The organism is Bradyrhizobium sp. AUGA SZCCT0177 (genome assembly GCF_018130125.1).
Taxonomy (GTDB): Bacteria; Pseudomonadota; Alphaproteobacteria; order Rhizobiales; family Xanthobacteraceae; genus Bradyrhizobium.
Genome location: NZ_JAFCMA010000003.1, coordinates 1 through 57,671 on the forward strand (window position 1 = coordinate 1; position 57,671 = coordinate 57,671).

At 58.0% G+C, this 57,671-nt stretch carries 47 protein-coding genes and 2 pseudogenes (1 of these 49 running past the window's edge); 9 read left to right on the forward strand and 40 right to left on the reverse strand.

The window, feature by feature from the left end; all coding sequences use genetic code 11:
• Window positions 1–108 (forward strand): annotated as a pseudogene (locus tag JQ597_RS37495) (methylmalonate-semialdehyde dehydrogenase (CoA acylating)); the annotation flags it as partial.
• Window positions 109–268: 160 nt separating this feature from the next.
• Window positions 269–658: a tautomerase family protein gene (locus JQ597_RS04185; RefSeq protein WP_212262990.1), complete on the forward strand. Its 390-nt coding sequence runs from the start codon at window positions 269–271 to the stop codon at window positions 656–658.
• Between the two features lie 315 nt (window positions 659–973).
• Here the strand turns inward: JQ597_RS04185 and JQ597_RS04190 are convergent, their stop codons facing one another.
• The 16 genes from JQ597_RS04190 to JQ597_RS04270 all read right to left on the reverse strand — a co-directional run bounded on the left by JQ597_RS04190 (window position 974) and on the right by JQ597_RS04270 (window position 20,339).
• On the reverse strand, window positions 974–2,059 hold the full coding sequence (locus JQ597_RS04190; RefSeq protein ID WP_249147322.1) for an MBL fold metallo-hydrolase: 1,086 nt from the start codon (window positions 2,057–2,059) through the stop codon (window positions 974–976).
• A gap of 467 nt (window positions 2,060–2,526) precedes the next feature.
• Window positions 2,527–4,209: a methyl-accepting chemotaxis protein gene (locus JQ597_RS04200; RefSeq protein ID WP_212262991.1), complete on the reverse strand. Its 1,683-nt coding sequence runs from the start codon at window positions 4,207–4,209 to the stop codon at window positions 2,527–2,529.
• A gap of 381 nt (window positions 4,210–4,590) precedes the next feature.
• On the reverse strand, window positions 4,591–5,010 hold the full coding sequence (locus JQ597_RS04205; RefSeq protein ID WP_212262992.1) for a PAS domain-containing protein: 420 nt from the start codon (window positions 5,008–5,010) through the stop codon (window positions 4,591–4,593).
• A 716-nt stretch (window positions 5,011–5,726) separates the two neighbouring features.
• Window positions 5,727–6,152: an organic hydroperoxide resistance protein gene (locus JQ597_RS04210; protein ID WP_212262993.1), complete on the reverse strand. Its 426-nt coding sequence runs from the start codon at window positions 6,150–6,152 to the stop codon at window positions 5,727–5,729.
• Window positions 6,153–6,295: 143 nt separating this feature from the next.
• Window positions 6,296–7,363, reverse strand: a complete 1,068-nt coding sequence (locus tag JQ597_RS04215; RefSeq protein WP_212262994.1) for an NAD(P)H-dependent flavin oxidoreductase — start codon at window positions 7,361–7,363, stop codon at window positions 6,296–6,298.
• Window positions 7,364–7,486: 123 nt separating this feature from the next.
• Window positions 7,487–8,083: a superoxide dismutase gene (locus tag JQ597_RS04220; protein WP_212262995.1), complete on the reverse strand. Its 597-nt coding sequence runs from the start codon at window positions 8,081–8,083 to the stop codon at window positions 7,487–7,489.
• A gap of 103 nt (window positions 8,084–8,186) precedes the next feature.
• Window positions 8,187–9,152 (reverse strand): branched-chain amino acid ABC transporter permease, encoded by a 966-nt coding sequence (locus JQ597_RS04225; protein ID WP_212262996.1) that lies wholly within the window; start codon window positions 9,150–9,152, stop codon window positions 8,187–8,189.
• Between the two features lies 1 nt (window position 9,153).
• Complete coding sequence (locus JQ597_RS04230) at window positions 9,154–10,017, reverse strand: branched-chain amino acid ABC transporter permease (RefSeq protein ID WP_212262997.1); 864 nt, start codon at window positions 10,015–10,017, stop codon at window positions 9,154–9,156.
• Between the two features lie 76 nt (window positions 10,018–10,093).
• Entirely contained in the window at window positions 10,094–11,314 is a 1,221-nt protein-coding gene (locus tag JQ597_RS04235; protein ID WP_212262998.1) for an ABC transporter substrate-binding protein, read from the reverse strand.
• Between the two features lie 34 nt (window positions 11,315–11,348).
• A complete protein-coding gene (locus tag JQ597_RS04240) occupies window positions 11,349–12,101 on the reverse strand; it encodes an ABC transporter ATP-binding protein (RefSeq protein ID WP_212262999.1) in 753 nt (250 codons plus the stop codon).
• Complete coding sequence (locus JQ597_RS04245; protein ID WP_212263000.1) at window positions 12,094–12,849, reverse strand: ABC transporter ATP-binding protein; 756 nt, start codon at window positions 12,847–12,849, stop codon at window positions 12,094–12,096. The genes JQ597_RS04240 and JQ597_RS04245 overlap by 8 nt, the downstream gene beginning before the upstream one ends.
• Before the next feature lie 235 nt (window positions 12,850–13,084).
• The gene (locus JQ597_RS04250) at window positions 13,085–14,332 is read right to left on the reverse strand and encodes an acyl-CoA dehydrogenase family protein (protein ID WP_212263001.1); all 1,248 of its coding nucleotides are present in this window, start codon (window positions 14,330–14,332) and stop codon (window positions 13,085–13,087) included.
• Window positions 14,333–15,021: 689 nt separating this feature from the next.
• Window positions 15,022–15,906, reverse strand: coding sequence for an N-acyl homoserine lactonase family protein (locus JQ597_RS04255; protein ID WP_212263002.1), 885 nt, complete (start codon window positions 15,904–15,906; stop codon window positions 15,022–15,024).
• A 129-nt stretch (window positions 15,907–16,035) separates the two neighbouring features.
• The gene (locus tag JQ597_RS04260) at window positions 16,036–17,169 is read right to left on the reverse strand and encodes an enolase C-terminal domain-like protein (protein WP_349628782.1); all 1,134 of its coding nucleotides are present in this window, start codon (window positions 17,167–17,169) and stop codon (window positions 16,036–16,038) included.
• A 361-nt stretch (window positions 17,170–17,530) separates the two neighbouring features.
• Window positions 17,531–17,995: an SRPBCC family protein gene (locus JQ597_RS04265; protein WP_212263004.1), complete on the reverse strand. Its 465-nt coding sequence runs from the start codon at window positions 17,993–17,995 to the stop codon at window positions 17,531–17,533.
• Window positions 17,996–18,158: 163 nt separating this feature from the next.
• Window positions 18,159–20,339: a molybdopterin-containing oxidoreductase family protein gene (locus JQ597_RS04270; RefSeq protein ID WP_212263005.1), complete on the reverse strand. Its 2,181-nt coding sequence runs from the start codon at window positions 20,337–20,339 to the stop codon at window positions 18,159–18,161.
• A 237-nt stretch (window positions 20,340–20,576) separates the two neighbouring features.
• Here JQ597_RS04270 and moaA point away from each other — a divergent pair, with 237 nt between their 5' ends.
• Genes moaA through JQ597_RS04285 form a run of 3 tightly spaced genes read left to right on the forward strand, consistent with a single transcriptional unit; the run spans window position 20,577 to window position 23,278 of the window.
• Window positions 20,577–21,584, forward strand: coding sequence for a GTP 3',8-cyclase MoaA (gene moaA, locus JQ597_RS04275; protein ID WP_212263006.1), 1,008 nt, complete (start codon window positions 20,577–20,579; stop codon window positions 21,582–21,584).
• A gap of 28 nt (window positions 21,585–21,612) precedes the next feature.
• A complete protein-coding gene (locus JQ597_RS04280) occupies window positions 21,613–21,918 on the forward strand; it encodes a 4Fe-4S dicluster domain-containing protein (protein ID WP_212263007.1) in 306 nt (101 codons plus the stop codon).
• 31 nt (window positions 21,919–21,949) lie between these two features.
• Entirely contained in the window at window positions 21,950–23,278 is a 1,329-nt protein-coding gene (locus JQ597_RS04285; RefSeq protein ID WP_212263008.1) for a ferredoxin--NADP reductase domain-containing protein, read from the forward strand.
• 123 nt (window positions 23,279–23,401) lie between these two features.
• On the opposite strand, the gene JQ597_RS04290 is transcribed toward JQ597_RS04285, so the two are convergent.
• From JQ597_RS04290 to JQ597_RS04345, 12 genes and pseudogenes are all read right to left on the reverse strand, one after another.
• Window positions 23,402–23,770 carry a nuclear transport factor 2 family protein gene (locus JQ597_RS04290; RefSeq protein WP_212263009.1) on the reverse strand — a complete coding sequence of 123 codons (369 nt, stop codon included), beginning with the start codon at window positions 23,768–23,770 and terminating at the stop codon, window positions 23,402–23,404.
• Window positions 23,771–23,990: 220 nt separating this feature from the next.
• Complete coding sequence (pdxR, locus tag JQ597_RS04295) at window positions 23,991–25,463, reverse strand: MocR-like pyridoxine biosynthesis transcription factor PdxR (RefSeq protein ID WP_212263010.1); 1,473 nt, start codon at window positions 25,461–25,463, stop codon at window positions 23,991–23,993.
• 101 nt (window positions 25,464–25,564) lie between these two features.
• Window positions 25,565–27,202: a GMC family oxidoreductase gene (locus tag JQ597_RS04300; protein WP_212263011.1), complete on the reverse strand. Its 1,638-nt coding sequence runs from the start codon at window positions 27,200–27,202 to the stop codon at window positions 25,565–25,567.
• Between the two features lie 54 nt (window positions 27,203–27,256).
• Window positions 27,257–28,033, reverse strand: a complete 777-nt coding sequence (locus tag JQ597_RS04305) for an enoyl-CoA hydratase (RefSeq protein ID WP_212263236.1) — start codon at window positions 28,031–28,033, stop codon at window positions 27,257–27,259.
• Window positions 28,034–28,143: 110 nt separating this feature from the next.
• Window positions 28,144–29,409 (reverse strand): CaiB/BaiF CoA transferase family protein, encoded by a 1,266-nt coding sequence (locus JQ597_RS04310; RefSeq protein WP_212263012.1) that lies wholly within the window; start codon window positions 29,407–29,409, stop codon window positions 28,144–28,146.
• A gap of 57 nt (window positions 29,410–29,466) precedes the next feature.
• Entirely contained in the window at window positions 29,467–30,267 is an 801-nt protein-coding gene (locus tag JQ597_RS04315; protein WP_212263013.1) for an FAD binding domain-containing protein, read from the reverse strand.
• A 59-nt stretch (window positions 30,268–30,326) separates the two neighbouring features.
• Complete coding sequence (locus tag JQ597_RS04320) at window positions 30,327–32,675, reverse strand: xanthine dehydrogenase family protein molybdopterin-binding subunit (RefSeq protein WP_212263014.1); 2,349 nt, start codon at window positions 32,673–32,675, stop codon at window positions 30,327–30,329.
• A 105-nt stretch (window positions 32,676–32,780) separates the two neighbouring features.
• Window positions 32,781–33,278, reverse strand: coding sequence for a (2Fe-2S)-binding protein (locus JQ597_RS04325; protein WP_212263015.1), 498 nt, complete (start codon window positions 33,276–33,278; stop codon window positions 32,781–32,783).
• Window positions 33,279–33,327: 49 nt separating this feature from the next.
• Window positions 33,328–33,960, reverse strand: a complete 633-nt coding sequence (gene acuR, locus JQ597_RS04330) for an acrylate utilization transcriptional regulator AcuR (protein ID WP_249135779.1) — start codon at window positions 33,958–33,960, stop codon at window positions 33,328–33,330.
• A gap of 397 nt (window positions 33,961–34,357) precedes the next feature.
• The gene (locus JQ597_RS04335) at window positions 34,358–35,065 is read right to left on the reverse strand and encodes an SDR family NAD(P)-dependent oxidoreductase (protein ID WP_212263016.1); all 708 of its coding nucleotides are present in this window, start codon (window positions 35,063–35,065) and stop codon (window positions 34,358–34,360) included.
• A 643-nt stretch (window positions 35,066–35,708) separates the two neighbouring features.
• A pseudogene (locus tag JQ597_RS38435) lies at window positions 35,709–35,900 on the reverse strand (sodium:solute symporter family transporter); the annotation flags it as partial.
• Between the two features lie 851 nt (window positions 35,901–36,751).
• Window positions 36,752–37,675 (reverse strand): LysR family transcriptional regulator, encoded by a 924-nt coding sequence (locus JQ597_RS04345; protein WP_212263017.1) that lies wholly within the window; start codon window positions 37,673–37,675, stop codon window positions 36,752–36,754.
• Between the two features lie 119 nt (window positions 37,676–37,794).
• Between JQ597_RS04345 and JQ597_RS04350 the strand changes: the two genes are divergently transcribed.
• A complete protein-coding gene (locus JQ597_RS04350; protein WP_212263018.1) occupies window positions 37,795–38,784 on the forward strand; it encodes an NAD(P)H-dependent flavin oxidoreductase in 990 nt (329 codons plus the stop codon).
• 468 nt (window positions 38,785–39,252) lie between these two features.
• Here JQ597_RS04350 and JQ597_RS04355 read toward each other — a convergent pair whose 3' ends face one another.
• The 10 genes from JQ597_RS04355 to JQ597_RS04400 all read right to left on the reverse strand — a co-directional run bounded on the left by JQ597_RS04355 (window position 39,253) and on the right by JQ597_RS04400 (window position 51,024).
• Window positions 39,253–40,650, reverse strand: a complete 1,398-nt coding sequence (locus tag JQ597_RS04355) for an HD domain-containing phosphohydrolase (protein ID WP_212263019.1) — start codon at window positions 40,648–40,650, stop codon at window positions 39,253–39,255.
• Between the two features lie 1,163 nt (window positions 40,651–41,813).
• On the reverse strand, window positions 41,814–42,218 hold the full coding sequence (locus tag JQ597_RS04360; protein ID WP_212263020.1) for a winged helix-turn-helix transcriptional regulator: 405 nt from the start codon (window positions 42,216–42,218) through the stop codon (window positions 41,814–41,816).
• 1,179 nt (window positions 42,219–43,397) lie between these two features.
• Entirely contained in the window at window positions 43,398–44,486 is a 1,089-nt protein-coding gene (locus tag JQ597_RS04365; RefSeq protein ID WP_212263021.1) for a TRAP transporter substrate-binding protein, read from the reverse strand.
• Between the two features lie 156 nt (window positions 44,487–44,642).
• On the reverse strand, window positions 44,643–45,737 hold the full coding sequence (locus tag JQ597_RS04370) for a mandelate racemase/muconate lactonizing enzyme family protein (RefSeq protein WP_212263022.1): 1,095 nt from the start codon (window positions 45,735–45,737) through the stop codon (window positions 44,643–44,645).
• Window positions 45,738–45,849: 112 nt separating this feature from the next.
• Window positions 45,850–46,335 carry a cupin domain-containing protein gene (locus JQ597_RS04375; RefSeq protein WP_249147334.1) on the reverse strand — a complete coding sequence of 162 codons (486 nt, stop codon included), beginning with the start codon at window positions 46,333–46,335 and terminating at the stop codon, window positions 45,850–45,852.
• A gap of 370 nt (window positions 46,336–46,705) precedes the next feature.
• Window positions 46,706–47,416 carry an SDR family NAD(P)-dependent oxidoreductase gene (locus JQ597_RS04380; RefSeq protein WP_212263023.1) on the reverse strand — a complete coding sequence of 237 codons (711 nt, stop codon included), beginning with the start codon at window positions 47,414–47,416 and terminating at the stop codon, window positions 46,706–46,708.
• A gap of 151 nt (window positions 47,417–47,567) precedes the next feature.
• Complete coding sequence (locus JQ597_RS04385; protein ID WP_212263024.1) at window positions 47,568–48,503, reverse strand: LysR family transcriptional regulator; 936 nt, start codon at window positions 48,501–48,503, stop codon at window positions 47,568–47,570.
• A gap of 394 nt (window positions 48,504–48,897) precedes the next feature.
• Complete coding sequence (locus JQ597_RS04390; protein ID WP_212263025.1) at window positions 48,898–49,266, reverse strand: nuclear transport factor 2 family protein; 369 nt, start codon at window positions 49,264–49,266, stop codon at window positions 48,898–48,900.
• Window positions 49,267–49,357: 91 nt separating this feature from the next.
• Window positions 49,358–49,987 (reverse strand): NAD(P)H:quinone oxidoreductase, encoded by a 630-nt coding sequence (gene wrbA, locus JQ597_RS04395; protein WP_212263026.1) that lies wholly within the window; start codon window positions 49,985–49,987, stop codon window positions 49,358–49,360.
• A 74-nt stretch (window positions 49,988–50,061) separates the two neighbouring features.
• Entirely contained in the window at window positions 50,062–51,024 is a 963-nt protein-coding gene (locus tag JQ597_RS04400) for an enoyl-CoA hydratase/isomerase family protein (protein ID WP_212263027.1), read from the reverse strand.
• A gap of 468 nt (window positions 51,025–51,492) precedes the next feature.
• Here JQ597_RS04400 and JQ597_RS04405 point away from each other — a divergent pair, with 468 nt between their 5' ends.
• The 3 genes from JQ597_RS04405 to JQ597_RS04415 all read left to right on the forward strand — a co-directional run bounded on the left by JQ597_RS04405 (window position 51,493) and on the right by JQ597_RS04415 (window position 54,797).
• Window positions 51,493–52,413 (forward strand): ketopantoate reductase family protein, encoded by a 921-nt coding sequence (locus JQ597_RS04405; RefSeq protein ID WP_212263028.1) that lies wholly within the window; start codon window positions 51,493–51,495, stop codon window positions 52,411–52,413.
• Window positions 52,414–52,903: 490 nt separating this feature from the next.
• Window positions 52,904–53,563 carry a DsbA family oxidoreductase gene (locus JQ597_RS04410; RefSeq protein WP_212263029.1) on the forward strand — a complete coding sequence of 220 codons (660 nt, stop codon included), beginning with the start codon at window positions 52,904–52,906 and terminating at the stop codon, window positions 53,561–53,563.
• 202 nt (window positions 53,564–53,765) lie between these two features.
• Window positions 53,766–54,797 (forward strand): alpha/beta fold hydrolase, encoded by a 1,032-nt coding sequence (locus tag JQ597_RS04415; RefSeq protein ID WP_212263030.1) that lies wholly within the window; start codon window positions 53,766–53,768, stop codon window positions 54,795–54,797.
• 165 nt (window positions 54,798–54,962) lie between these two features.
• Here JQ597_RS04415 and JQ597_RS04420 read toward each other — a convergent pair whose 3' ends face one another.
• Both JQ597_RS04420 and JQ597_RS04425 read right to left on the reverse strand, forming a co-directional pair.
• Entirely contained in the window at window positions 54,963–56,144 is a 1,182-nt protein-coding gene (locus JQ597_RS04420) for a c-type cytochrome (protein ID WP_249147350.1), read from the reverse strand.
• Window positions 56,145–56,255: 111 nt separating this feature from the next.
• A protein-coding gene (locus JQ597_RS04425) for a PQQ-dependent dehydrogenase, methanol/ethanol family (protein WP_212263031.1) crosses the window boundary here: on the reverse strand, window positions 56,256–57,671 show its 3' portion. The gene runs 291 nt beyond the window's last position; the window shows 1,416 of its 1,707 coding nt (coding positions 292–1,707); the start codon falls outside the window, past its right edge; its stop codon occupies window positions 56,256–56,258.

The following is a 57,671-nucleotide window of genomic DNA, read 5'->3' on the forward strand; positions in this document are numbered from 1 at the left end:
CACGGCCCGGAAGGCGTTCGCTTCTATACCCGGTTGAAAACGATCACGAGTCGCTGGCCAACCGGCATTCGAGCTGGCGCCGAATTCGTAATGCCTACCATGTCTTGATCGCAACGACGCGCCCGCTGCGCACCTACGCAGCGGGCGCTGGCCGCCAAAAGTAGCGATAAACTCGTCGGTACTTCGACAAATCGACTTACGGCCTCGGCCTCGCCTTCGCCTGGCGAACAGAACAGGCGACATCCTTTGGGTCACGCGGAGAATGACGATGCCACTTTTGTGCTTCGATCTAATTCAGGGCCGTTCGGAAAACCAGATCAAAAGGATATTGGACGTCACCCATGAGGTGATGGTCAACGCCTTCAATGTGCCCGAGCGCGACCGGTATCAGATCGTCAGAGAACATTTACCTTCCAGAATGGTCGTCGAGGATACGGGTCTCGGCATCGAGCGAACTCCGAACAGGATGGTACTTCAGGTCACGACCCGTCCTCGCAGTCGAGCAATGAAGCAAGCGTTCTATAGATCGCTGGTGGAGAGACTTGCCGATGCATGCGGTATTGCACCAAGCGACGTTGTCGTCACTTTCGTAACGAACACCGATGAGGATTGGTCATTTGGGCTCGGACGCGCTCAGTTCCTGACCGGAGAACTCTAGCTGTCAAACCCCAACGCGGGAAAGAAATATACGGCTCAACAAGAGCCCGTCAGAACTCGGCGACGGCCGGCCGAAAACCTCTCTGGGCCTCCAACCCGTCACGGATGCACTTTGGACCGAGACGCAGAATTTATAGGCCTTAGGACTCAGCGCAGGCGCGCCGGACGTGTCGTCGGGCCGGCAGAACCGCCCCGACGACATACGACCGATCCGTGAACTCCGGTCGGCGTCAATCTCCTACCGGCCGTTTTCCGCGGCGATTGGCGATCGATAGGTCTCACGAACCGCCCCGGCGGCGCGCCTGGTCCGGAGGCCTCAGTCGATGCGGAGGCTTTGCTCCATCGCGAAGCACTGGTCCCAAATATAGACGTCGTAACCCGCGAGCCGCGACTGCCACTTAGGCGTGAGGCTGCGCACGCACTGCCCTGCCACCCGGTCGATGTAGTTGTCAAAACCCGCCCAGGGGTTGCCTTTGTCAGCCGGGTTCATCTCTTCACCGAACGGCGTCGTCTTCAATGCCGCCGCGGCCGCAGCCTTGATATCGCTCATGAACTCAAGCTGCAGACGAACATCCGCGTGGGTTCCAACCCGGCTCACGTGCCCGCCTACCAAAGTCTCGAAGGGTACTTTGTCGATGTCAGCCACCTGCTGGAAGTACCCGGGAACGTCCTTAGCGAGCGCGAAACGCCTCCAGGGCATCCATCCGGGAAAGACCACGTCGACCACCATCAGAGTTTTTTGGGCCGGTGCATAGATGAAGATGTTGCCGGGTTCGTGGGCGACGCCGTGGTAACTGAGCACCAGGACTTGGCCACCCACTTTGAGCGTGTATTGATCCTTGAACGTCACCGTTGGAATGGGGCGATTGGGGTCGTTGTCCCGGAGCAACAAGCGCTTTGTTTCCTCCTGCGCGATGATGACCGGATGGCCGCCAAGACCACCGGCGCCGCCGATATGATCGGCGTGGGAGTGGCTATAGACGATGTGGGTGATCGGCTTGTCGGTGACTTCAGCGATGGCCTTTTTGAGATGGGCCGCATACGCAGGCGGCGCATCGACCACGACTACGCCCGTCTCGTAGACCATGAACATCGACTGATAGGCATTGTCCGTCACCATGTAGAGACCCCGGCCAAGGTTCTGGATACGATAGCCCTTTGCGGCATCCACGGGCGGCGCAAGGGCATCCTCCGGCAAGGGCAGGTAGCGATCTACGCGCACGCCGGGCGGGGCTATCGTCGGCATTTGTTGGTAGGGCGCCCCAGCATGGCCCGGGAGAGCCTCGGTTTGCGCTTCGACGCGCTCCGATGTCCCCACCGAGAAAAGAAGACTGACGGCGAGCGCGACTGTGGTCATCCTTGGAAAGGTTTGGCCGCTGTCGGGTTTCTGCTTGTTGTTCATGAGGTAAATCCTCGTACCATTTGCCTCGATCGCACCGCGTGCGTCGGCCACCGTCGCTTGACGCTGGACCGACGTCACTACCTACCTTAAGAGCTCGCGTGAATTGCCGCTGGCCGGTACACACCCATTCGAATATCGGCATAATAAGTGTCGGCGAACGAGCGCGAGGTTGGCGCAACTCGGCGGGCGGCTGATCGATTCGACGGCGAAGAAACTCGCCGACGAATTCTTCACGAATTTTGGCGCGGTCGTTTCCGCCCCGCGACGCCCGGCGCAGAGCGCCAATACCTGCGCGCAGGAACCGTCTGGTCGACCATGGCGAAGCGGCAGGAAGTCCGCTCCCGTTGCGCCATCCCGTGGCCTACGACGCGGCGGCCGATGCTCTGGCGTCTTCGCGTCGGCATCCGCAGCAGCGCTCCACTACTCGGACGTGCCGGGCGGTTCTCAACATATGAGACAATGGCTCCTTATGCCGCGCGAACGCCTTCGAGGAAGCGATCAACATCTGCTCTCAACACGGCCGATTGATGGTTGAGGTCGCCGGCTGCCGAAAGAACATGGCCCGCTGCCGCCCCAGTCTGACCAGCGGCTTCGTTAACTCCGACGATATTGTGCGAGACCTGTTCGGTGCCTTGCGCGACCTGCTGGATGCTGCGGGCAATCTCGCGGGTCGCCACGCCTTGTTCTTCCACAGCGGAAGCAATCGCGATCGCGATCTCGTTCATGGAGGATATCGTGCCGCTAACGGCCTCGATTGCTTGCTCCGCATCCCGCATCGCACCCTGCATGCCTGCGACCTGGATGGAGATTTCGTCCGTCGCTTTTGCTGTCTGGCTGGCCAACGACTTGACCTCGCTCGCTACCACCGCGAACCCCTTCCCGGCCTCGCCGGCGCGCGCAGCTTCGATTGTTGCATTGAGCGCCAACAGGTTCGTTTGGCTGGCTATCTCGCTGATCAGTTGCACCACGTCGCCAATTTTCGCGGTCGCGGCGACAAGCCCCTGGACTGTGAGATTGGTACGCCGCGCTTCGTCGACGGCGTCGCCTGCGACTTTTGTCGACCGGGTCACCTGATTACCGATCTCCGAAATTGAAGCCGATAACTCTTCCGTTGCCGATGCCACCGACTGAACGCTTGCGCTCGCCTCCTCGGCTGCGGCGGCAACCACGTTGGATTGGTGGCTCGCCGCCTTCACCGTCTCAGACATACCTTGAGACGTCGACCGCATAGCGGCTGCCGATTGCGTCAGCGCATCAAGCGACGTTCTCACGCCTCGCTCGAAATCGTCAGCAAGCTTCGCCACCAGCTCTTTCTTTTCGGCCTCAGCGACAAGTTTCAGCTCGTCCTGTTCCTGACGCAACCGATTGGTTTCGATCATGGCCTCTTTGAAAATCTGCACCGACTTCGCCATTGCGCCGACTTCATCCCCGCGATCGAGCGCCGGAACCCCGGATTTAACGTCACCGCTCGCGAGTTTCCGCATCGCGGCGGTCAAACCGGTGATCGGCGTCGTGATGCTGCGGCCAAGAAGTACAGATACACCGAAGACAAGCAGGAGAGCGACAAGAATCAGCGCACCGATCTGTTTCAACTGCAATAGGAAGATGGCATCGATATCGTCCACATAGATGCCACCGGCGACGGCCCACTCGTACGGTTTGAAACCAACTACGTAGGCGATCTTTGGCAAAGGTTCGCCATTTCCAACCCGGGGAAAGCTAAATGCAACGAATCCAGCTCCCACGGACTTGACCAGTTCGACCTGGAGTCGAGCGAATAGGACGCCGTTGGCATCCGCGGCATCCATCATATTCTTGTTCTGGAACTTGGGATTTGGATGCGCGACCAGAACAGCGTTCATGTCGAGCGCATAAAAATAGTCATCCTTGCCGAAGCGCAACGACTGCAGCAGTTGATTGCAACGTTCCTTGACTTGCGCGTCGGACAGTCCCGCCTTTCGAGACGCCTCATAGTCCAGTTCAAGTGCCTGCCTTGCCAAGAGGACAAGTTGCTGGAGTTTGTCTTTCCGATCCTCAAGCAGGCTACTCTTCAACGCCGAAAGACCCACGCCGGCTACTGAAATGATGCCTACTATCGAGAGGCCAACCATCAACATGAGCTTCGACGAGATTCTGAATTTACCGAGCATCGCGAACCTTTCAGATCATGGAGCGCCGACTGATCCGGCTCGGATAGCAATTATCGCGTATTGATAAAGATTGCCTTTAATGCGCGCTTGGAAGCTTACGCTACGCATGTTTTGCAGCGTCACTGACAGAATCGCGATTTGAGAAAAGGAGCGCGCGAAGAAGCGCAACGCACGCATCTTTCGATTGTACACGAATTAACGTACGATGTGTCATTACTTGTTCAGATGATCGTCATCTTCAAATACGATGAGACGCCGGACGCCGTGCTACCAGACGAGCGTACTCATAGGATCGGACGAGGTTCTCGTTGGAACCACCGTGCGCTACGACACCTACGATCCGACAACCTATCTGAATCTTTTTCTTGATGCCGTGCGAACTTACAAGGGGACAGGGGGCCGATCACGCCCTGCGCGCTCACGCTCTACGCGCTCCGTTACGTCCCGCGCCATTGCGACAGAGCCCAGCACTTTTTCGTTATCGCTTTTGACGATAGCAAACGTGAGCTCGACGTACAGTTTTCGTCCGCTTTTGTGCGCCGCCCGGGTCAGCGTGGGTCGACCCTGAAGCTTTAATGCGCCCCTTGTTACCGCGGCGTTGAAGCCGCCCCAGTGCGATGCTCGCAAATGCTCCGGAATAATCAGATCGAGGCTTTGACCAAGGGCTTCCTCTGGTGAGTAACCAAATAATGTTGCAGAAGCCCGATTCCACCGGATGATCGCTCCCGAACAGTCTGTATAGACAACAGCGTCAGCAACCTGATCGAGAATTCTCTCAGCCAGCCTGGATTTACCCTCCATGGATACGCCTTTCGGTTCGGAACAAGGCCCCCTAAACGGCCACCCCTTCGATTTCGTTGACTTAGTCCAGTCGCACGCGTCCACCATGTTGACGCAAAACCTCGTCGGAGAAACAGGCAAGTTATAAAGATGGTTAGAAACCATGCGAGCGGAAGGTCAAAAGTAGGCCTGTGCGCCACTATCAGGTCATGCAGCGGAATAGGTCTGCGCTAGAGGACTAATTTCTTAACCACCAACGAGCGAGTCAACCCTAGCAATCTTCGAGCAGCTGAGGCCAGCGTCGTTGTAGAGGCGAAGTCATGCGATATCTTCGATCTGGGCTGGACATCCAGGCACGAGCTGTAATCCATCAACAGCAACCAGCCAAGGTAAGCCGGATCTTTGCCGTGCGACGCGAACAGCGTCACCTGGGCCATGGCCGGCGTCGACGTACCAGCCATGGGGTCCGAATGATCGGCCACTCGATATCGAGAAGTTCGAGGAGCTATTGTGAAGAAGCGAAGGTCATTGAAAACTCCTGCGGCTATATCAATCTGCCGCCGAACGCTTGTGTCGACGGCTTGGTGGCATTGACGCGCGTGCAACTCCTCTCGGAGAACCACCAACCGAGGTCGCGTCAGCTCCAGCCGGTCGTCACCTGGCAGTCGACGACGCTCACCCAGTCGTTCGAACAAGCACGTGACCGGAACAAACCGTGCTAAGGCGAGAGGCAGTGCTCAGACGACACTGACCTCCACGTCGATGTTGTTGCGGGTAGCGTTCGAGTACGGGCAGACCTCGTGCGCTTTGGCGACGAGGGCCTCGGCTTCGGCGCGGTCGAGACCTGGTACGAAAACTTCCAACGCGATCTCAAGGCCAAAGCCGCCTTCGGAACGCGGTCCGATGCCGACGGTCGCAGTAACAGCCGTGTCTGCGGGAACCTTAGGTCCGCCCTGCGAAGCGACGAACTGCATTGCCCCGATGAAGCAAGCGGCATAGCCGGCGGCGAAGAGCTGCTCAGGATTGACGCCGCTTCCACCGCCGCCGCCAAGTTCCTTCGGCTTGCTGAGTTTGACGTCGAGGGCGCCGTCGAGGGTAGCGGAGTGACCATCGCGGCCGCCGGTGGCGCGCGCCGAGGTGCGATATTTAACGTTCACGGACATTTGGCATTTCCTTTCTGAGAAAGATAAGTCGTTCGAGTATGCGGTCCCGAGGAGCATGTAAAGGCACTACGGTTGGCTGACCCAGAGCAACATCGACATGAGCGCGATGGCGAGTGGTTATCGTAATCGAAGTGAGTAGAGGGCTAAGCACGAGCGAAGGCACGCAGGCACTCTGACGTCGCTTCCGCAAGAGAGTCAACGAACGCGCCAGCAGTCGTGTCTCTAGTAGCAAGCGCTGCGGATTGTCCGGCAAACAACGCGGTAAGTTCTTTGTCTCCCGTCTTTTCAAGCGGCGAGGTGAGACTGAGTTGGGCGGGAAACGCCACCGGGCGTAGTTCGGAAGCCAAGAGGTCCTCAATGAGTTTGTTCTTCACAAAGCGCGCTGGCCGGCCAGTAATCACGTCTGTGACGACCGTGCAGGCGTCAGTGGGCTCGCGCAGTGCCGTACGGTGAGCATCGAGGACGTTGGCCTCTGCGCAGTGCAGGAAGGCCGTGCCTACCTGTACAGCGCTTGCGCCAAGGACAAAGGCCGCAGCCACCGTTCGCCCATCTGCCACGCCCCCTGCGGCAATGACGGGAACTCTCACGGCATCTACCACTTGTGGCAAGAGCGCGAACAAGCCCGGTTGCAAGCTTATGTCGACACCGGTGAAGGTGGCACGGTGTCCGCCGGCCTCGGTACCCTGCGCGATGATAGCGTCGACACCCCGCTCCTCAAGGATTCTCGCCTCGGCCACGGTCGTCGCGCTGGAAATGATGAAAATCCCGGCGTTCTTAAGAGCGCTGATGATCTCTCGATGAGGCAGACCAAAATGAAAACTTACCATTTTCGGCTTGATCCGCACCAGCATCGACAGGTGTTCGCGGCTTACCTCACCAGCCGCACCGCTTGGCTCGGGCACCGCTCCCAGACCCTTGGCGTCAAAGTGCGCTTGCAGACGCGCCCGCATCGGCTCGCTGATATCGGGGGTAATCCTGGGCTCCGGCCAGAGCGGATAGTTGGCGTTGAGACCGCCGCCGCTCATCTGTTGGAAGCCAGCGATCCGCCGCTCTGCCTCCTCGGCTGAATAACCCCACATGCCCAGGCCGCCTAGACCACCAGCGTTGCTGACGGCAGCGGCCAGTGCGGGTGTGCTGAGCCAGCCCATCGGCGCCTGAAGGATCGGCCACTTGAGATTAAGCCTATCAGTAAACGCATTTCTGGACCACATGAACCTTCTCCTTTTCCCTTGGTGGACATCACGCTCGACAGCTAGTCCGAAGGACCAGAACCCGGAATCTCGAAATTCCGGGTTCGATGCTTTTGCATCGACCCGGAATGACGGTGCAAAGCATCAAGCCTTGGCGAACAGCTGTTCGACGTATTCCCAGTTCACGAGATGATCGACGAACGCCTTCAGATAGTCCGGACGGCGGTTGCGATAGTCGATGTAGTAGGAGTGTTCCCAGACGTCGCAGCCGAGGATCGGCGTTGCGCCATGGACCAGCGGGCTTTCGCCGTTCGCCGTCTTGGAGATTTCGAGCTTGCCGTTCTTGACCGACAGCCAGCACCAACCGGAGCCGAACTGGCCGACACCGGCGGCGGCGAAATCGGCCTTGAACTTGTCGAGCCCGCCGAGATCCTCGGTGATCTTCTTTTCCAGACGGCCCGGCAGCTTGCTGCCGCCGCCATTCGGCTTCATCCAGTTCCAGAAGTGCAGATGGTTGTAGTGCTGGCCGGCGTTGTTGAACACGGCCGGATTCTTGCCGAACGAAGCCTTGACGATCTCCTCGAGGGACTTGCCCTCGAATTCGGTCCCCTTGATCGCATTGTTTCCGTTGGTCACGTAAGCTTGGTGATGCTTGTCGTGGTGGAATTCCAGCGTTTCCTTGGACATATAGGGGGCCAGGGCGTCGTGGGCATAGGGCAGATTGGGCAGCGCGAAGGTCATGAGGTGATATCCTTATATGATGGGAGACATGGTGAAGGTTCGAGGAAATTAAACTACTCTGCCGCCGCGCGATCGCTCGCATGCAATGCCAGGGAGCGCTCGATCACAGCGACCGGCGTAAGTAATGCGCAATCTCTCCGATTACGCCGCGGCGGAAAGTGAGCACGCAAAGCACAAAGATCACACCCTGAATCACCGTCACCCACTGCCCGAAGCCGGCCAGATACTGCTGCATGGCGATGATGACGAATGCACCGACCACAGGTCCGAATACGGTGCCGAGACCGCCAACCAGCGTCATCAGCACGATCTCGCCTGACATCGTCCAATGCACGTCGGTGAGCGAGGCGTTTTGTGCGACGAATACTTTCAGTGAGCCGGCAAATCCCGCCAGCGTGCCGGACAGGATGTAGGCGAGGAGCTTGTACTGGTCGGTCTTGTAGCCGAGCGAGATCGCACGCGGCTCGTTCTCGCGGATCGATTTCAGCACCTCGCCGAACGGCGAGTTGATGGTGCGATAGATCAGCAGAAAGCCACCGAGGAACCCGACCAGGACGACGTAATAGAGTACTGTCGGCTTCGCGAGATCGAAGATGCCGAACAGGTACCCTGGCGGAATGCCTTGGATGCCGTCTTCACCATGCGTGAACGGTGTCTGCAGGTAAACGAAATATAGCAGTTGTGACAAGGCGAGAGTAATCATCGCGAAATAGATACCTTGCCGGCGAATGGCAACGGCGCCGGTAATGACACCAAGCCCCGCAGCGCCGGCGGTGCCCATCAGAATGCCAAGCTCCGGCGACAGTCCCCAGACTTTCAGCCCATGCGCCGTGAAGTAGCCCGCGGTGCCCAGAAACATCGCGTGGCCGAACGACAGCAGGCCGCCATAACCGATCAGCAGATTGAACGCGCATGCCAAAAGCGCGAAGCACAGCGCCTGCATGACAAAGAACGGATAGATGCCGGTCAACGGCACGATCATCAGCGCTGTCGCCATCACCGCGAATACGATCATCTCGTCGCGGATCGCGCGCGGTGGTGCCGGCAATGAATCGGTTATCGCTGTCATATCAAGCCGCCCTTCCCGTCAATCCGGTCGGCTTCACCAGCAACACCAGAACCATCAGAACGAATACTACGGTGTTGGAAGCCTCGGGATAAAAGTATTTAGTCAGGCCCTCGATCACGCCGAGCGCAAAGCCCGTGATGATCGATCCCATGATGGAACCCATGCCGCCGATCACCACCACCGCGAACACGACGATGATCAGGTCGGCGCCCATCAGCGGCCTCACCTGATTGATCGGCGCCGACAACACGCCGGCCAGTGCGGCAAGGCCGACGCCAAGCCCGTAGGTCAGCGTGATCATTCGAGGGACGTTGATGCCAAACGCGCGCACCAGCGTCGGGTTTTCAGTCGCGGCGCGCAGATTGGCGCCAAGCCGAGTCTTTTCGATCAGGTACCAGGTGGCAATGCAAACCACGAGCGAGAACACCACCACCCAGCCGCGGTAGATCGGCAGGAACATGAAGCCGAGATTGATGCCGCCTTTCAACTCGTCGGGGATCGCGTAAGGCAGGCCGGACGATCCGAAATAATTCTGGAAGAGGCCCTGCACGATCAGCGCGATTCCGAACGTCAACAATAGCCCATAGAGATGATCGAGCCCGGAAAGCCATTGCAGCATGGTCCGTTCCAGGATCATGCCGAAGATGCCCACCACGATCGGCGCCAAGATCAGCGCCGGCCAGTATCCGATGCCCGCGAGATTCAGCAGGAAATAGGCGCAGAAGGCGCCCATCATGTAGAGTGCGCCATGCGCGAAATTGATGATATTGAGCATCCCGAAGATGACGGCGAGCCCAAGGCTGAGCAGCGCATAGAACGAGCCGTTGATGAGCCCCACTAGGAGCTGCGCGTAGAGAGCTTGCATCGATCAATCTTTCGCACTCAATCCAATTGTGACGCCAGGGAGAACCCGCCGGCACAAGGCCGGTGGGTTATCATCGTTACTTCTTTACTAGCGGACAGGCACTTTCCGAAAGCGGCCTGAAAGCCTGGTCGCCGGGGGTCGTTCCAATCAGCTTGTAATAGTCCCACGGTCCCTTGGACTCGGCCGGCGTCTTGACTTCGAACAGATAGGCCGGATGAATCTTGCGGCCGTCCGCGCGAATGGAGCCCTGGCCGAACAGCGGATCGTCAGTCGGCATTTCCTTCATCTTGGCGACGACCTTGGCGCCGTCATGCGGATTGCCACCGAGCTGTTCCAGCGCCTTGAAATAGTGGAGGAGTCCCGAATAGACACCGGCCTGCACCATCGACGGCTGCGCCTTGCTCTTCATGCGCACCGAAAAGCGTTTTGCAAATGCGCGGGTTCCGTCGTTCAGATCCCAGTAGAACGTTTCGGTGAAACTCAGGCCTTGCGCCACCTTCAAGCCGAGCGAGTGAACATCGGTGATGAACAGCAGAAGGCCCGCAAGCTTCTGCCCGCCCGCAACAATGCCGAATTCCGATGCCTGCTTGATGGTATTGGTGGTGTCGCCGCCGGCATTGGCCATGCCGATGATCTTGGCCTTGGAAGCCTGCGCCTGCAGCAAAAATGAGGACAAGTCCGGCGAATTTATCGGATGCTTGACGGTACCGATCACTTTGGCGCCTGCCTTCACAACGACTGCGGTGGTGTCACGCTCCAGTGCCGTGCCGAACGCGTAGTCAGCGGTTAGGAAGTACCACGTGTCGCCACCGGCCTTCACCAGCGCCTGACCGGTGCTGTTGGCGAGCATGTAGGTATCGTAAACCCAATGAATCGTATTCGGCGAGCATTGCGCATTTGTGAGATCTGACGTCGCCGCGCCGGCATTGATCATCACGGAATTTTTCTCTTTCACGAGATTGTTGACCGCGAGCGCGACGCCGGAACTCACCACGTCCATGAAGATGTCTACCTTTTCAACATCGACCCATTGCCGCGCAATGTTGACAGCGATGTCGGGCTTGTTCTGATGATCGGCGGAGATCACGTCGATCTTCCAGCCCTTGGCCGCCATACCGGAATCCTCGACGGCCATCTGGGCAGCCAAGGTAGAGCCCGCTCCGCTCAAATCGGAGTACAGCCCCGAGTTATCGGTCAGCACGCCGATCTTGATGTTCTTGTCCTGCGCAAAGGCGACGCTGCCAGCGGCAAACGCCAACGCGGTGCCAAGCAGAAGTGCCGAAATAGCATTTTTCATGTTGTCTCCTTCAAATCCTTGTTTGAAACTCTGCTCAGACGCCGAGATAGGTGTGCAGCTTGTCCATATTCGCTTCCAGTTCCGAGTTCGCGAATCCGTCGATGATCTTGCCGTGCTCGACGATGTAGTAACGGTCCGCCACCGTGGCCGCGAACCGGAAATTCTGTTCGACCAGAAGGATGGTGAAGCCCTCCTTCTTGAGCCGCGCGATGGTGTGGCCGATTTGCTGGATGATAACGGGGGCAAGGCCTTCGGTCGGTTCATCCAGCATCAAAAACCGCGCACCGGTACGCAGGATCCGGGCGATCGCCAGCATCTGCTGCTCGCCCCCCGACAATTTGGTGCCCTGGCTGTTGAGCCGTTCCTTGAGGTTAGGAAACAGGTCGAAGATCTGATCCAACGTCAGCCCGCCGCTGCGCACGATCGGCGGCAACAACAGGTTTTCGCGAACGTCGAGGCTGGCGAAAATGCCGCGTTCTTCGGGGCACAACGCAACGCCCATGCGCGCAATCTTGTCCGACGACGCCCGCGTGATGTCCTGATTGTCGAAGCGGATCGAACCGGTACGCTTGCCGATAATCCCCATTACCGATTTCAGCGTGGTGGTCTTGCCGGCGCCGTTGCGTCCGAGCAACGTCACCACCTCGCCTGCGTTCACCTTGAAATCGATGCCGTGAAGGATGTGGGACTCGCCGTACCAGGCCTGCAGATTCTCGACCGTCAACACATTGGCGCCGGCGGTTGCCAGCGCGGACTTTGCGGCTTCGGCCATTTTCAGATCAGGCATGACCAGCCCCCAAATAAGCTTCCTTGACGCGTTCATCCTTGGACAGGTCGGTATAATTGCCTTCCGCCAGCACCTGGCCGCGCGTCAGCACCGTGATGATGTCGGAGAGGTTGGCCACCACGCTCAGATTATGTTCGACCATCAGGATGGTATATTTCGCGGAAATTCGCTTGATCAGCGCTGCGATCTTGTCGATGTCCTCATGTCCCATGCCGGCCATCGGCTCATCGAGCAGCATCATCTCCGGATCGAGCGCCAGCGTGGTCGCGATTTCGAGCGCGCGTTTGCGCCCATAGGGCATTTCGACCGCCGGTATGTTGGCAAACTCGCTCAGGCCCACATCGTTGAGCAGTTCGTGGGCGCGGCCATTGAAGCGGTCGAGCACGGATTTGGAGCGCCAGAAGTCGAAAGAGTGCCCGTGCTGGCGCTGCAGCGCCACCCTGACATTCTCCAGCGCGGTCAAATGCGGAAACACCGCAGAAATCTGGAATGAGCGAACCAGGCCCAGGCGCGCGACATCGGCCGGCGCCATCCCCGTGATGTCCTGTCCCTTATAAAGGATCTGGCCCGCCGAGGGCTTCAGGAACTTGGTCAACAGATTGAAGCACGTCGTCTTCCCGGCCCCGTTTGGACCGATCAACGCATGAATGCTGCCACGGCGGACTTTCAGACCGACATCGCGTACGGCAAAGAACCCCGCGAACTCTTTGGTCAATCCGTGGGTTTCGAGAATGAACTCATCAGCCAAACTAATTTCCTCGATCAGTGAGTGTCGCACTTCGTAAGCGGCTTTTGTGTCTGGTCGCGAACGCCTTTGGTAGGGCAGCGACGAGCTGCTCCCAGAACCGATGGCCGATCGGGACGGCTTCACGTCTCTTCCCGGTTCGACGACGGACCCCCTCATGCATTTTCGATCCAGCCCCCCACCCACTCGATAGCGCCGTTCGCTACGGCAGGCTCTCAGCGCCCGCCACAAATTTTGGTTAGCCACGGCCTTCCGCTGAAGCCATCGCGTCATAGGTGCTGGAGCGCAACATCGCGTGCAGCTGACGTCGCCGCACCCCCATGTTGCCTCCGTCATAAAGAGGAAAGCAAAGCGCGTCCTGCATCAGACCGGCGAGCGGAAACATGTCGGTGTAACTGTTGACGCCGACCACGCGCATCGCGTCGTAGACCACTTGCACGCATAGCTCAGAGCAATGAACCTTCGCCATGACGGCAAGCTCTTGGCTGCGTCCATCGGTGACATCGAGTTGATGGCACGCCTTCCAGGTCAGATATCGCGCGGCCTCGATGCGCATCTTGATGTCCGCCAGCATGTAACCGACGCTCTGGTGCTCGATCACGGGACTCGTCCCCAAGCGCTTGTCGGTCTTAGCAAACTGCAGGGCGGTATCGAAGGCCGATCTCATCACGCCAACGCAAGCCGCACCAATAAGCGCAGCCGACCACGAGAACGTCGTCTCTACGATGCCGATGCCATCGCCAGGTTTTCCTATGATGTTGTCAACCGGCACCCGCACATTCTCGAAAATGATGCGAGGCGAGTTCGCCGCGCGATGCCCTACCGTATCCAGAAGTCCGTCCACCCTTATGCCCGCCGCATTCCCGGGCACCACGATAACCGCCAGAGCGTCTTGAGGGGAACGCGACGGATCGGTCCTGCAGACAACGCTGAACAAATGCGCGCCGTTGCCGTCCCACCCGGATCCATTGGTAGTGTAGTGTTTGCGACCGTTGATGACCCACTCATCTCCTTCTCGGCGCGCAAAGGTCTGTACGCCGGCCGCCGGGTCTGGGCAATCAAAATTGGCCCCGCCAGCTACCTCGGTGAACGCGAATGCAGCCAAGCGCGATCCATCTTCGATAAAGTCCGGCAGAAAGCGCTTCTTTTGCGTCAGCGTCCCGAAGCGCATCAACGGCTCCAGGCCGAGGCCCGTGGCCACCAGCGCGGTAGGCACGTTAATGTCGACGGCCGCCAATTCCTCGGTTGCCAGCGCCAGGTCAACTACACTTAAAGCCGTGCCGCCGAATTCCGTGGGAAGAATTGCCTTGATGAAGCCGGCGTCGGCCATCGCCTGGTAGAAAGGCCGCGTCGCATAGAAGCGCTGTTCCGGACGGGAGAGCGGCGAAATAACTGATGCAACCTTACCGAGAGTTCCTGCGGCGAACGCCCGAGCCCCCGCCTGCAACTCTTGTTGGGGCTTGCTTAGCGTGAAATCAATTGCCATCGGATCGCCCTTTCACAAAAGAAACATTCGGACTTAGACCTTCACGAGGTCGACACGCGTCTCGCGCGGCGCCCTCGAATCTTTTGGCGGCCAATTGACGATCTACGTCAACGCCGCATCTGCGCTCGCGCAGACACATCTGCATGTCACAAGTATTTTCGATGTAGGTCGCCGCAATCAAAGCGGCTCAAAGCTCCTCTCGTTTCCAGTCCCTGTGCATCTCGCGAGCTTGTCCCCGCGTGTAGATCCTCAGCGCGAAAAAGACGCTTAGACACTCGTTAACTTTAAATTAGACCGGTCGTCTATTAATTGCAAGCGATTTTGTTTTCGACTCGGTTTGCTTTACGAAAGTTGATGCCACGCTTGCAGCGGAACGCCGATTCCAGAATTTTGTGAGCCAGCTTTACTGCAGGCAAGCGATCGGTACGCCAATCTCAACGGCTAAAGATGCTGACGCGTCAGAGGCCGTGAACCAAATTGGATCACCCCATACAAACAAAGTGACCTGAATGCACCGTTTCCCGGATCGACCTCGCCCATCCGACGGAGACGAGGCAACGGAACACTGACGAATTTTCGAGCCTCATGGAGTCCAATGGTCCTCTCCCACAAGAATTGAATGACACAACCGCAAGTTACATGTCGAAGAAGCTGATCGAACGCTTACGATGTTTGGCGCCTCAAATAGGTCAGTCGTAGAAGGCAGGCAACAACTTGAGGCCGCTACTTTCGCTTTTGTCATGGTTGATGAAAAATTTCGCTTGATACCGTTTGATCATCTGCCTGATCCTCTCCATGGATGCGATGGACGCTTCTTTGTCGGTATTGAGTGAAGGAACCCTATTCTTAGCGAAGTTCTCTTCCAAATGAACGACATCGCCCGACAGGATGATAAAGCCGGATTGTTTGAGGCGAACGAGCATTGATTGGCTGCCAGGCGTATGTCCGGGCGTCGATACCAGCGTGACGCTTCCGTCGCCGAATACGTCAAAGTCTCCATCGACCAATTGGATGTGCCGAGGATTTCCCATGAGTTTGCGGGCAAGCGCCATCAACTGTTTCACATTCTCGTTCGGTGCGTTGTCTCCATAGATCCACTCGTGCTCTGCGCGCTGGATCAAGACCCGAGCGTCGGGAAACAGGCCGACATTGCCTATGTGGTCTCCATGAGTATGGGAGATCGCGACATGGGTGACGTCCGCTGGCTTGAGACCGATCTCGGCAAGCTGATCCGTCAAGGTCTTGTCCAGGTGGTAGACAATCAGCTTAGGAAGGGTCGACCAGCCCTTTGGATCTTTAAAGGTAGCTTCCGGGACGCCGGTGTCCCAGATCAGCCAGTCCTTCCCCCGCTTCGCCAGCCAGCACGTCGATGAGAATTCGATGCTTCGTCCCTGGTTTTCTCCCGGAGTCCACACCGATTCATCGTTGGCGAGCGAACGACCGCAATCCAATCTGTACAGCTTCTCGACGAACCCTGCGCTATTCGGGTCCGGCAACTCGCCAGAGGCCGCAGTCGTGGCGCAGGCCAAAAGCGAAAGCCCGCAGGCGAAAACAAACTTCAGTGCGCGCGTCATGGTCTAAATGTCCATAGTTGGAAACACTGCAGATATCTCACATCTCAAGAGAAGTCCGGGACCGCAGCGCAACCGGCGGTTTCCTTCGGCATTCGCGTTGTCTGTCCTATCATCGACGGATTCTCGGTTTCAAATCGTCGCAAGTCGTTTGACCTTCGCTTCGTCCCAGATTATTCCGCTGCCGGGTTGTTCCAAGGTGATCACCTTGCCGCCAATGACCTTCAGGGGCGTTTGCAGGAACGCGTCGGCCCAATCCACGTACTCGAGCCAATGGGCTGTCGGGGTAGCGCAAAGAAGCTGCGCACTCACTTCAGGCATCAAATGGGACGACATCTCGATTCCGTGAGCTGCGGCGATGCCGGCGGCCTGCATCCAGCCAGTTACGCCTCCGATGCGGGCCACGTCGGGCATAATGTAATCGCTGGCGCGAGCAGTCGTGGCGCGAAGCAGGCCTTCCGGACCGTTGAAGTTTTCGCCGATCTGAATAGGTACCCGCAATTCCCTGGCGATCGATGCACTAGCTTCGTAATCATCATGGGCAATCGGCTCCTCCAACCAGTATATCTGCTCCTTTTCGAGCTCCCGTCCCCTCGATATCGCCTCGGCGCAACTTAAGGCTTGATTGTAGTCGACCATGATTTCAACATCGCTTGAAACGCGCTCGCGCACTGCTTTCAACGCGGCAATATCCTGCCCCAGCGTTTCGTATCCGAGCCTGAGCTTTACCGCCTTCAGTCCGCTGGTGAGCAGCGCGTCCACCTCCTTGGCCAACTGGTCTGGCTCCATCAAGCCCAACCCGCGGCTGTCATAGGCCGGAAGCGGTCGCGGCCGTCCACCGAGCAGCGAAGCAAGCGGTAGCCCCTGACTTTGCGCCATAGCGTCCCACATCGCCATGTCGAGCAAAGCAAGAGCCATACGGACCGTGCCAGTTACTCCCAACAGCGCGAATTGCCGCGAGAGGACCTGCGTGGCGTCCATCGGAGTCAAGTTGCGATTCTTCAACACTTCGACCGCATCATCGAGAATGCCGGCAATCGCACGCGCGCCCGAGGGCCGGTAACAAAACGCGTATGCCCGCCCGGTGGCGCCGAGATCAGTGATGAGGTCAACCAACAGCATTGGCACCGCGCGGACGACTGCTGCGCTTGTACCAAGCGTAAAAGCCAGGGGGACCAGCACCCCTCTTGTCGTCACCGAGCGTATTTGAAGGCCACCCGCGCGTTGAACATTTATCATTATGCTTCTCGCAGGCCAGCGGATCATGCCACGGCCGTCTTCCCAGCGGATGCCTGCGCATCCGTATCGACCCAACTAGAGGCTCTTTTTTATCGTGATTTCGAGGGCGACAGAACACCCGCCCATCGGGAGGCACCCTTCCTTCAAGCGGAAGAGTGGCTCGTTGCGGAATGCCACGCCGGCCTGAAACACCCGTCCTGAAGTTCAGTTACCCATTGCAACTGTCAACGCACCATCGGAAAAAGAGAACGCTGCATTCTGTTTTCAGTGCACCCACTCGAACGGACAGAGAACGCGTTAGTTCGCTCGCTGACCGCAGCAGAAAAAGGACCGCAAGACAGGGGCATCGACGATGCCGGCCGACCAGAAGCGACGGAGCGTGACTACGCTAAAGGGTTACCGGGTTGGACCCTTTGACAACATCTGCAAAGCGCGAAAAGAACTCGCCGGCGATCTTATTTGCCGACCCGCTGATCAAACGCTGACCCAACTGCGCGAGCTTTCCGCCAATCTGCGCCTCTACACCATAGGATAGCAATGTACCCTCCTCGTTCGCCACCAGCGCGACCGTGGCCACGCCCTTGGCGAATCCTGCGATCCCACCCTCACCTTCGCCCGAAATCCGGTAGCTACTCGGAGGAACGAGATCACTCAAAGTGACTCGCCCCTTGAATCTCGCTGAGACGGGGCCGACCTTCATCTTTGCAACGGCACTAAATTGATTGTCCGCAGACCTCACCAGTTCTTCGCAGCCGGGAATGCACGCTTTCAGAACATCCGGATCATTGAGTTTTTCCCACACAGTTTCTCGGGTCGCGGCAAGTTGGATCTCTCCGGCCATCGTCATCGACATAAAACGTAAGCTCCAATAAAGCGGCCGTCGGGCCGTCTGGCAACGCGCGGGCCTGCCGTGATGCAGACCCAGCTGCTTTCTTCCAGGGAATTTCAGGAATGAACGGGCAACAATGACGTGCCGGAAGGCTCACACCTTCCACGCGTCGAAATCCACGTGCCCTCTATTCCGCGGCGACTAGTCTATGACTTTTCGACGACCCGGTGTTCTCGACGACCAGCCTCTCGACTTGCACCAGGTTGTCCGAGAATGTTGGACAGCGTCCCATGCCGCCGAACCTGGCGGCCGAGACGCTGTTCACGGTTCCCGTTTCATTCAGCGTGCGCCAATATCCGACTGTCGCGACAACAACTCCGGGCGGCACGTCGTCCGTAACCTTGGCCACTCCCAAGAAGCTACCCGTCCTGTTATGAACCCGAACCTTCTCACCCTGTAGAATCATGCGCTCGCCGGCATCGGCCGGATTGATCAGGAGAAACTGATCTCCTTGAAGGATCTGCTTCTTGGCTTCATTTGCATAGTTGGCGTTCAGGAAGGCGTGACTCTTCGGTGCTACGATATTAAGCGGATACAGCTTGGCGAGTTCGGGTTCGTAATCGGGGCTCTCGTAAGGACGGGTAAACCCGGGCAAAGGCTCAATCGGCGTTCCGCCTTGCATTGCTTCATACAGTTGCCGGAAGGGTGGCGCGACGAAATCAGTCGCTCCCACCAGAAGGATTTCGCACTTACCAGAAGGCGTCTTGAAGTTGCCTTCCGCGTGCGGCGTCCGAGTATCTGCCGCACCCAAATTCAGTTTCGCAAAGCCCTTCTCACGAAGCACATCGAGCGTTATTCCATCTACCTCCGGAGCGGCCCAGTTTATCGTCCTCTCGACAAGTTCTTTGTCCGAGAACCGGAATTGCGGGTCATCAAAGCCCATCGTCGCCGCCAGGCGGCGGAAGATCTCGGCATTGGAGCACGCTTCTCCCGGCGCCTCGATCGCCTTCTGATTCAAAGTCAGATAGTAGTGCCCCCATGAAAACATGAGGTCGTCATGCTCTCCCGCCATCGTTGCCGGCAAGACGATGTCGGCATAGGCGGCCGTGTCGCTGACGAAATGATCCGCGACGACCGTAAAGAGGTCCGTACGCTGCAAACCGGCGACGATCTTGTCGACATCCATAGCTTGAGTAACAGGGTTGGTATTGTACACCATGATGGATTTGAGCGGGGGATCCAGGGCTGCCTCACCCGTGAGCGCCTCGCCGAGCTTCAGTATGTTGACGACGCGGGTTCCGGGCTTGATCCAATCCGGCCGGCAAATTTCTCCGAAATTAACCGGAAACTCCCAGAGTGGAGCGTGGTAGATGCCGCCAGCGACCTGACGCCAGGCTCCGGTAAGCGCCGGAATGGCGATGATCGCGCGAATGGCCTGCGTTCCACCGGCCGAACGTTCGAGCGCAACACCGACGCGGATGGACGCATTTGCGCTCGAGGCATACTCCCGCGCCAGCTTGCGAATATCGTCAGCGCGCACGCCGCAGATCTTCTCTGCCCACTCTGGGGTACAGTCTACGGCGTGGTCCTTTAATTCCGGATACCCTAGCACATAACGGTCGACATAGTCTTGGTCGACGAGCCCCTCGCTGATGATCGTGTGGATCATCGCCATCGCGAGCGCCCCGTCCGTTCCCGGCTTCGGAGCGATATGCCAGTCGGCTTGCTTTGCCGTTCGGGATTTGTAGGGGTCGATCACCACGACCTTTGCGCCCTTTTGACGTGCTTCCACGACAAATGGCCAATGGTGAAGGTTGGTACTGAGCGTATTGCACCCCCAGATGATGATGTACTTTGAGTGCGCAAAGCTTTCCGGATCGAGACCGTTCGTCGGACCCACCGTGAGAAACCAGGCTGTCAAGGAACCGGAAGCGCAGTACGTCCTCTCGCAAACAGTCGCTCCCAAGCGATTGAAGAACGCATCTCCGACATTAAGGCCCTGAACGAGTCCTTCATTGCCGAGATAGCTGACAGGCATGATCGCTTCGGCCCCATCGCTCTCGATGATCCCGGTCCATTGCCGCTTGATCTCCGCAAGAGCCTCTTCCCAACTGATCCGAATGAACGAGCGGCTTCCTTTGGGCCCGTTCCGCTTAAGCGGGTAGAGCACCCGATCCGCATTGTAGTGATGATCCGCAAAGTCGTTCAATTTTACGCAAAGACCGCCCCGGGTGATCGGATGAGCGGGATTGCCTCGGACGTTCGAGAGCCGCCCCTCCTCGACCGTGTAGATCATCGCGCATGTATCCGGACAATCGTGGGGGCACCCGCCAAAGAAAACTTGCTTATCCCGGGTCTGCTCAGTCATGGCCAATCCTGATCAAATGGGTTGCGGAACACGCCAATGGTATCTGACGGTTCTTCCTGTTTGGAGTGAATACCGGAAACCGCCTATGTCCGAGTACCGGTCGCCGCAATTCCTTTGGAGCCGGTACGGCTGGCTCCAGAAGTTTAATGGGGACCGGTACTTTACGCTGTCGGGCGGAGCCGGAATTATCGTGTCAAAGGACGCCGGTCCACGCGGAGACGGCGAGCGGGAAAAACAATGTTGTTGGCCAAGTCCTCTCCGAATGCACAGCCACTCCTCACCGACAATTTCGGCCGATCGATCGAGTACTTACGTATCTCTGTGACAGATCGGTGCGACCTGAGGTGCACCTACTGCATCCCCAAGGGCTTCCGAAACTTCAACGAACCCGCATCGTGGCTTACCTTCGAGGAGATTACGCGACTCGTCTCGGTGATGGCGCATAACGGACTGAGGCGCGTCCGTCTGACCGGCGGCGAACCGCTGCTACGCCGGAACTTACCATCCTTGGTCCGGCGCCTCGCTCAGATCGATGAGATTACCGACATCTCGCTGAGCACAAACGGTACCAGGCTCGCCGCATTGGCTGCAGAATTGCGGGATGCCGGCGTCTCGCGAATCAACGTCAGCTTGGACACCTTGAAGGCCGAACGGAACGAAGCCCTGAACGGGCGTGACGTCTTTCGCCAGGTTCTAGATGGATTGCTGGCAGCAAAGAAAGCCGGCTTCCATCCGATCAAGATCAACATGGTCGCGCTAAAGGGGCAAAACGACAGCGAGATCGACGACATGGTAGAGTTCTGCGCCGGGCACGGCTTCGTGCTGAGGCTTATCGAAGCCATGCCAATGGGCGTGACGGGACGAAATGCGAGCCATCTCGATCTCCAGCCCGTCCGCGAGCGGCTCAAACAAAAGCACGGACTGGTCGAATCGCGAATCGAGGGCGGCGGACCCGCACGCTACCTTGCGTCGAAGGACGGTAGAGTTCGCATAGGATTTATAACCCCAATCTCCGAGCACTTCTGTGCGACCTGCAATCGCGTGCGTCTTGCCGTCAATGGCACGATGTATCTCTGTCTCGGACAGAATGAGAAATTTGAATTCGCACCGCTCTTGCGGGGCGGCGCGTCAGATGCGCAGCTCCTGACGGCACTCGCAGACGCGATGGCTCTCAAGCCGGAGCGTCATGAGTTCCTGGAAAAGCCCGATCAGATCGGGCGGATTATGTCCGTAACTGGCGGCTGAGCACCGCTTCGAACAGAAGGCCAACGCCGTGCCCCATATCGTAACCCAAAATTGCGATGAATGCCGCTTCACGGACTGCGTCACAGTATGTCCCGTCGCATGCTTTCACGGCGACGAACGTCGCGTCTATATCGACCCGGTGGCCTGCGTTGATTGCGGCGCATGCATCCCAGCTTGTCCGGTCGGAGCTATCGTCGAAAGCAACGACTTGGAAGATAGCCAAATGAGCTGGATTGAAACCAACGCAGTGCGCGCGGCAGAGACGCCCGTGATCCGCTCTAAACAGACACCTTTGCCAGGTGCGGAGGCCAGACGGGCAGTCCTGGGGAATTGAAAGACACACTACCGGGACAAGGACCGCAATCATGAACTATCCAATGCGCGTGGCGATCGTTGGCAGTGGTCCAAGCGGCTTTTATGCCACCGAGGCGCTTCTTACTGCGGGGATCGACGTCGAAGTCGATATGTTCGAACGCCTCCCAACGCCATTTGGTCTCGTCCGCCACGGAGTAGCTCCCGATCATCCGAAGTTGAAATCGATAGTCGCCACGTACGAAAGCATTGCAGCAGATACCCGCTTCTCGTTTTTTGGCAACGTCGAAATCGGCAAGCAGATCGAGATAACCGACTTATTGCGATGCTACCATTCCGCCATCATCGCCGTTGGGGCGGCAAGCGACCGCAAGCTCGGGATACCGGCCGAACACCTACCAGGGGTTCATGGCGCCACTGCATTCGTCGGCTGGTACAACGGCCATCCCGATTTTCGCGACTTGCATTTCGACTTTTCGCATGAAGCTGCCGTAGTCATCGGCCACGGCAACGTGGCAATCGACGTCTGTCGAATACTGCTGAAGCCGGTGGATGATCTCCGCCACACGGACATCGCCCAGCATGCCTTGGAAGCACTGTCCCAAAGCCGCGTTAGAGAGGTTCATCTAATCGGACGTCGTGATCCATCCCAGGCTAAGTTCAGTCCAAAGGAGCTTCGCGAACTGACTGAGCTGGACAATTGCACGGTGTCAGTCGACCCGACTGATCTTGCCGACCATCACAACGATGGCCTGACCCGCGGATCGACCCCCGCCAAAAACATCGAGATCCTACGCTCCACGTTGACTACCCGCCGCGGATCCGGCCGGCGTTGCCTGATCGGTTTCAACATGAAGCCTGTTGAGATTTGCGGATCGGACCGAGTGGAAGCAGTGCGTTTCTTGCGCACGCGCTGTTCGATGAGTGCATCTTCAACAGCGCCAAAAGTCAAAATTCCCGCTGGATTGGTCATTCGGAGCATCGGATACCAAGGCTCGCCTCTACCAGGCGTGCCGTTTGACAATCAGTCAAAAACCATTCCGCACATGGAGGGACGAGTTCAGTTCAACGGGGAAAGTGAACTCCCGGTTTACGTGACTGGTTGGATCAAACGAGGGCCCACCGGAATCATTGGCACGAACCGGGCCGACAGTCTTGCTACGGTTCAACGGTTGCTCGAGGATAGACCGTCTTTTTATTTCGGGCCCAAACCCGGCTTCGACGGCCTCAAGTCACAGATCGTAGATCATGCCACGAATTCGATCTCGTTCGACAAATGGCGCAACATCGACGCGGCAGAACGGGTCCGCGGCGAGGCCCTGGGAAAGCCCCGAGAGAAATTTACGAAAATCGAAGATATGTTACGAGCTGCTGGTCGCTGAGAAATTACAACGCAACGCACTCGGAACAGATGGACAAAAAGACGCTGGACCATCCGGGATACCCGTCAGATCCAGCGCAAGTACTGGCCAGTCGCCCGAGGGAGGAAACAATGGCGGGCCAGATTAGGCGTGGAGATGGAAAACCTTATTGATGATCTTCCACTCGCCGTCGACCTTTAGAACGGTGAAGAAGTCCGAGAACCGATACCCGGCCCAGTTGTCCGACTCCACACGCACGGAGGCGATCGTTCCAGCGATGTCGATGGTGACGACCTTGCCCACGATGTCAGGTGCTGGGCCTGTTTTGTCGGTCCAGTCAAACAGGGTCTGGATCGGTCCCGCCCAGAGATCAGGACCGACGTAGCCGTAAATCGCCGCATCCTTGTGAAAGGCAGGCTTCATCAGCGCGCCTTTCCCGTTCTTGGCTCCATCCAGGTAGTGCTGAACGGTTTGGCCGATAGCTTTGTAGTCCGAGATCTGATTGGCGGTCACCTTTGAACTCCGTATGCAGCTCGTCTCCGGCGACAATCGGCAAGCTGCAAAGGACGATCGAATACATCGATGCGGGCCTTACCGAGCTTGCGGTCTCCATGAAGCAGGAGACCCCGGAGCGGGACTTCAGATACCGCAAGCTGCCGGACTAGCCGAGAACCGGTCACCAGCTTAGTGATGGTGCCGGTTCTGCCATCGGGTGATCGCACCCGCGCTCGCCTCACCCACAACTTTCTGCGATCAACTGCACGGCAGGGCCGATGGCCGCGGGCTTCATGGAGGCAAAGCCGAGTAGAACGTACCTGTCCCAATCATCCAGATAGTCCGCATCCGCGATCGTCCGGTCTTTCAGGGTGTAGATTGCCACTCGATTTCTGAGCGCTCTCTCCTGCAGTTCCGCTGCATGGGGAAACTCGTCGGGGATCCGCCATACGATATGCGTCCCCGAGTTCATGCCCCTAAGATCCGGCCGACCGAAATGTCGCCGAAGTTGATCTGCGAGACAGTCCCGGCGTTCCAGATATGCGCGACGCAAACATCGGAGATGGTTGTCGAAGCCTCCGCTTCCGATGAAATCGGTCAGCACTGCTTGATCGAGCCACGGCACACCATAACAGGGAAATCCGTAGTCTAGGAGGGATACGGACTGTATAGCCGCGTCCACCAGGTTCGGCGGCAGCACCATGTAGCCGATCCGCAGACCAGGACCGATCGACGTGGCGAAAGATCCCGCGTAGATTACACGTTCGTTCTTATCCAATGTTTGAAGGGCCGGTTGAGGCGACCCCTCGTATCGAAAATCGCTGTCGAAATCGGCTTCGAGAACATATGCTCCAAACTTGGCTGCCCATTCGACGAGCGCAATCCGCCGATGATTCGGCAATGCTCCACCCATCGGAAACTGTCTTGCAGGTGTAACGAAGGCGACCCCACCCTCAACTTGAGGCAAGTATTCTACAATGAGCCCCTCATGATCGACCGTCGCTGGATGGATCTTTCCGCCGTAGCTCTTGAACAAATCCGCCGTTGAGCTGCATCCGGGCGCCTCCATCACAACAGGCGTACCATCCTGCACGCAAAGTCGCGCGACGATGTTAAGGGCCTGTTGAATTCCCGTAACAATAACGATCTGATCCGGGCTCGCCATGATGCCGCGAGATGCCGCTAGGTACCGGGACAGGACTTCGCGCAAATGACGTGATCCGTTGGGCGCCCCGTTGTCCGTCAGGTTGAAGTGAGAAGATTGCATGTGACGGGTCGTGAGGCGTCGCCATACATTGCGCGGAAACAGATCGGGATCGTTACTTTCAAGCTCAAAATCGAACCTTGGCGACACGATCTCGGACCTGGCGGAGGCGTGTGCTGTCATCACCCGAGCGCGTAGCGCGACCGAGCGTTTCGCCGAACCGCTAACCTTGGCCTCACCTACGAACTGATGCTTCTCTGGCGAGACTTGGCTGACGTATGTTCCGGCCCCCTCCCTGGTTTCCACGTAGCCTTGCGCGAGGAGGCTCTCGTAAGAGAGAAGAACGGTGTTCCTGGAGATACCGATCTGTTCGCTTAGTGCACGGGTACCAGGCAGCCGCTCGCCGGGTCTGAAGCGCCCACTCATGATCGACGCTTTGATCTGCTCGATCAGTTGGGCTTGCAAGGAGACCCCCGTATTCGGGTTGATATCCAAGGAAATCTGCATGTGATCCTCCCTTTTAGTCGATAGTGTCAGTCCGACTACTCCATATTCCGGTTTGCAAAAGCCATACCAACGCGTGTCAGGGGTAAGATAGGCCGCCCCGCTTACCTCCGCGAATCCTCGAGCAGCATTCTCGAACCCATTTCTGCGATCATGGCCGTCGGAGTGTTCGTATTCCCCGACGTTATGGTCGGCATCACGGACGCGTCGATCACCCGCAGCCCGACGATACCATGGACTCGCAGGCGCTCGTCGACGACTGCCAAGGAATCGCTGGCCAATCCCATCTTGGCGGTCCCCACCGGGTGGAATATCGTCGTCCCGATCTCCCCGGCGGCCCGGGCCAGCGAGGTATCGTCGTCTCCGACCGATTTTCCAGGCAGGTACTCATCCGGTCGATACGGCTCCAAGGCTGCTTGCGCCATCAAGCGGCGGGTGACCCGAATTGCGTCGGCTGCCACCTTGCGATCGTCGTCGGTTGAAAGGTAATTTGGCGCTATAAGAGGCGCTTGATCTGGCTCGGCGGATCGTAGGTGCACGATCCCCCGCGATGATGGGCGTAGATTGCAGGCGCTCACAGTAACCGCCGGAAAGCGGTGCAGCGGTTCGCCGAATTTGTCGAGCGACAGCGGTTGGGCATGAAATTGAATGTTGGCGCGCTCACGTCCGGGATCCGAACGGGTAAATATCCCGAGCTGCGAGGGCGCCATGGTCAGGGGGCCCCGCCTGCGCAACGCATAGTCGACAGCCATTAGCCCCCGCCGGGGCAACGAGTAATAAGTCTCGTTGAGCGTCTTGACACCCTGAACCTTGTAGATGGCTCGCTGCTGCAGATGATCTTGGAGATTGCGCCCCACGCCGCGCCGGTCTGACACGACTTCTATTCCCAGTGGCGTTAGCCAATCGGCCGGTCCGATGCCGGAACGCTGTAAAATGGCGGGCGATCCAATCGAGCCTGCGCTGAGAATCACTTCGCCCCGCGTCCGCGCTTCGAACGACTTTCCATCTTTGATGTATCTCACGCCAACAGCCCGCCCGTCCTCAATGACGAGGCGATCCACCAGCACCTTGGTCTCCACGTGTAAGTTGGGCCGCCTCATGGCAGGCTTTAGAAATCCACGGGCGGACGACCATCGGCGGCCTCGTTTTTGGTTTACGTGAAAGTAGCCGACGCCTTCGTTGTCACCTGTATTGAAATCCGGGATTTTCGGGATGCCCATCTGGACTGCCGCGTCACCGACGGAGTCGAGTATCTTCCATGAAAGGCGGGGAGCCTCGATGCGCCAGCCGCCACCCGTTCCATGATGCTCGCTATCACCGAGGAAGTGATCTTCCAGCGCTCTGAAAGCCGGGAGTACGTCCCTCCAGCTCCATCCCTGCAGTCCAAGCTGCCGCCAATGGTCATAATCAGCTGCCTGGCCACGCATTGAAATCATTGCGTTGATCGCGGACGAGCCACCGATCACTTTACCCCTCGGATAGTTCAAGGAGCGTCCATTGAGCCCCGGCTCCGCTTCGGTCCTGAACATCCAGTCTGACCTCGGATTGCCGATCGCAAAGAGGTATCCTACCGGAATGTGAAACCATATCCAGTTGTCATTGCCGCCCGCTTCGAGCACCAAGACGCGGTTGGCAGGATTCTCCGAGAGCCTATTGGCCAGAATGCACCCGGCAGTTCCAGCCCCGACAATTATGTAGTCACTGCTATCGCTCAGCACGGTGACAGTCACATCGTTCTCCATAAGTCTGCGTCCGCGACCGTGTCACCCGATGGCGACGAACATTGTGCATGGTAGTCACCGGTGCCGAAAAACCGGAGCTCGCTTGTTCACGAAGGCATTCATGCCTTCCTTTTGGCCTTCCGTGGCGAATGCCGCCTGGAACAGGAGGCGTTCATGTCGCAGGCCCTCTGAAAGGGATCCCTCGAACGCTCGGTTCACTGCTTCCTTGGCCATCTTGACCGCCGGCGCGTTGTAGCCGGCAATCGTATGGGCGGCTTCCAGGGCGGTCTGCAGCAAATCCGGACCTGGCACTACCCGCGCAACCATTCCGGCAGCCTTGGCTTCGACGGCCCCGATGGTGCGGCCTGTTAGCACCAAATCCATCGCCAGTGCTTTTCCGACAGAGCGGGCCAGCCGTTGCGAGCCCCCGATACCGGGCAATATACCGAGCTTGATCTCTGGTTGACCAAACTGAGCATCTTCGGAGGCTATGATAAAGTCACAGAGCAGGGCCAGTTCGCAACCACCCCCCAGGGCAAATCCGCTTACCGCTGCGATGATCGGCTTCGAAATAGAGCTAACGTCGTCCCAGGACGCTAGAAAATCACGCATGTAGAAGCTTCCGAACGACTTCTCCGCCATCTCGGCAATATCTGCGCCGGCTGCGAACGCCCGCGAACTACCCGTTATGACGATTGCGCCGATATGATCGTCGGTATCGAAGGACTTCAAGGTCGTCAGCACTTCGACCGCCAACTGACTATTGAGAGCGTTCAGACTTTTGGGCCGGTTTAGCGTTATCAATCCGACGCGCTCTCGACGCTCGACGACGATGGTCTGCGGCTCGGGCATCTTGGCAAGAAGCACCGGTTCGACCGGTGGAAGAAGTGCTGCGTCGCCGCCAGAAATGGATGCGAGGGTGCTGGTCATTTGCCGTTTCCTTCTTTTCATTCTCGTCTTGTTCACTCGGCAGCGCTGAGCATCGGATCCGACAGGTCAGAACCGGCAACCGGTTCTTCCTCAACGGAGGCCGTCGAATAGCCCGCACGGCCTGTCACCAATTTTCTCAGGATGGATTCTCGATGCTGGTTCAGGCCTGGGGCCAAGGCCGCTGACGTGACATCGTTCTCAGGATACCCTCCGATGCGGATCGGGCTACCCGCAGTTCGGATTGTGCGCTCCCCCTCGCCTTTGACCTTGATGATCATGTTGCGGGCCTTGAGCTGCGGGTGATCGAACAGTTTATCAATGGTGTTTATCGGCGAACACGGGACGCCAGCCTCGTTAAGCCGTTCGATCCAATAGTCCATGGGCTGTGTTTTCGTGATCGCTTCGATGGCATCAAGCAGAGACGGCCGGTTTCTGCAGCGAAGATCATTGCTCACGAATAGAGGATCGAGCGCGAGCTTCGGCCTACCGAGTGCGTCGGCCATTAGCATGAACAACGTGTCGTTACCGGCCGCGATAATGAACCGACCGTCCTTGGCGGCGAAACTTTCGAACGGCGCAAGTGATGGGTGACTATCGCCCGTGCGGGTTGGCACCACACCCTCGACATCGAACCTCGCGAGCGCAGTCTCCATCAGGGCCGCTTGACAATCGAGCATGCCGATATCAACCCGCGTTCCTTGAGCGTTTTGGGTACGGCGGTAGAGTGACGCAATGATGCCTATCGTGGCAAACAGCGCAGCACCCAGGTCGCCGAAACTGGTACCGACACGCGCCGGTGGACCGTCGGGCCATCCGGTGAGGCTCATCACTCCTCCCATCGCCTGGACGACCATGTCGTACCCGGGTAAATCGCTGAAAGGACCGGTATGACCGAATCCAGAAATCGACGCATAAACGAGATGGGGGTGCGTTTTGGCGAGGCGGTCCGCGCCGTATCCCAAGCGATCCATGACTCCCGGTCGGAAATTCTCCACAAGCACATCCACTTCGTCGAGGAGCTGCTCTAGAAGATCCCTGTCGCGGGGAGATTTAATGTCGAGGACGATACTTTCCTTGCCCCTATTGAAGCACAGGAAGTATGCGGATTCGCCGTCAACAAAGGGACCGAATGCGCGCGTATCATCCCCAGTGCCGAATTTTTCGACTTTTATGACCCGGGCGCCGAGATCTGCGAGAACCATCGTGCAATACGGACCGGCGAGCACGCGGGAAAAGTCGAGCACCGTGATCCCTTCGAGTGGACCTTTCTTGAGAGATTCAGAATTCGAGACGTGCATGATTTCGCTCCGAAGTGTTCTCGTCCCACGCCAGGTTCTTTACCCTACCTGAGTACGCTATTCGGCAGATTCGACTGCACGCTGAGCCATTACCTTGACCAAGTTGGCGCGGTACTCGGCTGTGCCGTGAATGTCCTCGAGAAGGCCATCCGGTGAGATTTTGACGCTGTCCAATGCTGCGGCGGACCAATTTGCTTTTAGCGCCTTCTCGATCTCGCCGACCCGCATCACGCCGCTCTGCGATGCTCCGGTGGCGACAGCTCGGACGTCGCCACCCTTGGACTGCGCCACGAAGACGCCCGTTAGTGCAAAACGAGACGCGGGATGACGGAACTTCGAATACCCGGCCTTGGCGGCAAGCGGGAACAACACTGCCGTGATCAACTCGCCGTCCTGCAGGGCGGTGGTGAAAATCCCCTTGAAGAAGTCATCAGCAGCGATGTCTCGCTTGTTCGTCCTGATTGTGGCGCCGAGCGCCAGCACGGCTGCCGGAAAGTCCGCCGCAGGATCGTTGTTGGCGATCGAGCCCCCGATGGTACCGCGTGCGCGCACCTGCGGATCGCCGAGCATGGAGGTGAGGCGGGCGATCGCGGGTATCGACTGCTTCACCTGCGTGCTGCTCATGATGTCGTAGTAGGTGGTTGCAGCCTTGATCATAAGTGTGCCGCCGGCGGCTTCGATGCCGATCAACGCCGGAATGCGGCCGATGTCGATCACGTTCGACGGCGCAGCCAGCCTCGATTTCATGACGGGGATCAACGTATGCCCCCCGGCAAGATACTTTCCATCTTCATTCTTCGCGAAGAGCGCGGCCGCCTCATCAATGCTCGATGGACGATGATAAATGGTCTCGTACATGACCTCTCCTTAAAAGTGTTCGTGCTGGGGGGCAGTCTGACCGTAACCACGCACGGACTTCATGCGCGGCCGCTTTGGATTGCATGCCACACGCGATCTGGAGTCGCCGGCATTTCGAGGCTGTTGTTGCCGATCGCATCGGTGATGGCGTTGATCACCGCGGCGGGCGCGCCGATAGCACCGGCTTCACCGCATCCCTTGATTCCGAGCGGATTGCCTGGGCACAGTGTCGTTGTGTGCTGCAGCTTGAACGAAGGAACGTCCTCTGCACGCGGCATCGCGTAGTCCATGTAGGAAGCGGTGACGAGCTGACCACTGTTGTCGTATACGGCCCTCTCAAGCAGCGCCTGACCGATGCCCTGAACAAGACCACCGTGCACCTGGCCCTCGACGATCATGGGATTGATCAAGCGACCGAAGTCGTCCACGGCAACGAAATCCACGAAGCTGGTTTTGCCCGTGGCTGCGTCCACGTCGACTTCGCAAACATAGGTGCCTGACGGAAAGGTAAAGTTGGTAGGGTCGTAAAATGCGCCTTCCTTCAGGCCAGGTTCCATACCGTCCGGCAGGTTGTGGCCCGTGTAAGCCGCCAACGCCACGCTCGCGAGCGGCATCAATCTGTCGGTACCCGTCACCTTGAATGTGCCGTTCTCGATTACGATGTCGCTCTCCGAGGCCTCGAGCTGATGTGCCGCGATCTTCTTTGCCTTGGCCTCGACTTTCTCCATCGCTTTCACGATCGCAGATATTCCTACTGCACCCGATCGCGAACCATAGGTTCCCATCCCGAACTGCACCTTGTCGGTGTCGCCGTGCACGATCTGGATCTGGTTGGCAGGGATACCGAGGCGATCCGCGACAACCTGCGCGAAGGTCGTTTCGTGGCCCTGGCCGTGGCTGTGCGAGCCCGTGAGGACTTCGATGGTGCCAACCGGATTGACCCTGACCTCCGCGCTCTCCCACAGACCGACGCCAGCGCCAAGACTGCCGACCGCTTTTGACGGTGCGATGCCGCAGGCCTCGATGTAGCAAGAGAAGCCGATACCGCGGAGCTTGCCTTCCTTCTTCGCCTTCTCCTTGCGCGCAGGGAATCCGGCGTAATCGATCTCCTTCAGCGCGGCATCGAGCGAGGCATTAAAATCGCCGATGTCATATGCCATGATCACCGGTGTCTGGTGCGGGAACGAGGTGATGAAGTTCTTTCGGCGCAGTTCCGCCGGATCGACCTTGAACGTGCGTGCGGCAGTTTCAATTAGACGCTCTAGCAAATAGCTCGCCTCGGGCCGCCCTGCTCCGCGATAAGCATCGATCGGGGCGGTGTTGGTGTAGACGCCCGTTACTTCCGCGTAGATATTCGGGATGTTGTACTGGCCAGACAGAAGGGTGGCGTAAAGATACGTCGGCACCGAGGATGAGAAGAGTGACATGTAGGCGCCAAAATTGGCGTGTGTGTCGACGCGCAGCGCCAAGATCTTGTGATTCGCGTCGAAGGCCATCGTCGCCTTGGTTAGGTGGTCGCGGCCATGCGCATCCGTGAGAAAAGCCTCGGTGCGGTCCGAAGTCCATTTAACCGGCCGACCAACCTTCTTCGATGCCCAGAGAGCCACCATTTCTTCCGGATAGATGAAGATTTTGGAGCCGAAGCCGCCGCCGACATCCGGGGCGATTACGCGCAGTTTGTGCTCCTGAGCGATGTTGTAGAACGCCGAAAGCACGAGGCGGGCGACATGCGGGTTCTGAGAGGTCGTGTGAAGCGTGAAGTGCTCTTCTGCCTCGTTGTATTCGGCCAGCGCTGCACGCGGCTCCATGGCATTGGGAATCAGACGGTTGTTCTCAAGTTCGAACGTGACCTTGTGGGCCGCCTTCGACATCGCCGCGTCAACCGCCTTGTCATCGCCGATCGACCAATTGAAGACGGCGTTGCCCGCCGCTTCGGGATGGAGCTGTGGCGCTCCCGGCGCGATCGCCGCCTTGATGTCTGCAGCGGCAGGAAGCACTTCATAGTCGACGATGACGGCTTCCGCTCCGTCACGGGCCTGATTGCGCGTCTCGCCGATTACAACGGCTACCGCTTGGCCGACGAACCGCACTGTCTCCGGCGCCATTGCCGGCCAAGCTCCCATTTTCATTGGCGAACCGTCCTTTGAGTGGACCATCCAGCCGCAGATGAGGTTGCCGATCTTGTCATCGACCAATTCCCGGCCAGTGAGCACGGCAAGTACACCGGGCCGACCCATTGCTTCGGAAATATCGATGCCTTTCACCCTTGCGTGCGCGTGCGGGCTGCGAACGAAGTGCGCATAAGTCATGCCATGCACCCGTACGTCGTCGACATAACGGCCCTTGCCTGTGATGAAGCGCTTGTCTTCCTTTCGTGCGAGCCGTGCGCCGATTCCATCCGCTTTCATCGCGTCTCTCCTTGTCGTGCCGGCTTGCGAGGCTGCCCAATCATTGAGCGTTCACGAGGCGCGCCGGCTATTGGTTGAGCTTCAAGTTGCGTATGACGCCGACGATCATTCGGCGGCGCTTGCCATTTCCATGCGGCCGGCGGCGTCGAGCACTGACTTGACGATGTTGTGATATCCGGTGCAGCGGCAGATGTTGCCCTCAAGCTCCTGCCGCACGGTGGCTTCATCCAGCTTACCGCCATGCCGACGCACCATATCCACTGCAGCCATGATCATGCCGGGCGTGCAATACCCGCATTGCAAACCATGGTTGTCCCGAAACGCGGCCTGCATCGGATGAAGTTCGTTGTGCCCGGCAAGCCCTTCGATGGTTGTGACGTTCGAGCCATCAGCCTGACCGACAAGTACGGTGCAGGATTTTACGGCGCGCCCGTCAATGTGTACGGTGCATGCGCCGCACTGGCTGGTGTCACACCCGACGTGGGTACCCGTAAGCCCAAGGTTATCTCGGAGGAGATGAACCAGCAGCGTCCTATCTTCAACGTCGGCTGACACTGCCTTGCCGTTGACCGTCAAGCTGACTTTCCTGGTCACTATAGTCATCCTCCCGCTCCCTTTTATTAGACCGATCGTCTACTAACGTGCAAAAAAACTACTTCCGAAGCATCTGGAAGAACCCATCGGAAAAAATTGTCAAAGGAAGTACGCTGCGTTCGAGTTTCGAACGGAGCACGGCACCTTCCCACCCGATCCAGAAAAACGAGGCCAACTGATCGCAGTCCAAGTGCGATGCAATCTCACCCTGCTCTTGAGCTTCGCGCAAGCATGTCGCTGTACGGTTCTGCCAGTCCTCGAAGACCGCGGTAAGTTGCCGACGGTAGTTCTCGGGTAGAGCCCCCATCTCTTGTCCCAAATTGCCGACCAGACAGCCGCGCGTGAAGGAATATCGCTTCATTCCAGCCTTTGATTCGGCAGTAAAATCCCGAAGACGCTGCAGCGGACGGCTCTTGCCGTTAAGCAGGAACCGATCCAGCCTGCGCGCGAAGTACTCTGCATAGGAGCGAATAAGCTCCGCGCCGAAGATCTCCTTGGATCCGAAGTAATGGTAGAATGACCCCTTCGGTACCGCGACGCTCTGGAGTATCTCCTCGATACCAGTAGCAGAGAAGCCCTTTTCCGTTAATGCGATCACTCCGGCGCGCATCAAGGCATCACGCGTTGCGCTGTAACCCGCTCCGACTTTTGGAGGGCGGCCCCGACGGCGAATAGGCTGAGAAGTCGTCATGATGATTTCATAGACCGATCGGCTAGAAAATGCAAGCCCGGGTGATTTCGGTCCGCTATAGCGAGATGACCGTCGGCGCGGAAAGCGGCCTGTGGCGGAACCTACGGTGCCTTGCGGCGAGACTATCATGCATCGAAGCCGCTGGAAGCGCGTCCGCGACACTCGATACGAATTGATTGGTTGCCGAACCATCATCGCCACTTGTGCGACTCCTACTAAAGACTTGCGGAAAACATGACCACAGGAGATCGACGAATTTGGTCCCCCGCAGCGCCGAAAAACTGTCGAAGCGGAAAGCAGCTAGTTAGACGCACACATCTCAACCTTTACGCCGCAGCGAGCTTTGCCGAAGGAGGCCCTGAACGCAGGATGGTCCGAGCCGGATTCAGCGAAATGTTCAGAAGCCTACGTTCCGCCCGCCGTCTACGTGCAGTATCTCCCCCGTTACGAACGGAGCTGTTTCGAGATACATGATCGCTCCCGCAATGTCCGACACGTCCCCTATCCTGCCGACCGGGTGCAGTGTGGCGAGCAACGCGTGTCTCTCTTCGGGATGCATCGGTGTCTTGATAACTCCCGGGGCGACCGCATTCACCCGAATACCTCTCGATGCGTATTCAATCGCAAGAGAGGTGGTCGCGTAGTTCAATCCGCCCTTTGTCAAGGCTGCAAGAACAGCGGGTAGCTTCGAACTGGGTTGGTCGGCGAGACTAGCCGTGATGTTGACAACGTGGCCACTGCCTCGCTTCAGCATATGCTCGATCGCCCGCTGAGTGAGATAGAAGAAACCCGCGAGGTTAGTACCAAGCACCCGGTTGTAATCTTCGGCCGAGTAGTCGGTGAAAGGCCTTGCAACGAAAACACCGGCGTTGTTCACGAGCGTGTCGATCCGGCCAAACTTGGCAACGGCTTCTGCGACGACCAGGTCCGCGGTTTTCGGATCGGCGATGTCACCGATTATTGTAAGCACGTCCGGATCCCCCGAAGGCTTTATCGATCGTGACGTGGCAACGACGCGATAGCCCTTCCTGCGAAATTCCTTGACCACCTCGGCGCCGATGCCCTGCGACGCGCCGGTTACGATGATAACTTTGTCTTCGGCCATCGGCACCCCGTCATTCCGCTCCTCGGGATTGCGTCTGTTTACCCGCTACCCATGTAGGCCGGCGTAGACGCGGTCAGGTCCACCGACAATAGCCGCCGGCCGGGAGACACTCTTTCGCAACGCGGATGAATGCTGGTCCAATCGGATGGGGCGCCGCTTGCCAGGGCGAGATGAATGTGACTTGAGGAGGGCGTTCCAAGCTCCAGCGAAGCGCGGAGCTAACGGCTGCAGGCTGGGGAAGAACTTGTTCGTGTATCCGTGGACGTTAGACGACTCGCCAGACTTGGTTTCGCTCTTCGACCTAGAAACTACCCAGCAGACGGCGAGCGTGAGGGGGACCGTGAAGAGTGCCGGCGAGTCGTAAAAATCGCAGGACCCAAGTTCAACACTTTGGACCAAATTGTTGACCCCGTCGCAGTCAAAGCAACGGAAGAAATCAGGCCGAACGCGCCTCCGACGATCGCGCCACGTGTCGTGAGCCCGTCCCAGTAAATAGCCAATACCAACTGGGGAAAGTTCGAGCTGACTGCGATGGCCGTGGCGAGCGCAAGGAATTAGGCGACATTTTGTCCTTCGAACGCGAGTGCAAGCATTATTCCGAGCAGGCCCAACGCCATCGCAGCGATTCGCGAGACGTGAAGTCTCATGCCCTCGTTGAGTTGCCGACCAGGCCGGCGACGAGATCACTAGTGGCCGACGAGGCACCCGCTATAACCAATCCGGATGCAACTGCCAGGATGGTGGCGAATGCAACAGCCGAGATAAAGCCGGCCAAAATGCTTCCGCCGACGGCCCTCGCTAGATGGATCGGTGCTAGGTTATTTCCGCCATAGAGCGCACCGCTGGTGGTAGCATAGGCTGGATCGCCACCTGTGGGCCCATCTCAATCATGCTGCGCGTTCTCCTCTTCGTCCCCGGACGCGTAACCACCACGCATCAAGGCCCGCACAACATTCAGGATCACGGACGCAAACCGTGTGAAGATGTTTCACCTTGATGCGACATTGCGACGAATAGGTTCGCGCTTCACAATCAAATCACTGGTGCGGACGTCGATCAGCTGTGCGGGCGGGGACGGGACGCAATTGCCATGTGGATCGTCAACGACGATGTGAGTCCCCATGACGCCCGTCAATGTCGAGTCGGGATTTCCCCACATCACGCGACCTGCTTCGTGATGATTATGTGCAGAGCAGCATCACGATCACGAACAACGAGCAGATAATACCAAGCCCGATGCTCAGAACAAACAACGCGTCTTCCACCTGAGCTGACATCAATTCGTCCATTCGTCCACGCCCTCACCATGTGCGGGCATTTCCATAAGAAACGGAGGAAGAGGTAGGCCGCGTTCCTTGAAATGTTCGACCAGCTGATCCTTCGTGTGTGAACGACCTGCATCGGTGAAGCCAACAACTGCAACGTAACACCAAGACACGAAGGCCAAAATGTCTGCCGTTAGGAAGTCACTCTTCCTGTAGACGGAAGAATGGCGCTCGTAGATGCCGGCGCGTGCCTGCGAAGCACAAGTCAACGCGGCCGGAGGATTCGCAACGCGGCGATTCGCGGTGAGGCATGATTAGCGTGCCCGGCGATGAAAGGAATTTGCAGGACGCGGCTGGTCGCTATCCAGCGCGGATGCTCGCGTGTCCGGGGTGGACAGCTAAGGATTCGCGCCCGCCCCGATCAAGCTTTGCTTGCTTTTCTTAGCGAGGCTGTCCCGCCTCCTGGCGATGCAGATAGTTGCAACGCTCGTTCCATGAAGCAGTGCAGCGCGGACGATACGAATGCATCGCGACGGTGGATGAAAACCGTCATGGCCTTTCCGGATTCGCCGCGAAGGGCGTGCGCGCTTACCTGGCCCGCCTCGGCAAAGGATTTGATGACGGCCCTGGGAAGAAGCGAAATTCCAAGTGACGCTGCAACGCAACCGATGATGCCGTCCAGCGTCCCCATCTCCATCCACCTGATATCGACAGTTCCATGCTGAGCAAGAAGATCCTGGATCCGGCGGCGATACGAACATCCGGCGCGGAATACGATGACCTTTCGCCCGGCCGTTTGCGATAGATATTGCTTGAGCTGAAGGCGCGTTTGAACTGAAGGCGGCGTTACGAGAACGAGTTCTTCCTCCACGATCGGGATCGAGACAATATCCTCATGGACAAGGGGGCCACACACGAACGCACCATCGAGCTTCCGCGCCAGAACCAGGTCAATCAATGCAGAAGTGGGACCGGTCTCGATCTTAATATCAACGTCCGAATATTGGGCAGCGTAACTCCTCAAAATCGGCGGCAAGCGCAAGGCTGCTGTGGTTTCCATCGATCCTATTCTGAGATCACCCCGCGGCCCGGCTTCGGTAACGGCCTTCCGTGCCTCAGTCAGAAGATCCGCAATTCTTGTAGCGTACGGCAAGAGCGTGTTGCCGACGGACGTCAATACGACACCCTTCTTGGAGCGGTAGAAAAGCCGAACGCCGAGTTTCGTTTCCAGGGCCCGGATGTGGGAGGTTACGTTGGACTGCACCGTGTTCAGCTCGGATGCAGCCCGCCCTATCCCACCAGCCACCGCCACCGCTGAAAAGAAAACCAAATCGGTGCTATCCATCTCGGTCATCTCCAATTCAGATGAAGATCATCTAATCTTATCACTTTTTCGTTGTCAATTCGCCTTCTACGATTGCGCATCCCGCGGCGCGGTCACCGTCATTTCCGAAAGAGAGAAAAATGAGCATCCAGACAAGGCTTACAGAGTTCTTTGCCATCGAGCATCCGATCATCCTTGCTCCAATGACGCCGGCAGCGGGCGCCGAGCTCGCCGAAGCCGTAGCCGAAGCCGGCGCATTAGGCCTGCTAGGCGGTGGATATGCGGAGCGTGAGCAATTTACGCGTGAATCCGCCAAGGTCCGACGGAAGGATATCGGCGCGGGGTTCATCACATGGGCGCTGGCGAAAGATCCAGGTCTCCTGGATGTCGCCCTCGAACAACACCCGCGCGCGATGATGTTGTCCTTTGCCGATCCCGCGCCGTTCGCGCGACGGATCAAGGACGCCGGCGTTCCCCTAATCTGCCAAGTGCACAACTTGGATCAGGCCCTTCGAGCTGCCGAGGTCGGCGCGGACGTGGTCGTTGCACAAGGAACGGAAGCAGGTGGCCATGGAATGATTGCAAGATCGACGATGCCGTTCGTACCCACGGTCGTTGATGCACTTGCGAGTCGCGCACCCAAAGTCATGGTTGCCGCCGCTGGTGGCATCTCGGACGGACGCGGCTTGGCCGCGGCGCTGATGCTAGGAGCAGACGGTGTGCTGATGGGTAGCCGGTTCTGGGCGACCCAGGAGGCCCTGATACATCCGAAGGCAAAGGCTAAAGTGGTCGCTGCCTCGGGCGACGAAACCGTTCGCACGAGCGTCTACGACATCGTGCGACGGCGAGAATGGCCATCCGGATACACCGGCCGCCTTCTCCGCAATGAATTCATCGAGAAATGGCACGGACGGGAGGCGGAACTCGAAGCGATGAAAAACGAAGAACTCGCTAGAGTCGAAACCGCTTGGGAAGCAGGCGACTACGATACGGCGAACGTAACTGTCGGGGAATCAATCGGACTGATCCAGGACATCCCACGAGCCGGAGAATTGGTGAAGCGCATTGCAGCCGAGGCCGAGTTCGCGCTCTCCCGCTATTCGCCAGGCTCTTTAGTCGTCGCTGCCTGACGAGGAGACCTTCCAGGGGAGCCTGGACCCCGCCGAGGCCGCCATTGATGACATATCTCCCACGCCGCCGCAGCTATGCGGCGGCGTGCGTTTTATGGGTCCCTCGAATGCCCTTTGGGGAACGGCCTAACCTTCGCCCACTCCATCCTGACAACCGCCGAGGTGATCGCAGCCTTGCCGAAAGCATCCCGTTCAAAAGAACGAACTCCAATGATTGCGCTCTCGAAGACGCCTGTTGCGAGGTGGACAAACCCATCCGGAGCGCTCCGTCGTGAGTGGGACTTTGATAGCGACATCGGCGCCCTTGTCCAGAGCACCCGCCTGCGTCTACTCTGCTGATCTCGTTTTATTACGCGATTACGGCACGATCTTCTTTTCTTACTTGCGCAATATCCTGATGACCCTCTCTTCCCTGAACTAGTTCGGCTTGTTGTCTGCCGTTCTTCCGCGGCCTGCCTGCCAGAACGATTACAAAAGCCCTAACGTTGAAGCCTTGAGAGTTGCGGCCGCGCGCGTTGAACAGTCCAACTTCCTGAAGATGCTCTCCACGTGAGTACGCACGGTGCTCGGACTTAGCCCAAGCACCCGCGCCGTCTCTTTATTGCTCGCTCCATAACCGACGTGACGCAGCACCTCTAATTCACGTTTGGAGAGAGATGCACGGTGCCCTTTCCGTTGGCCTGCCGTGCGCCTTGGGTTTAGACTTTCGGTAACAAGTTGACTAATCTCTGGATCAAAGCGTCCAAGCTGCGCTTCGCCTCTAATGTGCGCGGATGCCGATTCAGCCGATATTGCGGCTCGCCATGGTCGGTCGGAACGAAGCGCGACCCAAGCCGCCGCGATCGCCACAATGTGGCCCTCCACAGGAATCGATTGGCGAGCGCTCCCGCGAAAATATCCCGAACCGTCGGCACGCTCATAGGTAAACGAGGCAATCTCCGCTGCCCGGTTAAGTCTATCAATCTGCTTGCCAGCGCGCAGCGTCCAATACGGAGCAAGACGGACCTTCTCCCACGCGGCTTCCGACAGCGGTCCCGGCACATTCCAGATGTCGTTTGGCGTCGAGGCGCGACCTATCCCATGGATCAGGCCCGCGTGGTATACGTTGGCTACTTTGTCGGGGGCCAATCCGAGCCGCACGGAACAATCGGCCGCTGCGTTCGCCACCCGTCTTGAAAAGCCTGTCATCCAGGGAAGTTTGAGGTCAATAATATCGGCCACCAACTCGACGCTTGTCGCTTTTTTCATTTCTTCCGTTAGCAACACGTCATGTAGTTTAGCACTTGGTTCTTGCTTAATCGCGGTCAACCAACGCTCCGCGTTCATCGTAACGTTGCGAACAAGCGCGAGCGGGTAGTTTACGCCAGCTCGTCGGGCAATCATTTGTAACGCTCGATCGATGCCATATACTCGGCTGAAGATTTCCAGATCCCCAGCTAACGAGACCATGAATACTGACGGCGGAATACGGTCTGCCTCCAGACGGTTGGGCATTCCACTCCCATCATAAGCTTCCCAGAGATGGAAAAGTGTTTGTTCTGTCGCCTCGTCAAGGTTCAGCATTCGCGCAACCTCTCTAGAGACTTCGCAATGAATCTGTGCAAGCGGAACCATGGTTCTGTCCATGCCACCCTTCTCTTGGACGAGCGCAGACCATTCGGGCCGAGCCGAAAGCATGGCCTCCCGCCCGGACACGTCGTCCCCGAAGAGCGCTGCAAATCCGTTGGCTGTTGCTGTGCAACCCGACCACCGAAGTAGCGCTGCTTGCCGAACCGCTCTGCGTTCGGCAGTGCTGCACTTTTCGGAGACGGCGATCTGGTCGGAAATCCACGCCGCGCGTATCGAGTGATCGATGGGCTGCCCCATGCTAAGGTCGCCTACAAAAGACAGCGCCCTTACAACGTCGAATACGCGGATCGAAGAGGCTGTATTCAATCCAATCAACAACGCTTGGTGACTGTATCGCCTGGCGCCGCTCCTACCCGCGTCTCGTTGATGTTCACATACGGCATAATTTTCTCCTTGAGAAACGTGCGTTGCGGCGCCCTCGTTGGCGTTTGAGTTCAAAGGATCTCCAACAGCCAGTGGGAGGACCATCGTCGACATCGCGAAGGTCACCGACGTCGGACTTGGCTTAGCCCTCTGCGCATCAGCGCCCCGGCCTGGGGCGCAGTCGTCGATCCAGACACTTCCCATTATCGAGGTGGTATCTCGAACGTATGGCCACGGGACCATCTTGCCAACGTGATGGTCAACGATCCTTTGAGAAATGACGTTTCCTGCCGGTAACCAGAGCCCGACCCGACGTAAGGGACGAGAATTGCGGGAGCCAACGGGCATCAACGACACAGCTCGCTACGAATCTAACGGTCAGGGCTCCAGTCGGACGGCAGGAACGAGGATTGCTCGAACGGCTGATCAGAGCGGTGCTTCGCTGTCGTTCAACGATCTGGTACCATCGATTTCGTATCGACCGGTTCTATGGCCGCTCTATGCACTCAGCTAAAGGCCTAAATCACAATCGCGACGGCTGAATGCAATCACGTGCTTTTACAGCTGAAAGCGAACTAGCGATCAGCATTCCGCACTCTCACCGGCGGATGTGACCTCCATAGGTCACTGGAATGGCGACTTCCTCCCTTGACTTGCCGGGGTCGGTGACCCCGGCTCTTTTTTGAGGCAGACAATTCCAACCGTGAACAATGCACGTTTCTTCCGAACACGGCGATGTTACTGAACAGGGTCTGCCGCACGACCGATGCGCCGGTTGCGACAACCGCGGCGCGACTACGCGTGCGTCTCTCTTTACCTCAAGACTGTTCGTTGCGACGGCTATGTGTTTGGAAAACACGTCGCCGGCGTCCTTCGGGGGGTACTCTTCTGCACGTCGATCGAAATGTTCAACATCTCCAGTTTGAAGCGAGGGATCGGCAATGTCGACGAAGGCACCGACTTTGGGCTTAGAGACGCGCTCCTCTTGACGAGTCTTCAAGAGGTAGGAGGCACCTGGAATCTAATCCAGGGCCTTATCAGAACGCATTGTTTCTTCGCGCGCCGCTTTCCGTCAATCTTCCTGTCTCGGCCGCGCTTGCAGCTTGGCTTTTTAGCCTTTCGGCGACTTTGACGACCGCTTGGATTGCGGCCACGAGTTCCTTGCCAAGCTCCGTGAGCGCATACTCGACGGAAGGAGGCGACGTCGGCATCACGCTTCGGACGACGACGCGTTTGGCTTCCAGATCGCGAAGGCGCCCGCTCAGCACCTTCGCGGAAATCGACGAAAGGTCGGTCCGCAACTCGCCAAACCGACGTGGTCCAGCGCTCAAATGCCAGATGATATTCGGCGTCCAGGCCCCACGAAGCAGCGACATGCATTCTGTCAACGCGCAGGATGGCGCCGGCGGCGGCGTCCTGTTCTTTCGCATTTTGAGCACCATGGTCGGCCTCTTCCGGTAACCAGATGGAAACCTGAGAGTCGATGTAACCCCAGGTCATGGGATTTCCAAGAGCGATTTTTCTACCAAATGTTCAATCGACAGGTCGTGACGTGTGGAATTGCCAGAGACGATATGACTCGGAAGGTGCTAGGCCCACCAGCCGTGGCGCGAGACGTAATGGAGCGCGTTGGGCGCGACCGAGCCGCGGGTCGGCATGTGAGGGACGGCACAACGAAACTCGCTCAACTTGACCTCCCGAGACCCGCATCAAATATCGAGATCTCTTTCCTATGGAATCCTCAATGTTGCATTCCATGGAACACTGTCTGCCGAGCGGCGAGCCTTCATCCGTCGCCCGGTAGGGTGTAAATCATCCTCGGGAAGATGCTGCTCCTGATAGTGTGGTCTGAGGCGGGCGCGACACGAACGTCTCAAGCCGTTTGAATAGTTGTATGGAATTACAAATCGATAGGGTTATGCGCGTCATGGACAACGGGAAGAGACTTGCACTCAACGTGCAGATGCTGTTTGACAGGCTGCTTACACGTTTCTGGCTACAAGCCTTGCGGTCGACCTGCTTCGCGTCCCGCCGGCTTGGACACGACACGCAGCCGGCCAACACGATCTGCGATTGTCTTCTGTAAGCGCCACGGGTTATCCGCGCGTCTCTAGGTAGACTGACGCGGATGATAACGTCGCTGAACGACGTTATTCAAGAATTGTTCGAATCGCGCAAAGATTTCTCCTAGCCGTTCGCGTTTGTTCTGGCTTGGGGGCGGTGACGCGCCCGACAAGGAGCGAGCATCACTCTGAACACCAGCCGTTTCTCAGGTTAGACCGGCAGGTGGTTTGAAGCTTTCGAGATCACAGGCATACAGCTCTCGATCGTGACGATGGAGGCCGCAGTCGTTGGTTAGATCGCGCACTCGGTCTTCGTTGACCAGCGTTCGTTCATGCAAATCATTACCTTGAGGCGTGACCGAGACTCTTTGACCTGCTAGATCGATGCAGGCAAGGTGAACTTCGACGAACGCCGGGTTTGATATTCCGCAGATCGAGGCATCCAAGGTCGATTTCGGATCCTGACAATTGACGGTCGTCGTACAACGAGCAACCTGGTCTCAATGTGAGGCCAGGCTACTCTGCCGATCGGATCATAAGTAGGCTTGGGACTTGTGATCAATTCCGTGTGCGTGATCGGATCTGGAAGCCGTCAAAGCTGGATTCGGCGACCTGCCACCAAGCATATTGATCGCTACGAAACATCGCCATTTGCTCGTAGAGCTTCTTGAAGTTCGGATTGCTGGCGGACGTTTCCGCATAGACCTCGTTCGCGGCCCGCAATGAAGCCTCCATGATTGACTGTGGAAATGGGCGCAGCTGCGTGCCGCTTGCAATCAATCGCTTCAGAGCGGGCGGATTGTAAGCATCGTAACGTGCCAGCATGGTCTCATTCGCCAACGACGATGCCGACTTGATGATCGATCGGTAACCTGCCGGCAGAGAATCCCATTTCTGAAGATTGACGAGGTTGTGGAGCGCTGGCCCGCCCTCCCACCAGCCGGGAAAATAGTAATGCTTCGCGACCTTCTGGAAACCAAGCTTTTCATCGTCGTAGGGACCGATCCACTCCGCAGCGTCGATGGTCCCCTTCTCTAGCGATGGGTAAATATCGCCGGCCGCCAGCTGTTGGGGCACGACGCCAAGTTTGGTCAAGACCCGCCCCGCAAAACCGCCAATGCGCATCTTTAGCCCACTCAAATCTGATGGTTCCTTAAGTTCCCTTCGGAACCAGCCGCCCATCTGACAGCCGGTGTTGCCAGCCAAGAGCGCAATTACGTTGTAAGGTTTCAAAAATTCGTTGAAGAGTTCGGAGCCGCCGCCAACCTGGAGCCACGCCGTTTGCATGCGGCTGTTTAGTCCGAACGGAACCGACGTGCCGAATGCGAAAGTCGGATCCTTACCGATGTAGTAATAGGTAGCGGTGTGTGCCATCTCCACGGTGCCATTGGATACTGCGTCCAGTGCCTGCAAGCCCGGAATGATTTCGCCGGCGGCGAATATCTGAATCTGGAATTTGTTGTCGGTGGCTTCGGCAACGGCTTTGACGAAGACTTCCGATGCACCAAAGATGGTGTCGAGCGATTTCGGGAAGCTCGAGGTCAGCCGCCATTTGAGTTCGGGGGTGGACTGGGCCAAGGCTGGGGAGCTCACGGTTGCGGCCGCGACGCCGAGACTAGCCGCCTTGAAGAAATCGCGCCTCTTCATTAACTGCTCCTTGCTGCTTGGATGCGGATGGGATTTCGCGAACGATGTGTCGCGCCTAGCCACCGTAACGGATTGGTACAGTTCAGCGCCCCAGGATAGACGGAGCACTCGTAGTCGGGACTGGGCCGGCGGCGACGCCGTTGGCCGGAAGGTCGGTTAGGCAACGCGATACCGGGTGAGCACGGCAATATCCGGTTCGATCCCGAGCCCGGGTCCCCGCGGCACGGCGATCCTGCCATCCTTCAGGTTGATCATCGCGGCGAACGGCGACGCCTCGAGATCCACGTACACCCGCTCTATCTGGACTGCGTAGGGAAGTGTTGCCGCAAGGTGCAGGGTGGCTGCGAAACCTGGACCGAAATACGGGGAATGCGGCGCGACCGTTACATTGTGCGCATCTGCCAGCACGAAGACCTTCTGCATTTCGGTGATGCCGCCGATCTTCGTAACGCTCGGCTGGACGTAGCTCACCGCATCCTTTGAGAGCATCGTCGAGAATTCGCGGACCGATCCAACGTTTTCACCCGCCGCGATCGCGATGCCGGATTCGCGATTGAGTTCGGCAAGAGCGGAGAAATTTTCTGGCGGCCAAATCGGCTCCTCCAGCCACATGATGTTGCAATCGGCCATCTGCCGCGCCATGGCTTTGGCCTGTTGGAGTGTCCAGGGACAGTTGGTGTCGACGGTGAGCGCAACATCGGGGCCGATTGCCGCGCGCGCTGCACGAATGGGCGCCATCTCGATCTCATGAAGTTTGACCGCCGCATAGCCCTTGTCTACGGCTCGGGCCGAGATTTCGGCAACGATATCGGGTCCGCGATAAGGCAACAGGCTGGCGTAGGCCTCGAATGCGAGACGTCGAGCGCCGCCGAGCAGCTCGTGAATGGAAAGGTTGTTGGCCTTGCCCCAAATATCCCACAGCGCGATTTCGATTCCCGCCAGAGAATAGTTCACCGTGCCATTGCGTCCGAAAAGATGGAGCTTGTAGCGGACCTCGTCGAGCATCGCCGAAAACCCCGCGACCTCGCGTCCGATCAGATGCGGACTAACGATGTCGGCAATGGTCGTTCTGGTAGCGGGAATGATCCCATACCCCCAGGCTTCTCCCCATCCCACCAGACCGTTGTCGGTTTCGATCCTTACGACCAGCATGTCGTAAGATGTCCATGGCTTGTCACCAAACCCTTGGCTGGAGGCTCCGGCATCGAAGGGAATCTTCAGCACAATTGGTTCGATCGTTTTAATTTTCATGAAGAAGGGCTTCTCAGAAGTGGAGCAGCAGCTTGGAAAGGGCGTGGGTCAGCAGCACCGACTTCAGCGCGTGAAGAAGGTTTGCGGGCATCGGAGCCTGTTGCGCGCGAAGCTATTTCTTACGCGGATCGTTCGCCGGATCGATGTAGTGGAGGCCCAGCGGCCCGATGGCGCTAACCTGGGATACATACTCCCCGGATTTCGCCCAGTGAAAATGCGGAGTGTTGCCCGGCAATACAATGACACTGCCCGGAGCATAGGCTTTCAGGGCGGCGGGATCGTATTTGTCCCCGATGCCGATGTAGAACACCCCAGAAATTACGGTGTAGATGCGATCCTCGGGATGGCTGTGCGGCATGATCTTAGCGTCCGCCGGTACCTTCACTCGAACCACGAACGGAGCCGGCTTCTGTGGGTCTCCGACGACGATGGCAAGGCGCACTGTTTCGGGAAACGCGGGGAACGACTTCCACTGGATGTTCTCCGACAGCACGGCGTCGAACTCCTTCGGAGAAATCCCCTGCGCCTGCACTGGGGCGATCGTCGAAATACAGATCAATGCTTGAGCGAATAATGCAAAACCCACTGCGCGTTTCATATGAAGGTTCCTCTTCAAGTGTATGGTGGCAGCCCTAGCACGTTTGTAGCTATCCACCGTGCTTCGACCCCGCTGCCCGCAAAGAATCTGGTTACCGCCAAGTAACGTGAAACGATGGTTTATTGGGATTATCGTCACGCGTCTTTTTTGTGCGAACGCTAAACCAATGCGAGCGGACACAAAGGTGAGGCGGCCAAGATGGGAACGGTGTCATGTCACGGCCGACACACTAATCTCGTTGGCAAAGCCGTGATGGAACAATGCTCATTTGTTTGATCTTCCGTTCCTCGAGGAGCCGCTGCCGGATGGCCGGACTCGAGACGCGTCGCCTCTCGGGCCGGCCCTCTCCGCAAGACTGAATCCGGCTCATTCAATGGCCGGCGCTTTGACCACCATCGACGTGAAGGATCTCGCCCGTAACGAAACCTGCGGCCTCGAGGTAGAGGACCGCATCCATGATGTCGCGAACGTCACCCATGCGCTTGACGGGATGGAGCCCGGAGAGAAACTCGTGGGTGTCCGGAGAATGCATCGGGGTCTTGATTACGCCAGGCGAAACGGCGTTCACCCGAATTCCCTTGGATGCGTATTCGATGGCGAGCGCCTTGGTGGCCGAATTGATGCCGCCCTTCGTCAGATTAGCCAGCACAGTGGGAACAGTGGAGATCGCCTGATCCGTCAGGCTGGTGGTGATGCTGACGATATGTCCGGATCCCTGCTTCAACATTTCGGCAGCAGCCCGCTGGGTCATATGGAAGAAGCCCGCGACATTGGTCGCAATCTTCGTCGCGAAGTCCTCAGCTGTGTACTCCGTGAAGGGCTTGGCGATAAAAATGCCGGCATTGTTCACGAGCGTATCAAGCCGCCCAAACCGCGAGATGGCCTGCTTTACGGCACGATCAGCTGTCGCAGGATCACCAATATCGCCCGGCACAGCAAGAATGTCGGGGTCGCCGCTCTGCTTAATTGAGCGGGACGTTGCCACGACTCGGTAGTTGCGATCGCGGTAAGCTTTGACCAGACCGGCGCCGATACCTTGCGATGCGCCAGTTATGATGGCGACCTTCTGCTCATTACTCATGTGTTTTTGCCCTATGATTTCTCCGGACGACGCGATTGCGTCCCGGCGGTCGTGTGGACCCGTCTCACCATTTAAGGGGTTTGGTGTGCTAACTGAATTGCCGCTGTTCGGCAGGTACTCTTCCTGCAGTCGGAAGAATTGAGGATAGCCCTCACGTCCTCAGAGCGTCGGCCTCCGCAGAGAGCCTCGCGAACTCGGCTCGCAGGCGCGGGACTGCAAAGTCCACAAAGGCGCGAACCTTTGGCACTGACATTCGGCCTTGTGGAGTGATCAGGTGAACCGGAAGCGGGAGATTTTCGGCATTACGCAGCACGATCTTTAGCGATCCCTCCTGCACACGCTCGGCTACGTGGTAGGTGTAAAGCCGCGTAACGCCATGACCGTCGACCGCCGATGCGAGTGCAGCGCGAACGCTGTTAACGACAAGCCTCGGTTTGAAGTGAATTGAACGGGCGATCGAGCTACCGGTGGCCGGCGGAAAGATCCAAGCGTCATGCCCGAAATGCGTTGTGGTGATGATGCGGTGCTTTAGCAGGTCGGCGGGTTCCGCAATGCGGGGATGCTCGGCCAGATATCTCGGCGAGGCAACGATGACCCGCTTCACATCTCCTCCAATACGCACGGCGACCATCGAGGAGTCGGGAAGTTCTGCGACGCGCAGGGCGATATCGATTCCTTCCTCGACGAGATTGGAGTAGCGGTCGAGCAGGATGAGATTTACTGAAACGGCGGGATAGGCGTCCAGGTAGGCATCGATGACCGGTCGCAAGATTTCTTCACCGCTGATTGGCGGTGCAGTGATGGTCAGTGTCCCCCGTGGGGCGCTGCGCTCACTTGCAGCACAAAGGTCGGCCTCTTCGAGATCCAATAGGACACGCCGGCATGCCGAAGCATAGCGCTCGCCTGCGTCGCTGAGCTTGATGGTGCGGGTGGTGCGGTGAAGAAGTTCGGCCCCGACATGACGCTCCAGAAAGGCAATGGCGCGACTGACGGCAGCCGGCGACCGTCTGAGCCGGCGCCCCGCGCCAGCCAGGCTGCCCTCATCCAGGGCCGCCACGAACACCTTCATTGCTTCAATGCGATCCATGCACATTCTTCAAAAACGTGGAATACCGATAATACATCGGATATTTTGGTGTTCTGAGCAAGGATGGATGCCCGTCAATTCAGTCTAAGCTCACGTTGGCACCTTTTGGCTGACCTACCTCGCCCTGCGCAGCCCAGCCAGACTACCGTCAGAGCCCATGGTGCTGCTGCACCTATATGCGATGTCCACGCTCCGGGTCAGGATCGCCATTCGGCGGTCATGGGGAAAGACAACCATTCTGGCATCATATAGCGAGGTCCGCTTTAGCCCAGAAAGTCTCGTATTCCGGCTTTCAATTGGCTCCAGCTCATTCCCGCAATCCGGCCTACGCCGGCTTTTTTGCGCTACCATGATAGAAGCTGCCGGTGCAGCGTTCTCGCGACAGGCCTGTCCATCATTCCTCGACGTGGGTCAGGCTCTTCGTAATCACGCGCCATTCGCCGGTTTGGCGAATGAAGGAAAGGAAATTGAAGTAGTTGAATCCCAGCATACGGACATGCAGTTTAGCCGACGCTATATTTGAGGCCACATCCAGCGATATCAGCTCCATCTGGACGCGCTCACCGAGCTTTTCCGGGGACTCGCGAGAAGCGACGCCATCCAGATAGGCCTCGACAGTCTTGTAATAGGGTTGCTGATGGATTTCGCCTACCACGACAGCACGCGAGTCAAACACCGAACGCAGCATTTCAACGTCGCCTCGGAACAAACCATCAAAATAGCGGCCTACAAGCGCGGCGATATTCCTGTGATCTTCGATCATGTCTGCTCGCCCATTCAATACGTTGCGTCTGCGACGAAGGTGAAGAAGCCGAGGGAAGAGTGCCCCCGCCCCGGCTTCTGATGCACTGACCCTACTTTGCGGCCATCGCCGCCTGAAGCGCGCCACGTTTGAGGGCAGCGGCGATCTCCGCAATATGGCGCCCCTGAAAACGCCCGCCGGCCAATTCGTTTTCGCTCGGCTTGCGTGATCCGTCGGCAGCGGCAAGTGTTGACGCTCCATAAGGAGTACCGCCCGTTACTTCGTCCATTTTCACAAGGCCGGCGTACGAGTAGGGCAGACCGACAGTAATGAGGCCGTGGTGCATCAGTGAAGTAAGGACGGAGAAGATTGTGGTCTCCATACCGCCGTGCTGGCTGGCTGTTGAGGTGAACGCGCCGCCGACCTTGCCAATCAGTTTTCCCTCCGCCCACAGTCCGCCCGTCTGATCCAGGAAATTAGCGAGCTGCGACGACATCCGACCGAAACGGGTAGGTGTCCCCACGATGATGGCATCGTAGTCGGCCAATTCCTCAGGCCTTGCGACTTGCGCGATTTGGTCAAGCTTGGCTCCTGCCTTGGCTGCGACTTCGGACGACATGAGCTCAGGGACCCGCTTCAGGCTGACTTGGGCGCCGGTCGAGCGTGCTCCCTCGGCAACGGCTTGTGCGAGTGCTTCGGTGTGGCCGTAGGTTGAATAGTAGAGAACGAGAACTTTGATCAAGGGTCGGTCCTTTCGTTGAACATGTTGGGGTGACGCGCCGAATAGGCGCGAAAGAGATTTGAATCTGGTCAGCATCACTTTTGTCCGAGCGTTCCCGTGTAATGGCCGAGTCTTCCCTCGACATCCGCGCTCGTCTGCAGCCCGAGTTGCATTAGCCGCTTGATCTTCTGTTGCGCTTGAGGACGTTGCACCGACGCGATGAACGCGTCCCAGCCCGAGGCTATTTCTGGATCGGCCGGCAGACTTGCGGCGTCAACCAGACGCTTGGTATCCGCAATCGCTTGCTTGTCGAACGTGGCGATACGCTTAGCGAGCGACTCCACAAATTTATCCAGGTCGGCATCAGGTAACGATCGATTGACGTAACCGTACCGCTCCGCTAGTTCGCCGCCGATGTCGTCGGCGCCCAAGAGTACCTCGAGGGCTCGTCCGCGGCCCATCAAACGCGGGAGGCGAGCCATCGGTCCACCGCCGGGAACGAGCGCGGCGCCAACTTCCCATTGTGACAGGATCGCCTTCTCGCGACTGGCAAAGCGCATGTCGCTTGCAAGAGCGAGTTCGCTTCCCACCCCTGTCGCCCGCCCGCGGATCGAGACAATGGAAACCACCGGGGCGCGGCTCAAGCGAATGAGCATGTCCGGGAGGGGATGCAAGCCCGTCGGGCCCGGTGCCATCCCCGTAGATTCGGCCAGATCGGGAATGAAGTTGTAATGGGTCAGGAAGAACCCGGGCACGGCGCTCTCGAACACGACCACTTTGACCTGCGGATCAGTTTCGATAGCCGTGATGACCTTATTCAGTTGCGGTATGGTTTCAGGCCCGAAGATATTGAATGGAGGGTTGTCGAGAATGACGCGCCAGTAGGCCGGCGTGCGGCGTTCGAGCCGAACCTGCGGTTTGTGTACCGTGTTGCGATCGACGTTTTCCGCCCGTATCGTCTCAGTACTTGGCTTCAAACCTTGCGGACCCGCGAAAAGCGGAGCGGCGACTACAGCGGTTGCTGCGATAATGACGGCGGCACCCAAGTGCTTGCTCATGATTTGCCTCGGAGATTTCTACGGCTGGCGCGATTGCCGCCGGTGGCCCGCAGCGGGACCGATCTCATCAACGTAATGGCTTGCACTGATCGGCTGAATATCTGCTGCCCGGCATAGACTCTTTCGGCAGGCGGAAGAGTAACGGTAGCGCTTCATCGACGCTCTTCGCCGCCCAGAGTTCACCCCTGAGCTACAGGGAGCGCGGGCGCTTCCGCCTTTGAAACATTGCGCTCCGCGCCTCTCACCCAGCAGTGCCGCGCTGGAGTTGCCCACCATCGTGAGCATGACACCATCGCAGGTTTGGCGAGGGAGGGCACGGTGGCCGGTTCCGGCGATGAGCGAGAGAGCTTCAAAGGATTTGCTCAGGAGTTACAGCCCCTCCATGCGCCTCAGCCTTGCGCAACCATCTTTTAGGCTGATACACGCCGTGTGGTTCAAACGTTTGCGTGGGCGGCTTGAGGTTTGGTAATGCGAATAGCTGTCATTGGGTCGGGTGGAGTAGGTGGTTTTTTCGGCGCGAAGCTGGCGCACGGAGGGGCGGACGTCACGTTTTTGGCGCGAGGAGCACACCTTACCGCAATACGTGAGCAAGGCATCCAGATAGAGGGGGGCCCCGAACCAATCCGAGTTAGTCCTGTCAAAGCAACTGACGATCCGTCATTGATTGGCACCGTCGACCTGGTTCTCTTTGCCGTGAAGCTCTGGGATACGGAAAAAGTGCTCAACCAAATCCGACCGGTCGTCGCGCCTAAGACCACAATTATCTCCTTCCAGAATGGTGTCCTGAAAGACACTTATCTCCGGGCGCACTACGATCCCGGCCAGATCATGGGAGGAGTCGGTTACGTCGCGACGACGATTGATCGTCCCGGCGTAATCCGGCAGACCGGACCCATGCAGCGGCTCATATTCGGAGAATTTGATGGCCAACGCTCGGCCCGCGGCGAGGCGTTTCTAAGTGCGTGTCTAAGCGGCGGCATCAACGCCGAATTCTCGTCCGACATTCTCCGCGAAATCTGGGAAAAATTCGTGTTCCTTGTTGGCCTCTCGGGCACTACTACCACGATGGGGGTCCCTATCGGTCCCATTCGTGAGAACCCACAGACTCGCTCCTTCCTACTCGATATCATGAAGGAAGTTGTCGCTGTAGGGCGAGCTAACGGCGTTGCGCTGGCGGAGGATTACGCAGAGCGTCGGCTGGAATTGGCGGACAATGTCGCGGCAGACATGACATCATCTATGCACCACGATCTACAACGCGGCAACGCCCTGGAAGTCCGCTGGTTGTCCGGAGGCGTGGTAGAACTTGGCGAACGGGTAGGTGTACCAACTCCGCTAAATCGCGCCATCGCAGACATCCTCGCCCTACGCCAGGCGGGATCAAAATGATAGGCGCCGGCATCACAAAGCCTAACATCTCGTGAAGCAGCTTAATCAGAAGACGACTTCTCGACTGACCGCGGCGGCGATGGCATGGCGCTCTCAAGACCTACCGAGGTGCCAAACGATTTCAGGATTGAGCGCTTTGCACCCGAGCAGAGCACTGATGAATGGATAAATCCGATATAGGCGCATGAACACAAGCTGCGTCGCAATTCCAAGTCTGTCGGGGGGCTGCTCCAGTTCGAGGGTCCGCTTGATGCGGCTTTCCCGTCCGGGTCAGCTTGGCCTAGGCGGCAATTCATGGAACTGAAACGCTCGCAATTGTTCCGCACGCAGGAAGAGTAACTGCCGGATAGCGGCAATTCTGCTTTGGCTTCTACCACGCTACGAAACAGGAACTTGGTACGATCCTGAACGCGGCAGCTGGGCCCGGTACCCAGCTCATGTGCGACGGGTGCACCACCTTCCCGCTTGCCTATTGTAGAAGGGACAACGCATGATCTCACGACCTCAGCACCTGACCTTGCAGGTCGTTTCCGATTTCGTTTGCCCATGGTGCTTTATTGGGAAACGCAGCTTAGACCAAGCAGTAACGATCCTGACAGCTCGGGGCGTAAACGTAGAACTCGAATGGTTGCCATTCCAACTCAATCCAGACCTGCCCGCGGACGGGATGGACAGGAAAGCGTTCCGCACCGGTCGCTTCGGCAGTTGGGAGAATGCTCTGGCTATGGACGGCCGTGCCGTCGAGGCTGGCCGCAAGGTTGGAGCTGACTTCCACTATGAACGCCAAACTCGCACGTCGAGTACTTTGGCAGCCCATCGCCTAGTCCGATTGGCGCTCGTGGAGGGTGGCCCGGCCCTTCAGAACGGAGTCGTTGAGGCCCTATTTGTAGCGTATTTTACGGACGGTCAAGACGTCGGAAATCACGCCGTGCTCGCTCACATCGCAAAAAACGCGGGCATGTCGAGCGACGCGGTGGGCCGGTCGATTTACCTTCAAGACGAAATCCGGGAGCTCGAGGCGATTGTCCGCTTATCCGGCTTAAACGGCGTCCCGAGTTACCTCCTCGGCAATAATCTTCTCTTCAGCGGCTCGCAAAATGTTGAAGGATATGTGAAGAGCCTCGCCGCCGCCGCGGGCCAGACGGTCTAGTCATCGTCGCGACAAACCGTTCTGGGCAGAGCCTCCGCAGAGACGATATGTCCGGACCCGCCATCGGACCCTACTTCCCTTCGGTAACCCGGACCCACCAGCGTCATCTCTGCCGCGGCAGCTTCTATGCGGTTGATGATGCGGCCGCTGACTTCGAACAGGCGTAAGAACCACCCGCAGACGATTACGATAGGAAGATCACATGCCCGATCTCTTTGATGCAAAACGCAGACGATTCCTGCAGGCGGCGGGCGTGAGCACGGCGGGATTGGCCACATTAGGACTCGGAATCGCTCCACTCGCCGGAGCCGAGATGGCGGCCGTTCCGGCCGCCTCATCGACCGGTGCGATGGGTCCGATCAAACAAGTCCGCACAGACGTTCTGGACATCGGCTACTACGAGGCCGGTCCACACGACGGCCAGGTGGTGGTGCTCCTGCATGGCTACCCTTACGACATCCACAGTTACATTGAGGTTGCCCCCATTCTCGAAGCTCAGGGCTACCGCGTCATCGTACCCTATCTTCGCGGGCACGGATCCACTTGCTTTCTCAAGTCCGCAACAATGCGCGTGGGTCAACAAGGGGCCCTCGGCGCCGATGTGATTGCCTTGATGGATGCCCTTGGAATTCCGACTGCCATCTTCGCCGGTTACGGCTGGGGCGGGCGCGCCGCTTGCGTTGCAGCCGCCATTTGGCCTGAGCGTTGCAAGGGTTTGATCTCCGTCAACGGCTATCTCATTCAGGATATCGGGCTCGCGATGAACACGACTCCACCCAAGGAGTCCGGTCTTTTGTATCAGACTGAGCATGGCCGGGCGGAACTGGCTGCCGACCGGCGATCCGTCGCCTATGCAATTTGGACACGCAACTCGCCCTCCTGGCGCTTTGATCAAGCAACATTCGAACGAACGGCTGGAGCGTTCGACAATCCGGATCACGTCGACATAGTGATCCACTCGCACCGCCATCAAGTCGGCTTGGCGCCGGGCTGCCCTACTTACGATGCGATTGAGCGGCTGCTTGCGGGCCAGCCTGCTATTACCGTTCCGACGATTACGCTGGATGGCGAGGCCGACGGCAATTTTCCGGCAAGCGACGGGTCTGCAATGGCGGAGAAATTTCGTGGCCCCCGTGTACACCGGAGAATTCCCAACGCTGGTCACAACCTTCCGCAGGAAGCCCCAGGCACTTTTGCACGAGCGGTTGTCGCGCTAATGAAGGCGGTGTCATGACCCTGGTCTTAGGCTCGTGGCAGAATACCGAAACGACCTTTTCATCGACCAGAAACCAAGAGCCGAGCAGAAAGAACAGCCTTCGGCGCTGCTGATGGGATACACCACGCCTATCCAATCCATCTACGGACGCTGGAAAGCCAAGTGGTCGGCATCTGTGCCGGGTCAATTAGATTGAGCATTCGGTGTTTGGAGGCTCATTAGGTAGGCATAGACGTTCTCGAGCTGCTCATCGCTGAACACGCCCTTCCAAGCTGGCATTCCCTTGGCGGGCCGCCCTTCCTGAGCAGCGGTCCAAAATCTTGAGTGAGTGTCTTCGCCATAGCGCTTTTTAAGCAACCGAAGATCGATGCGGCGCTCGCTCTGCACTGCGTCGGGACCATGACAATGTGCGCAGGTTCCGTTGAAGATCTCTCTTCCAGAACTCAAGACCTCCGGGATCGCTACGGCACCTGAAAGCGCCACATTGGCGGGCTGGACCGATGTCTCCGCCCCTGTGAGCTTTGTCGCAGGTCGGGGTTGGCCTAGCTGGATTGGCTCTTCGCCCGGAAGACCATACATTTTGCTGAGATCAGCAATTCTCCGCTCCAGTGAAGGCAGCGCCACGTCGACTTGATCCCGCAACTCTTTCGAAGATTTGGCAAACCCGATAGCGACCGGCCATGACAGGCCCGGTCCTTCAGTGGACTGGACCCGGTAGCGTCCATCATAGCGCGTTCTGTTCAGCCAGCCAGCGATCGGTCCCCAAATAAACGCTACATCCACCTTGCCCTCGGCCAGGGCTTCCATGCCTTCTTCAGGCGTAATAACGGTCATCTTCTCGATATCGTCACGTAATGCAAGGAGGTCTTGCGGCGTCGTTTGAAATTGCACAGCGACACGCCTGCCCGTCAGGTCATCAAGGCTTCGGATCCCTCGTTCCCTGTTGGTGACTACAGCATAGCTCAGCGTGCTGAACCTTTTTGAGAACACAACCGACGGGCCCATGAAATCGTCTGTCAGGGGAAGCCCAATGAAGGCGTCGCACTGCTTACCAAGGAGTGTGACGCGCACGGTGCGCTTCCCGAAATAGGATTTGTACCAGTCATAGCTCACCGGCCGGCCCAGCGCGTGCCCTAGTGCCCGACCGATCTCAACGTAAAAACCTGGTTGGTTCGGCTCGCTGCTGGAGAACGGAAGATTTGTTGGGTCGGCGCATAGGTGCAGCGGCTTGACCTCGTCTGCACTGGTCCGCAAGACGGGTACGACGAGCATCAAAAGGATCGCGATAGTGAATATGCTCGCGTATCGGCGAGCGCAGCATTCGGAGCGAGGAGCGCCGGCGTCAGCAGGCTTGGCTTCGAGCATCCTAAACTCTCCTGATCAGAGCACGGGCCGCACACGGGACCGCCGGCACATATTTAATCGGCGTGTCATGAGCGACCGCAGCCGCTCATGACATTCACGTGCCTTTGAGGCTTATTGAACCGAAAACACGAACAAAGCACCGCCCTCGGGAGCCGCGGCCGTCATTTTCTTTCCGACTTCTCCTAGGAACGCAGGTATCGCCGCGGTGCGCCCCACGACTACGGCGACGTACTGCTTGCCATCGACCGAATACGTTACTGGACCCGCTCCAATGCCTGAACCAAGGTTCTTCTTCCAGAGAATCTTGCCAGTCTTCGCATCAATGGCCCGGAAGTCTCCGCGAAGATCGCCGGAGAACACTAGGTTGCCGCCGGTAGTAAGCGTCCCGCCGTTGAACGGGAGCTCTTCTCTAATACCCCAGACCTTCTTGTTCGCCACCGGGTCCCAAGCCACGAGTTCACCGAGGAAGCCGCCCGCGCCTTCCTTGGTAATGAATTCGGCACCTAGATAGAAGACGCCACGTTTGTAGCCGACGTCGCTGACCGTGAAGTCCATGCACATGTTGTTGGTCGGAATATACACCAGGCCCGTTTCGGGATTGAACGACATCGGCTGCCAGTTCTTGCCTCCGATCAAGTTGGGACAAATATCCTTTGCGGGACGGCCCGGTCCCGGCCGCTTGTCCGGGTTCTCAACGGCGCGCATCGTTGCGATGTCCCACTTCTCGGCCCAATTTGCGAAAGTATACTTTTCCGCTGACAACAACTTGCCGGTTTCGCGATTGGCGACGAAGAAAAAGCCGTTGCGGTCCGCCTTCATAACGGTCGGGACCGTACTGCCACCTATCGTGAGATCGGCAAGGATGTTTTCGTTCACGCCATCATAATCCCAGGCGTCCGCTGGCGTCCCTTGTATGTGCCACTTTATCTTGCCCGTGTTCGGATCGAGAGCGAGCGTCGCGGAAGTATAGAGGTTCGTCAGCTTACCGAAATCACTATTGCCGGTGGAACGGACGGCCGTGTTCCAGGGACCGGGATTGCTGGTGCCCCAATAGACAGTGTCGGACTTGGGATCGTAAGAGCCGACCAGCCACGCCGCGCCGCCGCCCTTCAGTCCTGTATCTCCCTTCCATGTATCGCTGCCGGGCTCTCCCGGTGCGGGCACAGTGAAGGTCTGCCAGACCTGCTTGCCTGTATTGAGATCATAGGCTTGAAGCGCACCGCGTACCCCATACTCCCCGCCGCCGAAGCCTGTGATCACCTTATCGCGAACGATGAGTGGAGGCGAGGTGATAACTGAACCCTGCTTGTAGTCGACGACCGTCGACGTCCACAGTTCCTTACCGGTTACAGCATCAAGCGCGGTCAGCTTGCCGTCGAGTCTTCCGATAAAAATCTTGCCTTCAGCGAAGGATACGCCACGGTTGTTGACGTCGCAGCAGGCGTACTGCAACACATCGTCCGGAACATCCGGCTCATAGGTCCATTTACGAGCTCCCGACGCTGCATCGAGCGCATAAACGTATTT

Excerpts from the sequence above, each read along its gene's own strand:
- JQ597_RS04185 (WP_212262990.1), top strand. The coding sequence starts at position 269 with ATGCCACTTTTGTGCTTCGATCTAATTCAGGGCCGTTCGGAAAACCAG.
- JQ597_RS04190 (WP_249147322.1), bottom strand. The coding sequence starts at position 2,059 with ATGAACAACAAGCAGAAACCCGACAGCGGCCAAACCTTTCCAAGGATG.
- JQ597_RS04200 (WP_212262991.1), bottom strand. The coding sequence starts at position 4,209 with ATGCTCGGTAAATTCAGAATCTCGTCGAAGCTCATGTTGATGGTTGGC.
- JQ597_RS04205 (WP_212262992.1), bottom strand. The coding sequence starts at position 5,010 with ATGGAGGGTAAATCCAGGCTGGCTGAGAGAATTCTCGATCAGGTTGCT.
- JQ597_RS04210 (WP_212262993.1), bottom strand. The coding sequence starts at position 6,152 with ATGTCCGTGAACGTTAAATATCGCACCTCGGCGCGCGCCACCGGCGGC.
- JQ597_RS04215 (WP_212262994.1), bottom strand. The coding sequence starts at position 7,363 with ATGTGGTCCAGAAATGCGTTTACTGATAGGCTTAATCTCAAGTGGCCG.
- JQ597_RS04220 (WP_212262995.1), bottom strand. The coding sequence starts at position 8,083 with ATGACCTTCGCGCTGCCCAATCTGCCCTATGCCCACGACGCCCTGGCC.
- JQ597_RS04225 (WP_212262996.1), bottom strand. The coding sequence starts at position 9,152 with ATGACAGCGATAACCGATTCATTGCCGGCACCACCGCGCGCGATCCGC.
- JQ597_RS04230 (WP_212262997.1), bottom strand. The coding sequence starts at position 10,017 with ATGCAAGCTCTCTACGCGCAGCTCCTAGTGGGGCTCATCAACGGCTCG.
- JQ597_RS04235 (WP_212262998.1), bottom strand. The coding sequence starts at position 11,314 with ATGAAAAATGCTATTTCGGCACTTCTGCTTGGCACCGCGTTGGCGTTT.
- JQ597_RS04240 (WP_212262999.1), bottom strand. The coding sequence starts at position 12,101 with ATGCCTGATCTGAAAATGGCCGAAGCCGCAAAGTCCGCGCTGGCAACC.
- JQ597_RS04250 (WP_212263001.1), bottom strand. The coding sequence starts at position 14,332 with ATGGCAATTGATTTCACGCTAAGCAAGCCCCAACAAGAGTTGCAGGCG.
- JQ597_RS04255 (WP_212263002.1), bottom strand. The coding sequence starts at position 15,906 with ATGACGCGCGCACTGAAGTTTGTTTTCGCCTGCGGGCTTTCGCTTTTG.
- JQ597_RS04260 (WP_349628782.1), bottom strand. The coding sequence starts at position 17,169 with ATGATCCGCTGGCCTGCGAGAAGCATAATGATAAATGTTCAACGCGCG.
- JQ597_RS04265 (WP_212263004.1), bottom strand. The coding sequence starts at position 17,995 with ATGTCGATGACGATGGCCGGAGAGATCCAACTTGCCGCGACCCGAGAA.
- JQ597_RS04270 (WP_212263005.1), bottom strand. The coding sequence starts at position 20,339 with ATGACTGAGCAGACCCGGGATAAGCAAGTTTTCTTTGGCGGGTGCCCC.
- moaA (WP_212263006.1), top strand. The coding sequence starts at position 20,577 with ATGTTGTTGGCCAAGTCCTCTCCGAATGCACAGCCACTCCTCACCGAC.
- JQ597_RS04285 (WP_212263008.1), top strand. The coding sequence starts at position 21,950 with ATGAACTATCCAATGCGCGTGGCGATCGTTGGCAGTGGTCCAAGCGGC.
- pdxR (WP_212263010.1), bottom strand. The coding sequence starts at position 25,463 with ATGCAGATTTCCTTGGATATCAACCCGAATACGGGGGTCTCCTTGCAA.
- JQ597_RS04300 (WP_212263011.1), bottom strand. The coding sequence starts at position 27,202 with ATGGAGAACGATGTGACTGTCACCGTGCTGAGCGATAGCAGTGACTAC.
- JQ597_RS04305 (WP_212263236.1), bottom strand. The coding sequence starts at position 28,033 with ATGCCCGAGCCGCAGACCATCGTCGTCGAGCGTCGAGAGCGCGTCGGA.
- JQ597_RS04310 (WP_212263012.1), bottom strand. The coding sequence starts at position 29,409 with ATGCACGTCTCGAATTCTGAATCTCTCAAGAAAGGTCCACTCGAAGGG.
- JQ597_RS04315 (WP_212263013.1), bottom strand. The coding sequence starts at position 30,267 with ATGTACGAGACCATTTATCATCGTCCATCGAGCATTGATGAGGCGGCC.
- JQ597_RS04320 (WP_212263014.1), bottom strand. The coding sequence starts at position 32,675 with ATGAAAGCGGATGGAATCGGCGCACGGCTCGCACGAAAGGAAGACAAG.
- JQ597_RS04325 (WP_212263015.1), bottom strand. The coding sequence starts at position 33,278 with ATGACTATAGTGACCAGGAAAGTCAGCTTGACGGTCAACGGCAAGGCA.
- acuR (WP_249135779.1), bottom strand. The coding sequence starts at position 33,960 with ATGACGACTTCTCAGCCTATTCGCCGTCGGGGCCGCCCTCCAAAAGTC.
- JQ597_RS04335 (WP_212263016.1), bottom strand. The coding sequence starts at position 35,065 with ATGGCCGAAGACAAAGTTATCATCGTAACCGGCGCGTCGCAGGGCATC.
- JQ597_RS04345 (WP_212263017.1), bottom strand. The coding sequence starts at position 37,675 with ATGGATAGCACCGATTTGGTTTTCTTTTCAGCGGTGGCGGTGGCTGGT.
- JQ597_RS04350 (WP_212263018.1), top strand. The coding sequence starts at position 37,795 with ATGAGCATCCAGACAAGGCTTACAGAGTTCTTTGCCATCGAGCATCCG.
- JQ597_RS04355 (WP_212263019.1), bottom strand. The coding sequence starts at position 40,650 with ATGGGGCAGCCCATCGATCACTCGATACGCGCGGCGTGGATTTCCGAC.
- JQ597_RS04360 (WP_212263020.1), bottom strand. The coding sequence starts at position 42,218 with ATGGTGCTCAAAATGCGAAAGAACAGGACGCCGCCGCCGGCGCCATCC.
- JQ597_RS04365 (WP_212263021.1), bottom strand. The coding sequence starts at position 44,486 with ATGAAGAGGCGCGATTTCTTCAAGGCGGCTAGTCTCGGCGTCGCGGCC.
- JQ597_RS04370 (WP_212263022.1), bottom strand. The coding sequence starts at position 45,737 with ATGAAAATTAAAACGATCGAACCAATTGTGCTGAAGATTCCCTTCGAT.
- JQ597_RS04375 (WP_249147334.1), bottom strand. The coding sequence starts at position 46,335 with ATGAAACGCGCAGTGGGTTTTGCATTATTCGCTCAAGCATTGATCTGT.
- JQ597_RS04380 (WP_212263023.1), bottom strand. The coding sequence starts at position 47,416 with ATGAGTAATGAGCAGAAGGTCGCCATCATAACTGGCGCATCGCAAGGT.
- JQ597_RS04385 (WP_212263024.1), bottom strand. The coding sequence starts at position 48,503 with ATGGATCGCATTGAAGCAATGAAGGTGTTCGTGGCGGCCCTGGATGAG.
- JQ597_RS04390 (WP_212263025.1), bottom strand. The coding sequence starts at position 49,266 with ATGATCGAAGATCACAGGAATATCGCCGCGCTTGTAGGCCGCTATTTT.
- JQ597_RS04400 (WP_212263027.1), bottom strand. The coding sequence starts at position 51,024 with ATGAGCAAGCACTTGGGTGCCGCCGTCATTATCGCAGCAACCGCTGTA.
- JQ597_RS04405 (WP_212263028.1), top strand. The coding sequence starts at position 51,493 with ATGCGAATAGCTGTCATTGGGTCGGGTGGAGTAGGTGGTTTTTTCGGC.
- JQ597_RS04410 (WP_212263029.1), top strand. The coding sequence starts at position 52,904 with ATGATCTCACGACCTCAGCACCTGACCTTGCAGGTCGTTTCCGATTTC.
- JQ597_RS04415 (WP_212263030.1), top strand. The coding sequence starts at position 53,766 with ATGCCCGATCTCTTTGATGCAAAACGCAGACGATTCCTGCAGGCGGCG.
- JQ597_RS04420 (WP_249147350.1), bottom strand. The coding sequence starts at position 56,144 with ATGCTCGAAGCCAAGCCTGCTGACGCCGGCGCTCCTCGCTCCGAATGC.